Source organism: Ventrimonas sp. (assembly GCF_048380235.1).
GTDB lineage: Bacteria > Bacillota > Clostridia > Lachnospirales > Lachnospiraceae > Brotaphodocola.
The window spans coordinates 1-48,465 of sequence record NZ_DBFCCJ010000065.1 but is presented as its reverse complement, the minus strand read 5'-3'; the positions used below and the strand labels follow the sequence as shown (position 1 = coordinate 48,465).

Below are 48,465 nucleotides of genomic sequence, written 5' to 3'. Positions count from 1 at the left end.
TTGACAATTATGAGGAATGAGACTATAATACCTCAATGAACAGAACAAAAATATAAAGTTCATTCAGAAAAATATCGCGGGATGGAGCAGTCTGGAAGCTCGTCGGGCTCATAACCCGAAGGTCATAGGTTCAAATCCTATCCCCGCAATTTTGCCTTGGTAGCTCAGTTGGTAGAGCAGAGGACTGAAAATCCTCGTGTCACTGGTTCGATTCCGGTCCAAGGCATACGGGCGTGTAGCTCAGTCGGTAGAGCACTTGACTTTTAATCAAGTTGTCCGGGGTTCGAATCCCCGCACGCTCAGTACATTTAAAAGGCGGGAATCCTTAAGTTAAGGTTCTCGCCTTTTTGTTTCATATGTAATGGTATCCTGTGAAACAAAGCTGTTTTAATCTATGACCGTGCTCTGACCAAAGAGGAGACGATAGAATGAAAAGAACAAAAACACAGAGTATATCAGAGAGGAATCAATGGATTCATGAGTTTGAAAATCTGTATATTCTGACTTACAAGTCATTATACCGCCATGCCAAGCTGATTTTTGGACAGGAAGATAAAACGAAGGAACTCCTGATTCAGGTGTATATGGAGGCGTATCAGCGAGGGGAACAGCTTCAGAAAGAGAAGAGTCCACTGGACTGGCTGCTGAAGCGTTCAGATTTTCTTGCAGAGACCCGCATTGAGGCAACAAAGGAAATGATCGAGGCTTCCTATGCCGAAGAAAAAATGCAGTCTAAAGAGGCGAAAAAAGAGAATCTGACTAATTTGGATGAAACTTCTCTGTTGTTGGAAATTGAGGATCGTCTTGGAATTGTAGAAGGTGACGGAGAACATACGGAAGAGCCAGAGCTTTCAAGGGAAAAGAGAATCATTTCTCTGCTTCTGCTCGCAGCAGCGCTTGTACTTGCTGTTGTCGGAATCTGGAAGGTAAAGCATCAGCTTGATTTACTGCAGGCCCCTTTTGAGCGGACCTTTCAGCAGCCAGAGAAAACGGAAGTCAAGAATGAGAATACAGAGATTCAGTTAGGAGATAAAGCTGTCATTCTTTCCGAGACAGGACAGATCCTGTATACAGTACCATTATCGGAAAGTAGTCTGGCAGGGGAACATGATTATAATGAGGAGATTCAGACCCGGGATGGCTGGACCTATTATTTGCCGTGTCCGGAACGAAAAGACAGCCAGTTATCAAAAGTACACCCATCTCTGTATCATACGCTGTACCGGTCAGACAGTGATCAGGAAATAGAAGTCATAGCCCAGGATGTTGATAATTTTACCTTCTGGGAAGATGGTATTTATATCATGCAGTATGGTTCCGTGCAGCGTATCAGTGTGGATGCAGTTTTTGAGACACAGCAGATTGGAACTTATGCAGCGGTGGAACAGGATGAAATTTATCTTTATGATACGCTGGGAAGAAAGCTTCAGACGGATGTTGATGGAAATTACCTGTATGGAGATCGAATCTTTAAGATGTCCGGCAATCGGATTGAAACTGTTCAGGCTGCAGCCCGGGAGAGTGATGGTATTTCCTATTATCTGAAGGAACAGGAAGATGGGAATGGACAGGCAATTTTCTGTAATAAAGGCGGAACTGAAACGCTTTTCGAGTCCATGGGCAAATCCATCGACAGTTTTTGTATTGTAGGGGACTGGATCTATTACAGTGCATGGATGAAGGGCAAGGAACGCAGCAAGCAGTATAGCCAGTTATTCCGGATTTCCATGACTGAACAGGATGCGGAAGTGGAGGAGCTGCATAAGCGTTTTCCTGGGCGCATCTGGCAGCTGTATTATTCTAAGGAAGGCGACCAGCTTTATGGAAATTACAATCCGAAGAACTGGAAGAGCAGTCATGGAGTCATTGCGGTAATTTCCAGATCAGGTCAGATGAGTTATCTGAATGACGAAGAACTTCGGGAAAGAGAAGAGACAACCGGTAATGACAGAGTAGAATTTGTGATGATGCAGGATGGACAGGTATATTGTTACTGGGAAGACTGCTATTGGGAAAAAGGAGAAGAACCGGTGCCTATGTGGCGCAGAGTTTTGATCATTCCTGATAAAAACAGGGTTGTGATGGAAGACTGATTGTCCGTCACAACCCTGTTTTTGTGTAAGAATATTTGTTTTTTCAGATTTCCGGTTCGTCAAATTCCGCAATAACATAGAATCCACGGGAATTTTCCTTAATATCTTTGATAACGCCCTGTTTGGATTTCAGGCGATCGCGGGATTTATAGCAGCCTGACATGGCTACGGCAGGCTCAATGATGTAGCTGTAGTTGAATCCCTCACGCTCTGTGACATCAACCACATCGCCGATGTTTACCAGGCCCTGGCGCTCCATTTTAAATTCCATTTCACGCACGATCATTCATCTCTTTTCTTTTATTAGTACATGTCAATTATAAAGAAAAGAGGTTGGAATGTAAAGGAGTTGTATGTTACAATCACATATTAGAGTTTGGAAAAAAGAATGAGGTTTGTGGATGAAAAGAGAGGAATTGCTGAGAGAAAGGTTAAAACGTTATAGCGCTTCGGAGACAGCTGCTTTTCATATGCCGGGACACAAGCGGCATATGGAATATGGACTGCTGCGGGATTTTCCCAATCCGTTTTCTATTGATATTACGGAAATTGACGGATTTGACAATCTGCATCATCCGGAGGGGATTTTGAAAGATTCCATGGAGTGGGCAGCCGGAGTGTATGGGGCAGATCATACGTATTATCTGGTAAACGGAAGCAGCTGTGGAATTTTAAGTGCCATTGGTGCGGTTATGCGCCCTGGAGAGTCCATACTGGTAAGCCGAAACTGCCATAAGTCAGTGTATCACGGACTTATCCTCAATTCCTTGAAGCCGGAGTATGTTTATCCACAAATCATAGAAGAATTGGGGATTCAGGGCGGGATAAGACCAGAAGATGTGGAAAAGAAGCTAAGTGAACATCCGGAGATTCGCGGTGTTCTGATCGTGTCTCCAACTTATGACGGAGTGGTTTCGGATATCCGCGGGATTGCCGATGTGGTACATGCTCATGATATTCCGCTGATTGTGGATGAGGCCCATGGCGCGCATTTTTCGTTTGGAGATGGATATTTTCCGGAATCCGCACTGCAGTGTGGGGCAGATCTGGTGATTCAGAGCCTTCATAAAACGCTGCCGAGTCTGACTCAGACAGCCGTTTTGCATTTGAAGGGGCAGCGGGTCAGGCGTGACCGTCTGGAACAGTGTCTTCAGATGTATCAGAGCAGCAGCCCGTCCTATGTGTTTATGGCTGTGATGGAGCAGTGTATTTTTGAGATGCATCAGCACGGAGCGGAGCATATGGCTGCGTTTGCGGTGCGCATTCAAAAGGTGAGGGAGCGTTTGAAAAACCTGAGGAATCTAAAGCTGCTTGACCGGAGCCAGATCGGTGCTCATGGTGTATTTGATGTGGATGAGTCAAAACTGGTGATCTCCTGTCAGGGAAAAATGACAGGAGAAAACCTGAATGAATGCCTGCGCCGGGACTATGCGATAGAAATGGAAATGTGTGGGGCAGATTATGCGGTGGCCATACTGACCTTTCTGGACAGTGAGGAACATTTGGAACGGCTGGTTGCGGCTTTACTTGTCATCGATCGGAACATCGGAACGGCCGGGAATCATTTTGAAGATAACAGTATAAAAGCATATAGAAGAAATTATGACAGAGTCAGCACAAAGGTGCAGCAGGAGCCAGGGATCTGCGTAGAGGAAAAAAAGATACAGGACGTTCAGGCACCGGAGATATGCATGACTCCGGCAGCAGCGTTTCATGCTCCGCTAGAATGTATTCGTCTGGAGGAATCTGCAGGACGGATTTCAGGCGAGTTTATCTATCTGTATCCGCCGGGAATCCCGATCATCACACCGGGAGAACGGATGACAGAGAAGCTGATCAGCCAGGTATTGTATGACCGGGATATCGGACTTCCGGTACAGGGCATGAAGGATCAGGAAATAAAGTATCTGCAGGTCGTAAAAGAAGACAGAGCAACAGACAGGACACCGGAAAAGAAAGAGAGATAAAACCGGTCTGGAGGAAATGAAAATGGGGAAGATTTTTTATCTGATGGGAAAGAGCGCATCGGGAAAAGACAGCATTTATAAACGGCTGCGTAGTCTGTGCCCGGAGTTGAAAAGCATTGTACTTTATACAACGCGGCCTATGCGGGACGGAGAGCAGGAGGGAGTAGAGTATCATTTTATAGGTCAGAAGCAATTGAAAAAACTGGAGCAGTCCGGCAAGGTAGTAGAAGTGCGGACGTATCAGACAGTGTTTGGACCATGGAGCTACGCCACTGTGGATGACGGGCAGATCAATCTGGCACAGGCGGATTATCTGGTGATCGGTACGCTGGATTCCTATGAGAAATTACGGGAATATTATGGAAAAGAGAAGCTGGTTCCACTGTATGTGACGGTGGATGACGGTGTACGGCTGGAACGGGCTATTGCCAGAGAACGACAGCAGCAAGAGCCGAAATATACGGAACTGTGCAGACGTTTTCTTGCAGACGAGGCGGATTTTTCACCGGAACGTCTGGCGGAGCTGGATGTGACGGAAGCTTTTGAGAATCAGGAGCTGGAGGCATGTGTGCAGGCAATTGCGGACCGGATCTGGCAGGAAACGGGAAAATAGAAGCAGGAAAAACAGAAAGGACCGCAGATAAAGCCGGAAATTTGGAATGCGGAGCATTGGCTGAAAGCTAAAAGTGTGTTATACTTCTGATTGATATGCCTTAAAATTAGAGAGATTGTGAGGTGACTGCGATGCTGAATTTTCAGGAAATCATCGGTCATGACCAGATAAAGGAACATTTTCAGAAGGCGATTGAGTACAATAAGGTTTCTCACGCTTATATTCTGACCGGCGAGGCAGGCATGGGAAGAAAGTCCCTGGCCAATGCATTTGCTCTTACCCTGTTGTGCGAGAAGGGAAAAACCGAACCCTGTATGGAATGCCACGCCTGCAAACAGGTATTAAGCGGCAGCCATCCAGACCTGATCTACGTGTCTCATGAAAAACCCGGCACGATCGGAGTCGATGACATCCGAAAGCAGATCAACGACACCATCATGATCCGGCCATATAGCAGCTATTATAAAATATACATTGTGGATGAAGCGGAAAAGATGACACAGCAGGCACAGAATGCGCTGTTAAAGACTATTGAGGAGCCGCCGTCCTATGCGGTGATCCTTTTGCTTACAACGAACCAGGAGGCATTTCTGCCGACTATCCTGTCACGCTGTGTGCAGCTGAAATTGAAACCTCTTCGGGATTTTACCGTGAAGAAATATTTAACCGATACCCTGCATGTGGAGGAGGCAGATGCGGACATCTATGCGGCTTTTGCACGTGGAAATCTGGGAAAAGCCATTTCGCTGGCTTCGTCCGAAGATTTTAAGCTTCTGCATGGGGAGATGCTGCATCTCCTAAAGCATGTGAAGGAGATGGATATTTCGGAACTGCTGGATTACATTCGCAAGATGAAAGAGGAAAATCTGGATATTTACGAGTGTCTGGATTTCATGCAGCTCTGGTACCGGGATGTGCTGCTTTACAAGGTAGCGAGGGACATGAACCAACTTATTTTTAAGGATGAGTACAGCAGCATCAATGAGATGGGGCAGAAGTGTTCTTACGAGGGTCTGGAAAAGATTTTACAGGCAATCGATAAAGCGCGTATCCGTCTGGATGCAAATGTAAATATGGAGCTTGCCATGGAGCTGATGCTTCTGGTGATGAAGGAGCAGATTGATCGCAGGCGTGAACCGTAAAAAGAGAACGCCGGGAACAGATAGGAGATAGAAATTTATGGTAACAGTAATTGGAGTTCGCTTTCGCGCAGCAGGAAAAATCTATTATTTTTCTCCGGGAAAGCTGGAAATTAAAAACGGGGACCATGTTATTGTAGAGACCGCCCGCGGCATTGAGTACGGCCATGTCGTGCTGGGAAACCGTGATGTAGAAGATAACAAGGTGGTACAGCCATTAAAAGCAGTCATTCGTATGGCAAATAAGGAAGACATTGCCCGCGAGGAAGCAAACCGCAAGAAAGAGAAGGATGCCTTCAAAATTTGTCAGGAGAAGATCCGCAAGCATAAGCTGGAGATGAAACTGATTGATGTAGAGTATACCTTTGATAACAATAAGATTCTCTTCTATTTTACAGCAGACGGACGTATCGACTTCCGTGAACTGGTAAAGGATCTTGCATCTGTGTTTAAGACCAGGATCGAGCTGCGTCAGGTCGGCGTGAGAGATGAAACCAAGATCATAGGTGGTGTGGGAATCTGCGGAAGAGCCCTTTGCTGTCATTCTTATCTGTCGGAGTTCATACCGGTATCCATCAAGATGGCGAAGGAGCAGAATCTTTCTTTAAATCCAACCAAGATTTCCGGTGTTTGCGGACGTCTGATGTGCTGTTTAAAGAACGAGGAGGAAACTTACGAGTACTTAAACAGCAAGCTCCCGGGTGTGGGTGACTATGTAACAACCGACGACGGCTTAAAGGGTGAGGTGCAAAGCGTGAATGTGCTGCGCCAGCTGGTAAAGGTCATTGTGACGGTGGAAAAAGATGAGAAAGAAATCCGCGAATACAAGGTGGAGCAGCTGAAGTTCAAACCGCGTCGCAGAAAAGGCAAGAATGAGCAGCCTGAGGATCATGAACTGAAGAAGCTGGAAGCGTTGGAGAAGAAGGAAGGAAAATCAAAGCTGAATGAATAATGTGACTTGCGGTGAGGATGAACGGATCGATGATCTGCAGAGAAACGGTTACCGTATCATCCAGAAAAAAAAGGGCTTCTGTTTTGGCATGGATGCCGTGTTGTTATCCGGTTTTGCCCAGGTGAAGGAAGGCGAAGTAGCCGTAGATCTGGGAACCGGAACCGGAATTATTCCGATTCTGCTGGAAGCCAAGACAAAGGGAAAGCATTTTACCGGTCTGGAGATCCAGGAGGAGGTGGCTGAGATGGCAGGCCGCAGTGTCCGCTTAAATCAGCTGGAGAATCGGGTAGACATCGTAAGAGGAGACATCAAAGAAGCCAGCCGCCTGTTCGGCAAGGCTTCTTTTGACGTAGTTACCTCGAATCCGCCTTACATGAATGACAATCACGGCCTGAAAAATCCGGAGCTTCCAAAAGCCATCGCGCGGCATGAGGTGTTCTGCACGTTGGATGATGTCTGCCGGGAGGCGTCACTGCTTTTAAAAAGCGGAGGGCGTTTTTATATGGTACACAGGCCGCACAGGCTGGCAGAAATTATAACAGCCTTAAAGACCTATAAACTGGAGCCGAAGCGCATGAAGCTGGTGCATCCGTTTGTGGACAAGGAAGCCAACATGGTTTTGATTGAGGCAGTGCGCGGAGGCAGATCCATGATGAAGGTGGAAGCGCCGATCATTGTATACAGGGAGCCTGGCGTATATACACGGGAAATTTACGATGTTTACGGATATTAAAAGGCATACGGAATGTTATTTTAGTGGTTCCGGGAGCAGATTTTGCAAATAGCAGGAGGAAATTATGGCGGAGCAGGCAAAAGCAGCAGGGAAATTATATCTTTGCGCGACACCCATCGGTAATCTGGATGATATTACCCTGCGGGTACTTAATACTTTAAAGGAAGCAGACCTGATTGCGGCAGAGGATACCAGACACAGTATTAAGCTGCTGAACCATTTCGGGATAAAGACTCCGATGACGAGCTATCATGAATACAACAAGATTGATAAGGCACGGTATCTGGTGGAGCAGATGCGCCAGGGCGTGAACATTGCGCTGGTGACCGATGCTGGTACGCCGGGGATTTCTGATCCGGGAGAGGAACTGGTGAAACAGTGCTATGAAGCAGGCATTGAGGTGACATCCCTTCCGGGACCGGCAGCCTGTATTACGGCGCTGACTATATCCGGCCTGGCGACAAGGCGGTTTTGTTTTGAGGCCTTTCTGCCGGTTGATAAAAAGGAGCGTCAGTGGATCCTGGAGGAGTTAAAAACGGAAACCCGCACGATGATCGTGTATGAGGCGCCTCATCATCTGGTACGGACGCTGCAGGAGCTTTCTGATGCACTGGGAGCAGACCGCTGCATTACCATTTGCCGGGAACTGACGAAAAAATATGAGGAGGCTTACCGGACTACCTTCGCAGATGCGCTGGAGCGTTATGGAACCGAAGAACCAAAAGGGGAGTGCGTTATTGTCATTGAGGGAAAGAGCATTGGCGAACTGAAAGCGGAGCAGCAGAAATCCTGGGAGGAGATGAGCCTGGAGGAGCATATGGATCTCTATTTAAACCAGGGCATTGACCGGAAAGAGGCTATGAAGCTGGTGGCGAAGGACCGTGGAATCGCAAAGAGGGACGTGTACCGCATGCTGACAGAGCAGAAAGAACAATAACTGACTGGCAAAATATGCCAAAATATCGCCTTATATTATCAAAATATTAAATCTATGGCATGTCTCTGAAATCCAATAAGATAGAGGTATTCAAAGGAGAAGGAGATATGACATCATGGAAAACGAAAGGCTGCTGGCGAAAATCGAAGAGTTGATGAAGCAGAGGGGTTACAGCCGATACCGGCTTTCTCAGTTAAGTGGAATCAAACAGTCAACTCTGACAACTATGTTTAACAAGCGGAGTACCGTCAGCATTGACACATTGACAAAGATCAGCAAAGCGTTTGGCATGAAATGTTCGGAATTTTTAAGCCTGGTAGAAGACACCCCGGAAGAGCATACCGCCAAAGATTTTCCGGTATGCGAATGGGAGGCACTGAACAAGGACCGCAAGCATGTGGTGGTTTTGATGATGCGTCTTTTAAAAGATGAGCAGATCGAAACAAAATAAAAGATTGGCTTACAGAAGAGTTTTGTTGGGAATATTGCTTGACAAAACTCTTTTTATTATATAAGATAAGAACGTCAAAATACTTTGAATATCAAAACATTTGAAAATAAAAATAAAATTCAGATGGTTATGACAGAGTTTAGCACGAATTTGAAGAGGAAACAGGTACGAGCATGACAGGCAGAATTATTGGAACCGGTTCTTATGTTCCGGAACGGATTGTGACGAATGAAGAATTGGCAGAGGTTGTAGAGACCAGTGACGAGTGGATCGTCACCCGCACAGGAATCCATGAGCGCCGTATCGCGGAGACGGAAGGCACCAGTGTGCTGGCCGCCAGAGCGGCAGAGCGTGCTCTAAAGAACGCAAACGTATCGGCAGAGGAAGTTGATTTTATTTTGCTTGCGACATCCTCACCGGATCACTGTTTCCCGAACGGAGCCTGTGAAGTGCAGGCGGCCATCGGAGCGGTTCATGCTATGGCGTTTGATATCAGCGCGGCATGTTCCGGATTTGAAATCGCGCTCAGCACCGCCCAGGCGTTTATCCAGGCCGGTGTATATCGGACCGGGCTCATCATCGGCGCGGATTGTCTGAGTAAGCTGACTGACTGGAGTGACCGGGCAACCTGTGTTTTATTTGGAGATGGTGCCGGAGCGGCAGTCATTCAGGCAGATGAAAAAGACGGTATCATTCATACGGTTATGGGTTCTGATGGAGCCAGAGGCATGGTGCTTTCCTGTCTGGCCCGCAGTGAGGGAAATTTCCTGAACGGGAAAACTCCGGAGCTGGGATATATCTATATGAATGGGCAGGAGGTATTCAAGTTTGCGGTAAAGAAGGTTCCGGAATGCATTAACCAGGTGCTTTCCGAGAGCAAAACAGAGATTGGGGCTATTAAGTATTTTGTCCTGCACCAGGCTAATTACCGGATCTGCGAGGCAGTAGCCAAGCGGTTAAAGCAGCCTCTTGACAAGGTGCCGATGAACATTGACAAGTATGGAAACACTTCCGGCGCTACAGTGCCGATCCTGTTAGACCAGTTAAACCGGGAAGGAAAGCTAAGCCGGGGTGACAAACTGGTGCTGGCAGGCTTTGGAGGCGGCCTTACCTGGGGAGCTGTCCTGTTAACCTGGTAGTATGGAATGCGGATGAAACGCCGCTTCCTTCAAATTATAAAAGAAAATATTTCATATCAAAGGAGATCAAAATTATGTTAGAGAAAATGAAAGAAATCATTGCAGACCAGTTAAGCGTAGATGCAGACAGCATCACCGAGGCTTCTTCTTTTAAAGAGGATTTAGGTGCTGACTCCCTGGATCTGTTTGAGTTGGTTATGGCCCTGGAGGATGAGTACTCTGTAGAGATCCCATCTGATGATCTGCAGAACCTGCTGACTGTTGGCGATGTTATGAATTACCTGAAGGAGAAAGGTGTAGAGGCGTAAGCCCTGCACCCTTTTTTAGACAGCACATCAGGCTTGCGTCTGGAACACAAGTTCTGAGCACAAGCCTGATGGAAAGCAGGAAGTTGGAGGAGTCAGATGAAAACGAGAATTACAGAACTCTTAGGCATTGAATATCCGATCATTCAGGGCGGTATGGCATGGGTGGCAGAGAGCCATCTGGCAGCGGCAGTATCTGCGGCAGGCGGCCTGGGCCTGATCGGCGGAGCAAACGCTCCGGCAGAGGTAATCCGCAATTACATCCGTGAGGTAAAGGCGGTGACCGACAAGCCATTTGGCGTAAACGTTATGCTGATGAGCCCGTACGCCGATGAGGTGGCCAAGGTGATCGTGGAGGAAGGCGTAAAGGTTGTAACCACCGGTGCCGGAAACCCGGAAAAATATATGGAGATGTGGAAGGCAGCAGGCATTAAGGTAATCCCGGTTGTAGCTTCCGTAGCTCTTGCAAAGAGAATGGAGCGCTACGGCGCAGACGCTGTTGTGGCAGAGGGAACTGAGTCCGGCGGACACATCGGTGAAGCAACTACCATGACCCTGGTTCCACAGGTTGTGGACGCTGTTTCCATTCCGGTTATCGCGGCAGGCGGTATCGGTGACGGACGCGGTATCGCGGCAGCGTTCATGCTGGGCGCAGAGGCAGTTCAGATGGGAACCCGCTTCCTGGTTGCAAAGGAATGCACCGTACACCAGAATTACAAAGACCGTGTCTTAAAGGCAAAAGATATTGATTCTACCGTAACCGGACGCACCCACGGACATCCGGTACGCTGCTTAAGAAATCAGATGACCAGAGAGTATGTGAAGCTGGAGAATGAGGGCAAGAGCTTTGAGGAGCTGGAGTACCTGACCCTCGGAACGCTTCGCAAGGCGGTTCAGGAAGGTGATGTTACCAACGGAACCGTGATGGCAGGACAGATTGCAGGAATGGTTTCCAAAGAGCAGACCTGCAAGGAAATGATTGATGAGATGATGGCACAGGCAGAGACACTTCTGGGCCGCAAGTAAGAGAGAAAAAGGAGCAAGAGTGATGAGTAAGATCGCATTTATTTACCCGGGACAGGGCGCGCAGGTATGCGGCATGGGACAGGATTTCTATGAGCAGACAAAGGAAGGAAAAGAAACCTTCGACCTGGCAACCGATATCCTGGGATTCTCCGTTCCGGAGCTTTGCTTTACGGAGAATGACCGTCTGGATATCACTGAGTATACCCAGGCAGCGATGGTGACCACCAGCATTGCCATGACAAAGGTATTGGAAGCACAGGGGGTAAAGCCGGATGTGACTGCGGGCTTAAGCCTGGGTGAATATTGCGCACTCTATGCTGCCGGTGTTATAAGCGAGAAAGATGCTATTGCAACCGTGAGACAGAGAGGAATCCTGATGCAACAGGCCGTTCCGGCAGGGCAGGGCGCTATGGCGGCTGTTCTGGCTATGGATGCGGCTGTTATAGAGGAGACGATTGCAGATATTGAAGGCGTGCAGATCGCAAATTATAACTGCCCGGGACAGATTGTGATTTCCGGAAAGAAAGAGGCAGTGGAAACTGCCTGTGAAAAGTTAAAGGAAGCCGGTGCAAAGCGCACCATTATGTTAAATGTAAGCGGACCGTTCCATTCCCGCATGCTGACCGGTGCAGGCGAGAAGCTTGGCGAGGTACTGGAGCAGGTGGAGGTGCATACCCCGCAGATCCCGTATGTAGCCAATGTGACTGCGCAGTATGTAACGGATGCGGCAGAGGTAAAACCGCTTCTGACAAAGCAGGTTTCTTCCTCTGTCAGATGGGAGCAGAGTGTCCGCACCATGCTGGCTGACGGCGTGGATACCTTCGTGGAAATCGGACCGGGAAAAACCCTGAGCGGATTTATGAGAAAGATCGACAGAACCGTAAAGGTTCTTAATATAGAGAAACTGGATGACGTGGCGAAAGTCGTGGAGGAACTGAAATAAATGTTAACTGGAAAAATCGCAGTGGTGACCGGCGCGAGCCGCGGCATCGGCAAAGAAATCGCAAAGACTCTGGCAGCAAAGGGAGCAACCGTTGTTGTTAATTATAACGGTTCTGCAGAAAAGGCTGAGGAGACGGTAAAAGAGATCGAGGCACTGGGTGGAAAGGCTGAGGCCCTGCAGTGCAACGTGTCGGACTATGACAAGGCAGCTGAGATGATGGCATATGTGGTAAAGACCTACGGCCGTGTGGATATTCTGGTGAACAACGCCGGGATTACCCGGGACAATCTGCTGATGAAGATGAGCGAGGAAGATTTTGATGCAGTGTTAAATACCAACTTAAAGGGCGCTTTCAATTGCATCAAGCACATTTCCCGTCAGATGTTAAAGCAGAAGAGCGGACATATTGTAAATATTTCTTCTGTATCCGGCGTCATGGGAAATGCAGGACAGGTAAATTACAGTGCTTCCAAGGCGGGCGTGATCGGCATGACCAAGGCAGTGGCAAGAGAGATGGCAAGCCGCGGCATCACCTGCAATGCAGTGGCCCCGGGATTTATCAAGACCGATATGACCGAGGTGCTGTCTGATACTATCAAGGAAAATATCAGTGCACAGATTCCAATGAGAGCATTCGGCGAGACTGCGGATGTAGCAAATCTGGTAGCATTTTTAGCATCTGACGAAGCAAAGTACATTACAGGACAGGTTATCTGTGTAGACGGCGGAATGGCCATGTAACGTAAGCAGGCAAACGGCGGTGACAAAGTCAGATCTGAAGATAGCGCCGCATGTGTTGAAAGAAAAATCACAGGAGAACAGATATGAGCAGACGAGTAGTAGTAACCGGCATGGGTGCCATCACCCCGATCGGCAATAGCGTAGAAGAATTCTGGAATGGTTTAAAAGAAAAGAAAGTCGGTATTGCACCGATCACCTATTTTGACACGACAGATTACAAGGCAAAGCTGGCAGCAGAGGTTAAGGATTTCGATCCGAAGCAGTTCATGGATCCGAAGGCAGCAAAGAGAATGGAGCAGTTCTGCCAGTTCGCAGTAGCTGCAACCAGACAGGCTGTTGAGGATGCAGATCTTGATATGAGCCAGGAAGATCCGTTCCGTGTGGGCGTAAGCATTGGTTCCGGTATCGGAAGCCTGCAGTCCGTTGAGCGTGAGTACAAAAAGCTTCTGGAAAAAGGACCGGGCCGTGTAAATCCGCTTCTGGTTCCGCTGATGATCAGCAATATGGCAGCAGGAAACGTTTCCATCCAGTTTGGCATGAAGGGCAAATGCATCAATGTAGTAACCGCGTGTGCAACCGGTACCCACTCAATTGGTGAGGCATTCCGTACCATCCAGTATGGTGATGCCGACGTGATGGTAGCAGGCGGCGCAGAGGCAAGCATTACTCCGATCGGCGTGGCTGGATTTACCTCCCTGACTGCATTGAACACCACAGATGATCCGGCCCGGGCATCAATTCCGTTTGATGCAGAGCGAAGCGGTTTTATCATGGGTGAGGGTGCAGGTGTCGTTGTATTAGAGTCTTTAGAGCACGCGCAGGCAAGAGGTGCCAAGATTTATGCTGAGCTGGCCGGCTATGGTGCAACCGGTGACGCTTACCACATCACTTCTCCGGCTGAGGACGGAAGCGGTGCGGCAAAAGCCATGGAGATGGCTATCGCAGACGCTGGCATGAAGCCAGAGGATGTAGACTACATCAACGCCCACGGTACCAGTACCCATCATAATGATTTATTTGAGACCAAGGCCATTAAGATCGTGCTTGGTGATCACGCATACAAGACTAAGATCAACTCCACCAAGTCCATGATCGGACATCTTTTAGGTGCTGCAGGCGGTGTGGAGTTTATCACCTGTGTAAAGTCCATTCAGGAGGGCTATGTTCACGCAACCGCAGGCCTGGAGAAGGATGATCCGGAGTGCGATCTGGATTACTGTAAGGGTGAGGGCGTGCAGATGGATGTAAACTGTGCAATCTCCAATTCCCTGGGCTTTGGCGGACACAATGCAACCCTGCTGGTAAAGAAATTCGAGGCGTAAGGCTTCAGGAGGTAGACCATGACGATTGATGAGATCGTAACACTGATCCAGGCTGTTTCCGATAACGGCCTGACCAGTTTTGTATATGAAGAGGGTGACCAGAAACTGGTGCTCAAGAAAAAGAAGAAGAAAAACGTAGCACAGGCTCCGGTTGCTCCGGTTGTGATTTCCCAGCCGGCCGCTCCGATGATGGGCACAATGCCGATGCAGATGGCAGCCGCTCCGGCTGCGGTATCTGAGGCACCGGAAAAGGCAGCTGAAGAGAAAAAGGAGAGTACCCTGGATATTGGTTCTGATAAGGTTGTGACTTCTCCGCTTGTAGGAACCTTCTATTCTTCCGCTTCTCCGGAGGCAGAGGCATTCGTAAAGGAAGGCGATACCGTAAAGAAAGGTCAGGTTCTTGGTATTATTGAGGCCATGAAGCTGATGAACGAGATCGAGAGTGAATATGACGGTGTGGTAGAGGCAGTCCTGGTGAACAACGAAGACGTGGTAGAGTACGGACAGCCGCTGTTCCGCATCCGATAGGAGGTATATTATGAGACTGGGAATCAAAGAAATCCAGGAGATCATTCCGCACAGACATCCGTTTCTGCTGATTGATTTTATCGATGAGCTGGAGCCGGGCGTACGCGCGGTTGGCTACAAATCAATTACCTTTAATGAGCCGCAGTTCAACGGTCATTTTCCGGGACAGCCGGTTATGCCGGGAGTGCTGATGATCGAGGCGCTGGCACAGGTTGGAGCGGTAGCTATCTTAAGCCTGCCGGAGAATAAGGGCAAGACCGCGTTCTTCGGTTCCATCAACAACGCAAAATTCAAACAGATGGTGCTGCCGGGAGACCGTCTGAAGCTGGAGTGCGAAATCATTAAGCGCAAAGGCCCGATCGGTGTTGGCAAGGCTGTTGCGACCAATGCAGAAGGAAAGATCGCGGTATCAGCAGAGTTGACCTTTGCGATCCAGTAAGGCCGCGGAAACGCAGAGTTGAGGTACGGGAATGTTTGATAAAATCTTAATCGCGAACCGCGGCGAGATTGCGGTAAGAATTATCCGGGCCTGCCGCGAGATGGGAATTAAGACCGTGGCAGTTTACTCGGAGGCAGACCGCGATAGTCTGCACACCCTTCTGGCAGATGAGGCCATCTGTATCGGACCGGCACCGTCAAATCAGAGTTACCTGAATATGGAGCGTATTCTGGCAGCTACCGTAGCCATGAAGGCAGAAGCTATTCATCCGGGATTCGGATTCCTTTCCGAAAACGCGCGCTTTGCGGAGCTGTGCCAGAAGTGCAGCATCGCGTTCATTGGTCCGTCTGCGGAGATCATCAATAAGATGGGCAATAAATCTGCAGCCAGAAAGACTATGGTGGAGGCCGGAGTTCCGGTCGTTCCGGGCAGCAAGGAGCCGGTTTACACGGTAGAAGAGGCTCTGAAGATGGCAAAGGAGATTGGTTTTCCTGTTATGATCAAGGCCTCCTCCGGCGGAGGCGGTAAGGGTATGCGCGTTTCCTGGAGTGAGGAAGACTTTGAAGCCAACTTCCAGAATGCGCAGATGGAGTCCGTGAAGGGCTTTTCCGATGACACCATGTACCTGGAGCGTTTCGTAGAGAACCCGCGTCATATTGAGTTCCAGATCATGGCGGATAAGTATGGCAATGTTGTTCACTTAGGCGAGCGTGACTGCTCCATTCAGCGGCGCCACCAGAAGGTGCTGGAGGAGTCTCCGTCCATCGCAATCTCGGAGGAGCTTCGCAAAAAGATGGGCGAGACTGCTGTAAAGGCGGCAAAGGCCGTTGGCTATGAAAATGCGGGAACCATCGAGTTTCTGTTAGATAAGAATAAAAACTTCTACTTCATGGAAATGAACACCCGGATCCAGGTGGAGCATCCGGTAACGGAGCTGGTAAGCGGTCTGGATCTGATCAAAGAACAGATCCGTGTGGCAGCAGGAGAGAAATTAAGTGTGACCCAGAAGGATATCCATATCCAGGGTCATGCTATTGAGTGCCGCATCAACGCAGAGAATCCGGCAAAGAATTTCATGCCGTGTCCGGGAAAGATTACCAACATTCACATTCCGGGAGGCAACGGAGTTCGTGTGGACACACACATTTACAATGAGTATAAGGTTCCGGCCAACTATGATTCCATGCTGATGAAGCTGATCGTACACGGAAAAGACCGTGCAGAGGCCATTGCGAAGATGAGAAGTGCGCTGGGCGAGCTGATCATTGAAGGCATCGATACCAATCTGGATTTTCAGTTTGAGATCTTAAGCAATCCGGTTTATCAGGACGGCCATAAAATTGATACCGGATTTATCCCGGATCAGTTCCCGGAATACTGTAAGTAATGTAATAAGGCACAGGGAAGTTTTTTCCTGTGTCTTACGCCTATTAAGGAGAATCCTGTATGTTTAAAAATATGTTTAAAAAGACATATACCATGATTGACACTCACCGTAAGGCTAAGAGCGAAGAAGAGCCGAACATCCCAGAGGGACTCTGGAGAAAGTGTAATAAGTGCGGTCAGCCGATCTATGTGGAAGATGTGCGCAACAATCTGTATGTCTGTCCGAAGTGCGGCGGATATTTCCGTGTGCATGCGTACCGCCGCATTGAGATGCTGCTGGATGAGGGCAGCTTTGAAGAATGGAATAAGGAAATGGAGTTTTCCAATCCATTAGATTTCCCGGGATACGAGAAGAAGGTCCAGGCAGCACAGGAAAAGACCGGACTCCAGGAAGCTATCGTAACCGGCAAGGGAACTATCAAGGGCTTTGAGACTGCCATTGGTATCTGTGATGCCCGGTTCATTATGAGCAGTATGGGACATGTGGTGGGCGAGAAGATTACCCGCATGGTTGAGCGTGCTACCGAGGAAAAACTTCCTGTCATTATTTTTGCCTGCTCAGGCGGCGCGAGAATGCAGGAGGGCATTGTTTCCCTGATGCAGATGGCCAAAACTTCTGCTGCACTGGAAAAGCATCATGAGGCAGGACAGCTTTTTGTCAGCGTCCTGACAGATCCGACTACGGGGGGCGTGACAGCAAGCTTTGCCATGTTAGGCGATATCATCCTGGCAGAACCCAATGCTCTGATTGGATTTGCAGGGCCGCGTGTCATTCAGCAGACCATTGGGCAGAAGCTTCCGGAGGGCTTCCAGAGAGCAGAGTTCTTACTGGAACATGGTTTTGTGGATAAGATCGTAGACCGGGAAAACCAGAGGGATGTTCTGGCAGATATTTTGCGGATGCACAAGAAACAGGAAATGACTGTGAATCCACAGCATGTGCAGGCAGAACCGGCAGTGTCTGTGGAAAACTATCTGAAAAAACAGAAAAAGAGTGGAAAAAATGCCTGGGATACCGTGCAGCTTTCCAGAAGCGCAGCCCGTCCGGTGGCACTGGATTACATTCACGCGCTGTTTGATGATTTTATGGAATTCCATGGTGACCGTTATTTCAGCGATGATGGAGCTATCATCGGTGGCATTGCCACTTTCCGCGGTATGCCGGTAACGGTGATCGGCCAGCAGAAGGGCCGCACCACCAAGGAAAATATTCACCGGAATTTTGGCATGCCGTCCCCGGACGGATACCGCAAGGCGCTGCGCCTGATGAAGCAGGCTGAAATCTTTGGCAGACCGGTGATCTGTTTTGTAGACACACCTGGCGCGTTCTGCGGCATCGAGGCTGAGGAGCGCGGACAGGGTGAAGCCATTGCCCGCAACCTTTTTGAGATGGCGGCATTGACCGTTCCGGTCCTTTCAATCGTGATAGGAGAAGGCGGAAGCGGCGGTGCACTGGCTATGGCGGTGGCCAATGAAGTATGGATGCTGGAAAATGCCATTTATTCCATTCTTTCTCCGGAGGGCTTTGCGTCCATCCTGTGGAAGGACAGCAAGAAGGCACCGGACGCAGCCAGGGTTATGAAGATTACGGCAGCAGATCTTTATGAGCGCGGCCTGATCGAGCAAGTGATCCCGGAGCAGGAGCCTGCAACCATTGAGACTATGCCGGTACTGGCAGAGTATATCAGACAGAGCATGACCGCATTTTTTGAGCGGTATGGAGGCAAAACCAAGGAAGAGATCCGCGAATCCCGTTACCAGAGATTCCGGAATATGTAAATGGCTGCAGTGGCGGATTGACGCAGAAAATGACGAGAATCTGTGCGGCAGAATGCTGCTGCCGGCTTAAGGAGAAGCATATGAGTATAATGAAAGCGTTAAAAATCGGTGATCTTACAGCAAAATATCCCATCATTCAGGGGGGGATGGGAGTAGGCATCAGCCTGCACTCCCTGGCAGGAGCAGTAGCGAAAGCAGGTGGTATTGGTATCATTTCCACCGCGCAGATCGGATTTAAGGATCCGGAGTTTTTAAAGGCACCCATGGAGGCAAATCTGCGTGCCATTGGTGAGGAACTGAAGAAAGCACGGGAGATCGCGCCGAAGGGTATTATCGGATTTAATATTATGGTGGCAACCCGCAACTACGCACAGTATGTGAAGGAGGCCGTGAAGGCCGGAGCGGATATTATTATTTCCGGAGCCGGACTTCCGGTTTCTCTGCCAGAGCTTGTGGAAGGGGCAAAGACGAAAATAGCACCTATTGTGTCCACTGCAAAATCCGCTATGGTGATTTGCAAAATGTGGGACCGCAAGTATAAGCGTATTCCGGATCTTCTGGTGATCGAGGGGCCGCTGGCAGGTGGTCATCTGGGCTTTTCCAGAGAGGATCTGAGCCGCTACGGCGCAGACACAAAGGATGTGCCGCATACCTACCATCAGGATCTGTATGATGAAGAAATCCGCAGTATCATGAAGGTGGTAAAACAGTTTGAGGAGAAGTACCAGAAACATATTCCGGTAGCCATCGCAGGCGGTATTTACACCCGGGAGGATGTGGAGCATGCCATGGAGCTTGGCGCGGACGCCGTGCAGGTGGCAACCCGTTTTGTCACCACTGAGGAGTGTGACGCACCGGAGAGCTACAAGCAGGCCTACATCAACGCGAAGGCAGAAGATATTGTCATCACCCAGAGTCCGGTAGGCATGCCTGGGCGTGCCATTGTAAATCCGTTCCTGGAGAAGATCACGGCCATGAAAGAGCGTGGGGAAAAAGCAAAGATCAGCCACTGTTACCAGTGTCTGGAGCATTGTGATCCGGCTAATATCCCGTACTGCATTACCAAAGCTCTGTCCAATGCGGCAGAGGGAGCGCTGAATGATGCCCTGCTGTTCTGCGGCAGTAATGCTTACCGTGCCGATAAGATCGAGACGGTGGAGGCTGTGGTGCAGGATCTGGTTGGAACAGTGTAATAGGAGGAGCCTGTGGTACACAGCCTGACTGTATAAAAGGCGAAAACGCTGTATGGCAAAAGAAAAGTGTTTCCGGTATGGCATAAAGGAGTTGAAACTCCCATAGATTGAAAGCAAATGATGCTGCGCACGGCTCGTATGATCCGGCACGGCAGCATGATCAGAACAGGAAGTGACCGGTATTGCTGAATTATCTGTGGGGCGGAATGCTCTTGGCCGGAATGCTTTGGGGTGCATGTAATGGAACATGGAACGAAGTGACCCAGGCTCTTCTGGACTCTGCAAAAGAATCCGTGAGCCTGGGTCTTACCATGCTCGGAATTCTGTCGTTCTGGTGTGGAATTATGGAAATCGGAAGCCGGGCAGGACTGGTGAGATGGCTTACCGGCTGTATGGCACCCGTACTGGATTTTTTGTTTCCGGAACTTGAGAGGGATCATCCGGCCAGGGAACCGATTGCGGTGAATATCATTGCTAATATGCTTGGACTTGGCATGGCGGCTACACCTGCGGGGTTAAAGGCCATGCAGGAGATGGCGAAGGACATCCCGACGGCCCGGGATGAGGAGCCCGTGGCCACCCCATCCATGTGTACGTTTATGATACTGAATATTTCGTCCCTGCAGCTGATTCCGGTGACGCTGGTTGCTTACCGGAGCCAGTACGGATCCAGACAGCCGGAGGCGGTGCTGGGACCTGCGCTGGCGGCTACGGCCATTTCCACGCTGGCGGCGGTGATTTTCTGTAAGGTTATGGACTGGAAAAACAGGAGGGCAGCTCATTTATGATTCTGTGGCTTTCCAAAATCCTTCTTCCCTTTGTCATCAGCTATGTGATTGCTTTCGGCCTGATTTCGCGCCGTCCCATATTTGATGATTTCCTGGACGGTGCAAAAAGCGGCATGAAAACAGTGGCAGATATTCTGCCAACACTGATCGGTCTGGTCACGGCAGTAGGCGTGGTGCGGGCCTCTGGGCTTTTGGATACAATGACTGGCATCTGCGCTGGGGCTGCAGGGATATTTCATATTCCGCGCGAACTGGTTCCCATCACGCTGGTGCGTCTTGTTTCTAACTCGGCTGCTACCGGGCTTTTGCTGGATCTGTTTCGACAGTACGGGCCGGACAGCCGCGTTGGCATGGCGGCATCGGTCCTGATGAGCAGCACAGAGACGGTCTTTTATTGCCTCAGTATTTATTTTGGCAGTGTACAGGTGCGCCGCACCCGTTATACCGTGCCCGGGGCACTGATCGCTACGGGGGCCGGGATCGCGGCCAGTATCTGGATTACAGGAAAGTGATGGAAGAAAATCACAAAGCCTGGAAGTTTGTAACAAAAATCACAAATCTTTCACAATCTCGTAAGAAAAACTCGGTTGTCGAAAGTGGTCAAATCATGTATAATCAAGAGCGGAGCGACAGGCTTCGCGTGCAGTGAGGGAGAAAAGTGGATACTTACGCGACATTAAACGATGCCCTGGTAAAGCTGTTTCGTGATGTGATGGACTTAGAGGAGCAGGCCATCATCACGCAGGAATTCCAGGATATTACAAATAACGATGTGCATGTGATCCAGGCCATTGGCACAGGAGAACCCAAGAATATGTCTATGATTGCCAAAGAGCTGTCTGTGACGGTGGGAACCCTGACCATAGCCATGAACAGTCTGGTAAAGAAGGGCTACGTGACCCGGGAACGAGGAAAAGAAGACCGGCGTGTAGTCTATATTTCGCTGTCCGAAAAAGGAAGGCATGCCTATGAGCATCACAAACAGTTCCACCACGATATGATTGAGGCAATTTTACAGGATCTGACTCCCGACGAGACCGAAAGCCTTGTCAAGGCACTTGCAAAACTGAATCTCTGGTTCCGCAAGGCAAAAGGATAATATACAAGGAGGCTTTATCATCATGAAGAAATTAGTCATGGGCTTACTGGGAGCCATGATGATCTTATCATTAGCAGCATGTACCCCGACCACCGAGAAAAATAAAACCGGCGAGGTGAAAGAACCGCAGCAGGAAGAAGTAGTTGAGTCTACTGCGGATGCAGGTCCGGGTGTGGTGACAGGCAGACCGGTTGATCAGGATGCACCGGATCTTAAGATGGTATCTATATACAGTGTCAGCGAAGATGGAAGCAAGATTGAGGGAAGCATGGACTCAGTAGAGACTCTGGACGCGCAGAGCCTGGTAGATCTTCTTGTCCAGTACGGAGTGCTGGATGACGGAACCAAGGCAGTCAGCTTCACCACCGAGGGAAGTGCTGCAAGTCAGGAGGCAGGTCCGGGTGTGAGCGCGGATACTACCATGGCAGAGAAAGCAACCCTGGAATTAAGCCAGTTCCCGTCTGAAAATCAGGAAAAGGTTCTTCAGGCAGTGGCAAACACCTTCTGCGAGAACATGGATACAGAAACCATCACCATCAAGGCAGGAGGACAGACTCTGGCAGAGGGCCTGAGCTTTGCAGATGCGGGAAAATAATACAGAAAATAAACCGGAGACCGGCAGCACAGTGTGCAATGCTGGTCTCTTTTTTGCACGGATTGTTCAGACATCTAAAACCATACAGCTTTTCTAAAACCTCAAAGTTGTATTTAGAAAGAATCTGGAACGTTAAAGAATTCACGCGTATATTGACAGAAATACACAAAAAACGATGCAAGATACCGATGAAAAATGATGCAACATGTATGATTGTGATAAAAAATATCGGATATTATGACAACTTTTAGATGGTTTTGCATAGTGAAAAATACAACTTTTAAGAAAAAATGTCTTGTATTATATTGCGCAATTTGCTGTCAAAACGTATAATAAAGCCATGATAGTTGTTGAAAACAATTAAAAATATGTTGGGAGGAATCAAAATGAAGAAAGTCTTCAAAAAAGCAACGGCAACCGTGACAGCAGCAGCGATGCTGGCAAGCCTGACCGCATGCGGCGGTGGTGCAGCATCCAGCGCAACCACAGCAGCCCCGGCAGCTGACTCCAAGGCAGAGGGCGGCGCAGAGACCACCGAGGCAGCAGCTTCCGGTATCGACAACAAGGATATTAAGATCGGTGTTTCCATCTGGTCTTCTACCGATGTTCTTGGTTCCCAGTGTAAACTGATTCTGGATGAGGCGGCAAAGGCTTTAGGTGTACAGGTTCAGTATGTTGACCAGGGCCATGTATCTGAGAAGGTTACCGCTTCTGTAGAGCAGCTTGCTGCAGCAGGATGCCAGGGCATCATTATCTGTAACTCTTCTGATACTGAGATGACTTCTGCAATCAAGACTGCAAATGACAATAAGGTTTATCTGGCACAGTTCTTCCGTGTGATCAGCAAGGATAACAGCGCAGATATCTACGACATGGCAACCCAGTCTCCGTACTACATCGGAGCAGTTCATGAGAATGAGCCGGAGAACGGCGAGAAGCTGGTTCAGATTCTTCTGGACAAGGGTGACAGAAACATCGGTCTGATCGGCTGGGAGCAGGGTGATGCTACCTGGTTAGGCAGATGGGAAGGCTACAAAGCTGGCGTTGAGAACTGGAACAAAGAGCATCCGGATGATCAGGCTAAGCTGTCTGAGCCGCAGTACGCTGGTACTTCTTCTGAGGGTGGTTCCAAGGCAGCAGAGGCTCTGATGTCAGCAGATCCGACTCTTGACGCACTGATCCCGGCAGGCGGCGGCGGTGATCCGCTTCAGGGCGCTATCGCAGCAGTTGAGCGTGCAGGCAAAGTTCAGGATATCGACATTGTTTCCACCGACTTCCTTCCGGATCTTGGAGAGAGACTTGAGAACGGTTCCATGGCTGGCCAGTCTGGCGGACATTACTGCGACCCGCTTATCGCTTTCATGATGGTATACAACGCAATCAAGGGCAACTACAGCGGATTTGAAGGCAAGTTCGAGGACGTTCCGTTCCCGTACCTGTATGTATCTTCCGCAGATGACTACAAAGCTTACGAGCAGTACTTTGTAGATCAGCTTCCTTACACCGATGAGGAACTGGTTGAGATGTCTGAGCTGGATCTTGAGGGCCTGAAAGAGGCAGCATCCAAGATCTCCATCGAAGATGCAGCAGCAAGAGCTGGTAAATAATTTACAAAAGATGATTTGGGCTGAGTAGCTTGAGACGGCCGGTATCGCGCGGCGATGCCGGCCGTCATGTCTTAGTATGAAATAAGAATGAGGTAAAGAATATGGGTACTTCTGTTGTTGACACACCCGGAAAGAAAAAGCTTTCGGGAACTGCGAGGGGCTATCTGATCCTGTTTGGTCTGGTAGTGCTTTCCTGGCTGATTTTTAAGATCCTGACACCTAGCAACTTTGGTTCACCGGCTAACATGCTGAGCTATTTCCAGGCCAGCCTGATCGCCACAGTCGGTGCAGTTGGCTTCTATTTCGTCATGGTTATGGGAATGTTTGATTTCTCTATTGGTGCAAACATCATGCTTTCCGCAATCGTTGGCTGCGTGTTCGCATCAAGATTCGGAATGGGCTATGCCGGACTCATCATCGGAAGTATCGTGACCGGTTCCATCGTTGGTCTGTTGAACGGCGTTTTCTATGTTAAGCTTCATATTCCGTCTATGATCGTAACCACGGGTCTTGCGCTGATCTATGAGTCTGTTGCGAACTATATCGCAGGCGGTGTGGAGCAGACGCTTCCGTCTAACCTGCGTGCCTTTGGCCAGATGCCGGGCAACATTATCCTGGCAGTGTTAGCATGCGTGATTGCTTACATCTTTTTAAATTACACCAAGATCGGTACATACACCTACGCGATCGGCAGCAACGAGTTTGTAGCCAAGAATATGGGTATCAACGTAGATAAATATAAGGTTCTGGCATTCATCTTAAGTGGCGCCTTCCTTGGCGTCATGGCAGTCCTGACCATCAGCTATGGTTCTTCCATGGTAGCAGTAACCGGAATGGCCTCCATGAGCCGTAACTTCGTTCCGACCATGGGCTGCTTCTTTGGACTTGCATTCAAGAAATACGGTATGCCGTTACAGGCAATTGTGATCGGTGAGTTTGTCATCAACATCATCTTCTTCGGATTCATCGCCATGGGTGCTCCGACCGCAATCCAGGATGTTATCACCGGCCTTGCGCTGCTGATCATCATTACGGTAACCACCAAAGTAACAAAAGGCGAGATCGTCAAGTAGATCATAGGGAGGAAATGCAATGAGCGAAGTAAGGTTAGAGGTAAAAAATCTTTGCAAGTCCTTCGGTATCACGAAGGCGGTTCAGAATGTTTCATTTAACGTAAACAAAGGCGAGGTACATGCGCTGATCGGTGAGAATGGTTCCGGTAAATCAACCCTGACCAACATGTTGACCGGTATCTACAGCATCGGAAGCGGTACCTTCGTACTGGATGGAAAAGAGATCCATCCGAAAAACCAGGTTGAGGCAAATAACGAGGGTGTCTCCATTATCGTGCAGGAGCTTGGTACCCTGTCTGGCCTGACTGTGGCAGAGAATATCTTCCTGGGTCATGAGGACCAGTTCGTACATATGGGAATCAAGAACACCAATGCCATGAACAAGAAGGCAACGGAGCTCTTAAAGAAATATGGCTTTGAGCGTATCAAGGCAGCAGACATTATTGATGAGTATAACTTTGAGGACCGTAAGCTGATTGAAATCGTAAAGGCAACCTACTTTGATCCGAAGATCGTAGTCATCGATGAGACCACCACCGCTCTTTCTCAGGAGGGACGTGAAGAGCTGTACAAGCACATGAACCGGATCCGTGAAAGCGGCAACTCTATCATCTTCATTTCCCATGATCTTCCGGAGATTCTGGACAAGTCTGATACCATCACTATCATGCGTGACGGTGTTTACATTGACACTGTAAAGAGCAAAGACGTAACAGAGGATGACTTAAAGCGTCTCATGGTTGGCCGTGAGGTAACCGGTGACTATTATCGTTCCGATTACGGAGAGAAGGTTTCTGATGAGGTGGTTCTTTCTGTAAAGAATGTATCTGTTCCAGGCCTGATCCACGATGTAAGCTTTGACCTGCACAAGGGTGAGATCCTTGGCTTTGGCGGTCTGTCCGAGTCCGGTATGCATGAAATCGGAAAAGCTATTTTCGGCGCTTCCTATGACCGTACCGGTATCGTAGAACTGGCAGATGGAACCCAGATCAATGATATTCCGACTGCCATTAAACACAGCATTGCTTACACGTCCAAAGACCGTGATAATGAGTCTGTTGTGTTAAACCAGAGTATCGGTGATAATATCTGCCTTCCGTCCTTAGACAGCCTGGCCGGTAAGAGCCATCTGTTAAGCGACAAGAAGTTAAAAGAGTTTGCAAACAAATATGCAAAGCAGATGTCCGTTAAGATGGTCAACGTAGACCAGTTTGTATCCGACCTTTCCGGCGGTAATAAACAGAAGGTTGTTCTGGCAAGATGGATCGGTAAAGACTCTGATATCGTTGTATTAGACAGTCCGACCCGAGGCATCGATATCAAGGTAAAACAGGATATCTACCAGTTAATGAACCAGATGAGAAAGAATGGCAAGTCCATCATCATGATTTCCGAGGAGTTAATGGAGCTCATTGGTATGTGCGACCGCATCATGATCATGAAGGATGGCAGGACCAGCGGAGAGCTGGAGCGTAATGAGGCCCTCGATGAGAACAGCCTGATTACGATGATGGTATAAGGAGGCAGCAATGGAGAATCAAGTTAAGACAAACACAGACCAGAAGGAGCAGCAGCTCAAAAAAATATCAAAAATGTCGATGATCCGTGCCCTGCTTCCGATCGCGGGACTGATTATCATTTTCTTACTGTTTAATGTACTCACGAATTTCCGAATGATGAAGAACCTGCCGCTGGTACTGTCACAGGTATATGTGACTATGATCGCAGCAACCGGTGTATTCTTTATCATGACCATGGGTGGCCTGGATTTCTCTCAGGGCTCTATCTTGGGTATTGCATCCATCGTAGTATGTATGCTTTCCAAGACCAGCATTCCGCTTGCAATTGTGGGCGGTATCGTGGCAGGCGCAGTGATCGGAGCAATCAACGGTTACTTCTATGTATACCGCAAGATCAAATCCTTTATTGTTACGATCTGTACCATGTTCCTGTTCCGTGGATTTATCAAGTATCTGACCACCAACGCGCCGGTCGCAGGTTCTGCAAAGCTGATCAACTTTGACAGCACCGGATTAAAGATTGCGTGTACCGTACTGATTCTGGTTATTGGATTTGTATTGTTCCGCTTCACGAAGTTCGGCACTTACTTAAAGGCTATCGGTGCAGGTGAGAAGGCTGCAATGTTCTCTGGTATCCGCACCGACCGCATGAAGTTCTGGATCTACGTTTTAGCTGGTGCAATTACCGGTTTTGCAGCGTTTATCAACGTTATCAAAGTTGGTTCTGTTACTTCTTCCGGCGGTAACCAGTTAGAGACCCAGATCCTGATCGCACTGGTACTTGGCGGTATGCCAATCTCCGGCGGTGCAAAGGTACGCTTTGAAAACATCATCGTAGGTTCTCTGCTTTACATCGTATTAAACAGCGGACTGACCATGATGGGCTTTACTACACAGCTCATGCAGCTGATCCAGGGTGTAGTCTTCCTGGTATTCGTAGCAGTATTTGCAGACCGTCAGTCCCTGCAGGTAATCAAATAGCAGGCCTGAAAACGGAGAAGAATAAAACGATGGGAATGACAGCATAAGGAATCACATCGGAGGTTTGATGATATGCCCAGAACAGTGGGAAGTCAGAATCAGCAGAATCTGAAATACCAGAAGCTTTATAACTGGGGCCGTACCCTGATCACCAGCGGTGTGATCAAGAATCAGGATAAGTTCCCATCGGAACATATCCTTCAGAAAAAGTTCGGATATTCCAGACAGACGGTGCGGAATGCTCTGGATCGTCTGGAAAAGGACGGACTGATCGTCCGGATAAAGGGAAGCGGAACCTATGTATCGTATGAAAATAGCGACGCGGACGGAGCATGCCCCCATGTTGGGCTGATCTTAAGCTACTTTTCGGACTATCTGTTTCCGCAGGTCTATGCGGGAATTGAATCGGTGCTCCGGGAAAAAGGCTTTGAGATCGATGTGGCCGTAACCAGAAACCGGCTGAACGATGAAGAAATATACTTAAAGGGATTTTTAAACCGGAATGTGGCCGGGCTCATCATTGAGGGAACTCGGTCCACCTTTCCCAATCCGAATCTGCGTCTTTATAAGGAAATCCGGAAACGGAATATTCCAACGCTGTTCATTCACAATCATTATCAGAATGAACAGTTTGACAGTGTGGAGATGTCGGATGCCCGGGCGGGCTATGAACTGACCCGGATGCTGATCCAGAATGGACATCGCCGCATTGGAGGGATTTTTAAGTATGATGATATGCAGGGCATTGAGCGCTATCGCGGTTTTATCGAATGTCTGTCGGATTACGGGATCAATTTTGACGATGACTGTATCCGGTGGTATTCCACCAAGGATATGGAAGAGAAGTTAAGCAGAAAAAGTCTGCTGCGGATGTACCGCCGGACCAAGGACTGCACGGCCATGATCCTCTACAACGATGAGGTGGCCGGCTTCTATATGGATTTTTTAAAGGAACGCGGACTGCGTGTGCCGGAGGATCTTTCACTGGTGTCGTTTGACGATGCGGGACCGGAACAGAACGCGGAACTGAAAATCCTGTCAGCAATCCATCCCAAGTATAATCTGGGACGGATCACAGCCCGGAATCTGCTCCGTATGATGGAGGATCCGGACTGGCAGAAAAAGAACTACGCGCACCAGTTTCCGGTTTCATTTAACAATGGAAACTCGGTTCGTGATATAAGATGAGCATTCACATTTATAGGAGGTAGATTGACATGAAAAAGTTATACTTTGCAGTAGGCTCCCAGGATCTTTATGGAGACGAGTGCTTAAGACAGGTGGCAGAGGACAGCCGCCAGATGGCAGAATTTTTGAATGAGAAATTAAAAGATATCGCAGAGGTGGAGCTGGTTCCGACCATCATCAACTCTGAGAGCTGTATTAAGACCATGCGTCAGGCATCCTGCGATGATGAGTGTGTAGGTGTGATCACCTGGATGCATACCTTCTCCCCGGCCAAGATGTGGATCAAAGGCCTTCAGGAGCTGAGAAAACCGCTTCTGCATCTGCATACCCAGGCAAATGAGAAGCTTCCGTATGACAGCATTGATATGGACTTCATGAACTTAAACCAGTCTGCTCATGGTGACCGTGAGTACGGCTTTATCGTAGCAAGACTCGGTATCCCGCACGAGGTGGTTGCAGGTTACTACAAACATGATGACGTTGTTGCAAAAATCCGTCAGTTCGCATCAGTTGCAAAGGCAATTTCCTACTCTAAGTCCTTAAAGGTTGCTTCCTTCGGCAACAACATGCGTGAAGTAGCTGTAACTGATGGTGACCGCGTAGAGAGCCAGATCAAATACGGTTGGGAGTGCAATTACTTTGCCCTGGGTGATCTGGTAGATATCATCAATGCAGTGACTGAGGCTGAGATTGATGCAAAGATGAAAGAGTATACCGACAAGTACACCATGAAGACTGACCGCATCGACTCTGTGCGTGAGCAGGCTAAATATGAGATTGGCCTGGAGAAATTCCTGGCAGCCAATGGTATCGGCGCGTTCGCAGATACCTTCCAGGATCTGCACGGATTAAAGCAGCTTCCGGGTATTGCAGCTCAGAATTTAATGGCAAAGGGCATTGGCTTTGGTCCGGAAGGTGATTACAAGATCTCTGCGTTATCTGCAGTCCTTATGAAGATGTCTGAGGGCAAAGATGGTGCTACAGGCTTTATCGAGGATTATACCTATGATTTAACCCAGGGCCAGGAGCTTGAGCTTGCATCCCATATGCTGGAGGTTCCGCCGGCATTTGCAGCAACCAAACCGGAGATTGATGTACTGCCGCTTGGAATCGGCGGTAAGGAGGATCCGGCCAGACTGATCTTCGATGGTGTGACCGGCGATGGCATCCAGGTAACCATGGTTGACATGGGCGATCACTTCCGTCTGATCTGTGCAGACATCGAGCTGGTAAAACAGCCGAAACCGATGCCGAATCTTCCGGTAGCAAGAATCATGTACCGCCACAAACCGAACTTCCAGATCGGTACCGCAGCATGGTGCTACGCAGGCGGCGCTCATCACTCTGTCGTATCTACCGCACTGACCAGAGACGATATCGCAATGTTTGCACGTCTGACTGGCACAGAACTCATCACCATCGGTGAGGACACTACTGAAGCAGATCTGCAGAAATTCTTCATGAAATAAACTAAGGAAAAGAAGATCCGCCCGGCAGCCTTCACAGGCTGCCGGGCGGATCTTTGTCTGCAGATAGATATGCTACTTTCTCATCTTCTGGTTCATGAGCCAGGTGGTAAAGTAAGACTGAATCACATCAAAAGGTGCATTTCCCATATCCAAAAGGAAGGTGTGGAATGCAGTGGCATCAAAGGAATCTCCCAGCTGCAGTTCAGCAGTTTCCCGCATATTGCAGATTTCCAGAGAGCCGATGAAATAAGAAAGGTAGTTTGCGGGATTATCTACCATGGTTTCAAACATGGAATCCACAACGGATTCAGGATCACTGAAATAGGAGGCCAGATATTTCTGCACATCCTTCCGTTCCCAGCCCAGGTAATTCACAGCCAGATCCAGGTAGGCGTGAATGCCGAGGGTGGCTTTGGAGTTGGCTTCCAGCAGCTCACCGAGCAGCGGGTCCAGTCCGTTGTCTAACCGGTAGGAGAGTGCTTCCACATAAGCGGCCCAGCCCTCGGTATAGCCGGAAAAGCTTAAGATTTTTCTCAGGTCGGAGCTGCAGTGATTGTGAAACCAGACAGTCTGGTACAGATGCCCCGGATAGCCTTCATGGGCAATGGTGTTGTAGAGGGGCTGGTTGTCATAGATGGGGTTTTTGTTGATGTAGATGACATTCTGGGAGCTGTCATCGATCGGTGAAGTCAGATAAAAGGCAGGGCTTAAGGAAAGCTCCAGTGCTTTTGGGACATCCTTTAAGGTGTAGCTGCATTCCGGAAGCTGAGGAAAGTCCTTTAAGGTCTGCTCTTTTAATTCTTCCATGATAGCAGTGGGTTCAGTCTGGCGGTACTGGTAGCTGTCCAGCATGGATTCCAGTTCAGGGTGTTCTGATAACAGCTTTGAAGTAATTTCCAGGTTATCGGAAATTTCCTGCGCCGTTGCCGTCATCAGTTCGTCGATGGAGTGATACGAGGTCCCGGTAGCTGTGTATACAAGATACTCGTAATAGGTTTTTCCATCCGGATATCCGCACATGCCCTTTTCGTTGGTGCCAGTGTTCTTTAGCTTTTCCAGACCATCGATCAGCAGCTTGTATGCAGGAACAAAATGTTCCTCCAGAGCAGCCTCGTTGCGGGCGCAGAGTTCTTTTTTTGCATCCTCCGTCAGATCGGGAAGCGCACGTAACCGTTCTTTGAAAGAGTCGATCATAAAATTATTGCCCGGAACCAGCAGGTAGCTTTTGCAGGATTCGATGACATGGTCAATGGAGGTGTTGCTCATCATCAGTCCGGCCCTTGCCTTTTCCTGCTCAAAGGAAAGAATCTGTCCGTAAAAGGTATCCAGGTATTCCAGGATGTTCAAATAGTCCTCTGCATCCTGGCGGGTGTAGAATGTGTATTCACAGAGAAGCATGGGAAGCTGCGCCTGGGTACCGATGGTTGGCGCCAGCGGCTGGCTGTAAAGCTCCAGGCCCTCACCCTTTTTCTCGGTATTCATCAGGCTTTCCAGAATGCGGAGTGTAAGCTTCTGGTCCTCTGTCAGCAGAGAGGTCTGGAAACCGGAAAGTTCATTCCGCAGTTTTTCCTGGTCCTTCCGTGTCTGCTGAAAAGCTTCCATGGAGATGGGGGCAATCAGCGCGTCTGTTTCGGTAATGCCGCGGGCCTCCGGATTTTTTAAAAGAAAATGCAGGTCCAGCCGGGAGGCGGAAATCTCATTCTGAAACAGATTTTCCTCAAAATCCGCAAAGCGCTGCTGTTCCTTTAAACTGCTTTCTGTGAGCTGTTCGTAGTCCGCACCGCTTTCTTCCTCATAAGGGGCAGCAGTTGTAGGCTGTGGAGCCCGTAAAGCAGGAGCGCAGGAACAAAGCAGCATGGCGCAGAGCGCGGCAGTCAGAAATGGCGGCAGCTTTTTGTAGTTTTTATGCATGAAGCGATCCTCCAAAATGATCTTAAGTGTTCCTAATTATATAATATACTCGAAGGAAATACAATATATGTGAGATCGCCAGGCATGAGGAAGCCGCGCATTATATTGAGTTTTCGCGGATTTTATGATATAGTTGGTTTAATTAGCGCACCGAAAGTTTAGGAGGAATTTGGCTCATGTGTCAGAATGAAAATTGTAATTGTAAGAAACCGTATTATATTACCACTGCGATTGCCTATACATCCGGCAAGCCGCATATCGGCAACACCTATGAGATCGTGCTTGCAGACAGCATCGCGCGTTTTAAAAGAGAGCAGGGCTATGATGTCCGCTTCCAGACCGGTACCGATGAGCATGGTCAGAAAATTGAGTTAAAGGCTGAGGCTGCAGGTGTAACTCCGAAGCAGTTTGTAGACGATGTGGCAGGTCAGATCAAGACAATCTGGGATCTGATGAACACTTCCTACGACAAATTCATCCGTACCACTGATTCCGATCATGAGACTCAGGTACAGAAAATCTTCAAAAAACTGTACGATCAGGGTGATATTTACAAAGGCTATTATGAGGGCCTTTACTGCACACCGTGTGAGTCCTTCTTTACCGAGTCTCAGTTGGTAGACGGCAAGTGCCCAGACTGCGGTCGCGAGGTACAGCCGGCCAAAGAGGAAGCTTACTTCTTCAAAATGAGCAAATACGCAGACCGCCTGATCGCGTACATCAACGAGCATCCGGAGTTCATCCAGCCGGTATCCAGAAAGAACGAGATGATGAACAATTTCCTTCTGCCGGGTCTGCAGGATCTGTGCGTATCCAGAACCTCCTTCACCTGGGGCATTCCGGTTTCCTTTGATCCGAAGCATGTTACCTATGTATGGTTGGATGCACTGACCAACTATATTACCGGCCTTGGCTACGACTGCGATGGCCATAGCGGAGAACTGTTTGATAAATACTGGCCGGCAGACCTTCACCTGATCGGTAAAGATATCATCCGCTTCCATACTATTTACTGGCCGATCTTCCTGATGGCGCTGGATCTGCCGCTCCCGAAGCAGGTATTTGGTCATCCGTGGCTTTTACAGGGTGATGGCAAGATGAGTAAGTCCAAGGGCAACGTGCTTTACGCAGATACTCTGGTAGACTTTTTTGGTGTAGATGCAGTCCGTTATTTTGTTCTGCATGAGATGCCGTTCGAGAATGACGGTGTCATCTCCTGGGAGCTGATGGTAGAGCGCATGAACTCTGACCTGGCAAACATCCTTGGAAACCTGGTAAACCGTACCATCTCCATGTCCAACAAGTATTTTGGCGGCGAGGTGAGAAACGGCGGTGCTTCCGATGCCGTTGATGAGGACTTAAAGAATGTCGTTCTGGCATCCGTAAAGAAGGTAGAGAGCAAGATGAATGAGCTTCGTGTGGCAGATGCCATCACCGAGATCTTCAACATCTTCCGCCGCTGCAACAAATATATCGACGAGACCATGCCTTGGGCACTGGCCAAGGACGAGGCTCAGAAAGAGCGTCTGGCAACCGTTCTCTACAATCTGGTAGAGGCCATCACCATTGGTGCATCCCTGCTGGAGTCCTTTATGCCGGATACATCCAAGAAGATCCTGGCCCAGCTCCATGCGCAGAAGCGTGCCCTTTCCGAGATGGATCAGTTTGGTCTGTATCCGTCCGGCGAGCATGTAACCGACGCGCCGGAGATCCTGTTTGCAAGAATGGATCTTAAGGAAGTAATGGAAAAGGTAGAGGCTATGCGCGCAGCAGAGAAGGCTGCACAGCCGGCTGCTGAGGAAGTAAAGGAAGAGGAACCGGTTATCGACATCGAGCCGAAGGCTGAGATTGAGTATGATGATTTTGCAAAGCTTCAGTTCCAGGTTGGCGAGATCATTGCCTGCGAGGCAGTCAAGAAGTCTAAAAAGCTTCTCTGCTCCCAGGTTAAGATTGGCAGCCAGGTAAAGCAGATCGTCAGCGGCATCAAGGCACATTACTCACCGGAAGAGATGGTAGGCAAGAAAGTTATGGTAGTTGTCAACTTAAAGCCTGCAAAGCTGGCCGGAGTTCTGTCTGAGGGCATGCTCCTCTGCGCAGAAGACGCAGACGGCAACCTGTCCCTGATGGTTCCGGAGAAGAAGATGCCGTCCGGTGCAGAAATCTGCTAAAGTAAGATTCTGCAGTAAAAACATGGCAGCTGTGAGGCTGCTGAAAAAGAGGAACAAAGACAGATGTCTGAAAAACAGTTTTTGAGACATGGATTAAACGGCAATCAGCTAAAGCTGATTGCCGTTATCAGTATGCTGTGCGACCATGCAGCTATCAGGCTCCTGGCGTATGGTCTGATTCCGGCGTTACATGTGGCTGGGAAAGACACGATGGCAGAGCGGTGGAACCAGGCGTTCTGGATTCTGCGGTCCGTGGGGCGTATGGCGTTTCCGATTTATGTGTTCCTGCTGACAGAAGGATTCTGTCACACCAGAAACCGCAGGCGCTATGCGCTGCGTCTTGGTGTATTTGCCTTGATTTCGGAAATTCCCTTTGATTTACTTGTTTACGGGAAAATATGGGATACACACAGCCAGAATGTATTTTTTACACTGTTTCTCGGTGTGCTTATGCTGACTGCGGTGGACTGGATTGGCAGGAATACCGATGCGGCGCATTCGCAGTACCGGCAGATGGCGGTGGTTGTAGGAGCGGCACTTCTGGCCTGGTTTTTGCGGACTGACTATGACGCGGCCGGTATTATGCTGATCGCGGTGCTGTTCTGGTTTCGCTTGACACCGGATACGGCGTGTCTGGCTGGTTTTGTCCTGATGGCAGCAGCAGAGTTCCGGCCGGTTTATATTCCAGGACTTGCGGTATCCTTTTTCCTGATCCGGTGCTACAACGGAACCCGTGGAAGCTGGAAAGGCAAATGGTTTTTCTATCTGGTGTATCCGGTGCATCTGCTTGTCCTGTATGGGATTTCAAGACTGGTGTTCGGGTAATCCGGATTTTTGATAAAGAGGAGATTACAATGATTTTTGATACCCATGCCCATTATGATGATGAGGCATTTAATGAGGACCGGGATGCGGTCTTAAGGAGTCTTGCGGAACACGGCATTGAGGCCGTGGTAAACGTGGGTGCCAGCATCCAGACAACGAAAAATACACTGGAGCTGATGAAAAAGTATCCGTTCGTATACGGTGCAGTTGGTGTGCATCCAAGCGAAACTGCAGAGCTGAATGACCATCTTTTTGACTGGCTGCGCCATGTGGCCGAGGAGAAAAAGGTGGTGGCCATCGGTGAGATTGGCCTGGATTACCACTGGGATGAGCCGGAACCGGAGCTTCAGAAAGCGTGGTTTGTGCGTCAGCTGGGACTGGCTCGGGAGAAGAAACTTCCGGTCATCATTCATAGCCGTGACGCGGCTAAAGATACTCTGGATATCATGAAAGCAGAAAAGGCAGGGGAGATTGGCGGTGTAATTCACTGTTTCTCTTACAGCCTGGAGATGGCAAAAGAGTACCTGAACATGGGATTTTATCTGGGAATCGGCGGGGTGCTTACCTTCAATAACGCAAAAAAATTAAAAGAGGTGGTCGCTTATATGCCGCTCGACCGGATTGTGCTGGAGACGGATTGTCCGTATCTTTCCCCGGTGCCGAACCGCGGAAAGCGCAATTCTTCCCTGAATCTTCCATACGTGGTGGAAGAAATCAGCAGAATCAAAGATGTGCCGGCAGAGCAGATCATTGAGATAACAAACCGGAATGCAAAACAGATGTATCGGCTTTCATTGTAATCGAAAAAATTGTGTGATAAGATAAGATGAAATATAAGTAAACAGCCGAAACAGGAGAATTATAGAATGAGAGAAAAACTTGGCAACCCGAAGAATACCATCGAGGTGATCCAGAAATACCAGTTTGCTTTCCAGAAGAAGTTCGGACAGAACTTTCTGATCGATCCTCATGTACTAGATAAGATCATTGGGGCAGCAGGTGTGACAAAAGAGGATATGGTGCTGGAGATCGGCCCAGGTATCGGAACCATGACGCAGTATCTGGCAGAAGCGGCAAGAGAGGTGGTTGCGGTAGAGATTGATAACAATCTGATCCCGATTCTGAAAGAAACTCTGGCAGAATACGATAATGTCACTGTGATCAACGAGGATATTTTAAAGGTTGACATAAAAAAGCTGGCAGAGGAACACAATGGTGGACGCCCCATCAAGGTTGTAGCAAACCTGCCATATTATATTACCACACCGATTATTATGGGTCTGTTTGAAAGCAATGTGCCGATCGACAACATTACGGTTATGGTACAGAAAGAGGTGGCAGACCGCATGCAGGTGGGACCTGGCTCCAAGGATTATGGTGCCCTGTCACTGGCAGTGCAGTATTACGCAGAGCCATATATTGTGGCAAATGTACCGCCGAACTGCTTCATCCCGCGGCCAAACGTAGGTTCTGCGGTGATCCGTCTGACCCGCCATAAAGAGATGCCGGTTCAGGTGGCAGATCCGAAGCTGATGTTCCGTCTCATCCGCGCTTCCTTCAACCAGCGCAGAAAGACCCTGCAGAATGGTCTGAACAATGCGCCGGATGTTTCTTTTACCAAGGAACAGATCGTGGCTGCCATTGAAAGCCTGGGTGTACCGGCTACCATTCGCGGCGAGGCACTGGACTTACAGCAGTTTGCGCAGCTTGCAAATTTTTTTACGGAAAACTGTAAATAAACTGAATACGGATTTTGGACATAGCTCTTATTGCATCCGCATATATAGTAATGTACGTTCGGAATTTCCGGAGTACTATAATCGCGGAGGGGATGAGAGCTATGTCTGATTATCGGAGACTGATTTCGTACATATATGCCTATGAGGGCGGGGAAAAAGGAAAAAACATCGGCTTTGCCAAGATTGATATGCGTGGCCCCCAGTGCCGTATTCAGGTGAATGTGAAGAAAGTGTATGTGGGCAGCAGTGATGTGGGCGTGTATCTGCTTCATGCCGGCGGCGAACTTCTGCTTGGCCGGATTTTTATCCGCGGCGGTGCCGGAGAATTCCGTACCCAGATACAGTCGGAGAATGTGGATGGTTCCGGTCTGCGTGTGGATGACTGCTATGGGCTTACCATCCATGAGCTGGAAAATGCCTGGCAGAGTTACACGACCATCTGGGAGGATGCGGTGGCACAGACGGCAGAAATTCAGCTGGCAGAGGTGACGGCGGAGAATCTGAGAAAACAAAAGGAAGATCAGGAACTTACGGTTTCCGCAGAAATTGAGCGGGAACTGGAAGCAGAGGAGCAGAAGCTGGAGGCTACGGCGCCCTGGGGAGAAGAAAATGAAAATGTGGATAAGGACAGCTCAGAGCCTGCAATGCAGCAGGAAACTCTCCAGGAGGAACCGAAGTCCCTGGAACAGTCTCAACAGGCTCCAAAAGAGCAGCAATCTCAGTCCTGGGGCCCGGAGGATACCGCTCGTCTTGCCGAGCTGGACCGTGAAGAAAATGAGGAACTGGCTGACACCAATATCTGGAAGAAGATGAGTGATCTGTATACCAAGGTTCTGGCTTTTGACTATGATAACGGCTGCGAGATCCTGTCCATCAAACCACAGGATATCGGTCTTTTGCCGAGGGAGGTCTGGACCTATGGCAATAACAGTTTTCTTCTTCACGGCTACTATAATTACCGTCATCTGATTCTGGCAAAGCTTCTGGAGCCGCAGCAGCCGCCCAGGTATCTTCTTGGTGTGCCCGGCCATTATTTCAGCAACGAGAAATATATGGCGTCCATGTTTGGCTTTCCTCATTTTGTGCTGGCCAGGAAACAACCGCAGGGAGATGGGCGTTTTGGATACTGGTATACGGATATCCGGCTGTAAGAGAATGAAAGAATGATTTGCCTCTTCCTTAACAGAAGACTTTCCGCTATACTGATAACAGAAAATATCTGGCTATGGGCTACGATGTCGGAAAGGAAGGAAATGTGGCAGAAGAAAAAAGAACAGAAGAAATATCAGAAATAAAGCAGGAGCCATCGGTATCACCGGAGGACATGCGTTATATGAAAGAAGCCATCCGGCAGGCGAAAAAAGCGGCAGCTTTGGGAGATGTCCCTATCGGCTGCGTTATCGTCTATCAGGACAAGATCATTGGCCGTGGCTATAACCGCCGCATGGCAGACAAGACCGTACTGGCTCATGCGGAGATTCTTGCCATGAAAAAGGCCTGTAAAAAGATGGGGGACTGGCGGCTGGAGGATTGTACCATGTATGTGACTTTGGAACCGTGCCCCATGTGTGCAGGAGCCATTGTGCAGGCACGCATTCCGCGGGTTGTGATCGGATGCATGAATCCAAAGGCAGGCTGTGCCGGTTCTGTTCTGGACATGCTCCATGAAGAGGGCTTTAATCACCAGGTACAGACCGATATCAATGTGTGCCGGGAAGAATGCTCCGGCATGCTATCGCAGTTTTTTAAAGATCTGCGCAAAAAACGGGCAGAAAAATAAATTACACAGGAGAAGGGGGATTCTTATGAAACGAAGTGAGATCAATGCAGCATTAAAGGAAATGGAGCAGATGGTTCAGAAATACCGGTTTGCGCTTCCTCCATTTTGCAATTTTACACCGGAAGAGTGGGGAAAGAAAGGTCATGATTATGACGAGATCCGTGATAACATGCTGGGGTGGGATATTACGGATTATGGACTGGGGGATTTTGACAAGGTTGGATTTTCGCTGATCACGATCCGCAATGGTAATCTGAATATGAAGGACAAATATACGAAAACCTATGCGGAAAAGCTGCTTTATATCAAAGAAGGGCAGTACTCACCCATGCATTTTCACTGGTCCAAGATGGAGGATATCATTAACCGCGGCGGTGGTAATGTACTGATTCGAGTATACAATTCCACAAAAGAGGAAGACCTGGACAAAGTTCATGATGTGCATGTGCATGTGGATGGGCGGGAAATGGTGGTTCCGGCAGGAAGCCAGGTGCGTCTGACGCCGGGTGAAAGCATCACGATCTATCCTTATATGTATCACGACTTTGAAGTGGAGAAGGGAAGCGGTCCGGTCCTTCTGGGAGAAGTCAGCCAGTGCAACGATGACAACACAGATAACCGCTTTTACGAGAAGATGGGAAGATTCCCAAAGATTGAAGAGGATGAAAAGCCGTATCGCCTGCTTTGTACTGAGTATCCGGCAGCAGAATAACCGGAGAAGCAGATTTCAAAGGAAATATGGAGGGATGATACCATGTACGATGTGATTGCCATTGGAGAACTTTTGATAGATTTTGCGACTCAGTCCGCAGATGCAGAAGGCTATCCGACCATGAAGGCGAATCCGGGCGGAGCACCGGGGAATTTTCTGGCAGCCTTGAGCCGGTATGGCGCCAGAACAGCATTTCTTGGCAAGGTGGGGGACGATGCATTCGGAAAGCTGTTGCTTGAGACTATGCAGAAAGCAGGAATTGAGACCAGGGGGATTGTGGTGGACGACTCTGTGTTTACCACATTGGCGTTTGTAACGTTTTCCCCGGAAGGAGATCGTACCTTCAGCTTTGCCAGAAAGCCCGGAGCAGATACCCGGCTGTCGTTTGAGGAAATAGATTGTTCCATGCTCGATGAGGCATCGGTAGTCCATTTTGGAACACTGAGCCTTACTGATGATCCGGCGCGCACAGCAACAAAGAAGTGTGTCGAATATGCCAAAAAGCAAGGAAAACTGATTACCTTTGACCCAAATCTGCGGCCTCCGCTCTGGAAAACACAGGGTGAAGCGAAGCAGCAGATCCTGTGGGGGCTTTCTATGGCTGATGTGGTAAAAATCAGTGATGAGGAGGCAGAATTTCTCTGGGGTACAGCAGATGAAAAGCATGCTGCAGAGGTTCTGCTTTCCGAGTACGGCGTCCGTCTTGCTATGATTACGATGGGGCCGCGGGGCGCGTATCTGGCAAACCGGAACGCCGGTGCGTATGCTGTATGTCCGGCCGTGACACCTGTTGATACCACAGGTGCAGGTGATATTTTTGGAGGAAGCGCCGTTTCCAGACTTTTAAAGATCGGGAAGAAACCGGAAGAACTGGATGAGAACGAACTTTTCAGCATCGGACGGTTTGCATGTACTGCAGCAAGCCTTTCTACCATGAGACAGGGCGGCATTCCCAGCATTCCGGAAGAACAGGAAGTACTGGAGCAGATGTAGTCCTTGACAAAAGCTGTGTTTCTGGAGTATACTAAACAGGCATTTGCGATGAACCATGCAGATGCGCACAAGAACAAGTCAAAAAGCTTCCGCGCAGCCGGGGAGATAGCGGTGCCCTGTATCTGCAATCCGCTCCAGCAGAGGTGATATCCCGCCTCGGATGCGAACTTGCAGGGCTGCCCCTGGTAAGCGGCGTTGACGTTTGGGTCTTGCGCAACAGAACCTCATGAACCGTGTCAGGGCAGGAATGCAGCAGCACTAAGTGAGTCATTCTGTGTGCCGCAAGGAAGCCTGGACCGAGCTGGCTGCCAGGGTAACGCCTGTGAGCCGTATACAAAGCGGGATGCGCGGATTTAAAAAGAATAATAACAGGTGTATCTTCGGACAATGAAGATATACCTGTTTTTTCTGTCTATCTTTACCTATCTTTTCCTAATAAAAGATGGACAAACGAGAAAGCAGTGTATTATAATGTAACGAGCGAAAGTGAGCCAAAAACGTGCTTGCACGGTTGTGGCGAACGGCGAGGCAAACGAGTGACGGAGTCACGAGTAGCAGAATGGGGAAATTTTCCCTATGTTCACGAAAAGTAAAGAAAGAAGGGTGTGTCTTCGATGAGAATTGGAATGCTGACCAGCGGCGGCGACTGCCAGAGCTTAAATGCAACCATGCGCGGTGTGGCCAAAGCGCTGTATAAGATGTTTGAAGATGTAGAGATCATTGGTTTTGAAGATGGCTATAAAGGCCTTATGTACGCAGACTACCAGATCATGAAACCTTCGGATTTTTCCGGAATCCTGACAAAGGGCGGAACCATCCTCGGAACGTCAAGACAACCGTTCAAGCTGATGCGTGTTCCGGATGAGAATGGTCTGGACAAGGTAGAAGCCATGAAGCACACATACCGGAAACTGAAACTGGAATGTCTGGTGGTGCTGGGTGGAAACGGAAGCCAGAAAACGGCCAATCTTCTGAGGGAGGAGGGCCTTAACGTGGTATCCCTTCCGAAGACGATCGATAATGATCTCTGGGGAACTGATGTGACCTTCGGCTTTCAGAGCGCCATCAATGTAGCAGCAAATGCCATCGACTGTATCCACACAACTGCGGCATCCCATGGTCGTGTTTTTATTGTGGAAGTCATGGGTCATAAGGTTGGCTGGCTGACGCTGTATGCCGGAATTGCGGGCGGAGCAGATATCATCCTGCTTCCGGAGATTCCATACGATATCAATGTCATTGTTGAGGCGTTAAAAGAGCGCAGCAGACAGGGTAAACGCTTCTCTATTCTGGCGGTTGCGGAAGGCGCGATCTCCAAAGAGGATGCGATATTAAGCAAGAAAGAATTAAAAGAAAAGAAAAAGAATCAGGTGGTATATCCGTCCGTAGCATATGCGCTTGGCGCTCAGATTACGGAAAAAACCGGACAGGAAGTCCGCGTTACCGTTCCGGGTCACACGCAGAGGGGCGGGGAGCCGTGCCCTTATGACCGGGTGCTTTCGACCCGTCTGGGCGCGGCAGCAGCCAAACTGATTCAGGAAAAGAAATACGGTTACATGGTAGCAGTGAAGAACAACGAGATCACAGAGGTTCCGCTGGAAGTGGTTGCCGGCAAGTTAAAGACGGTAGACCCAAACTGCTCCATGATTCAGGAAGCCAAGATGATCGGAATCAGCTTTGGCGACGAATAACGGCATTCATTTCGGACTGCCGGAAGCAAGGAGTTAAGGAATATGTCATACACTGCACTGTACCGCAAATGGCGCCCGGTGGAATTTGACGATGTCAAGGGCCAGGATCATATCGTGCAGACTTTGAAAAACCAGATTACCAGCGGACGTATCGGACATGCGTATCTGTTTTGCGGCACCCGCGGAACCGGCAAGACTACCATTGCAAAGATCTTTGCCAAAGCGGTTAACTGTGAGCATCCGGTGAACGGAAGCCCATGCAACGAATGCGCGGCCTGCAAGGCCATTGCATCTGGAAGTTCCATGAATGTGGTGGAAATTGATGCGGCATCTAACAATGGTGTTGAGAACATCCGTGAGATTCGTGAGCAGGTTCAGTATCCGCCTACTGAGGGAGCATACCGGGTCTACATCATCGATGAGGTGCATATGCTTTCTACCGGCGCGTTTAACGCGCTGTTAAAAACCCTGGAGGAGCCGCCGTCTTACGTAATCTTCATTCTGGCGACCACGGAGGTGCACAAGATTCCGGTCACAGTCCTGTCCAGGTGTCAGCGCTATGATTTCCGACGTATTACCATTGACACCATTGCGGCACGTCTGCGGGAACTGGCTGATGCAGAGGAAATCCGGGTGGAGGAAAAAGCTCTGCGTTATGTGGCCAAGGCGGCAGACGGCTCTATGCGAGACGCGTTAAGTCTTCTGGACCAGTGTGTGGCGTTTCATTACGGCAGTCTTCTTACCTATGACAATGTGCTGGAGGTGCTTGGCGCAGTAGATTCAGGCGTGTTCAGCGAACTGCTTCGCGCCGTGCTTGCGAAAGACACCACAGCATGTATGAAAAAACTGGAAGAGATGGTCATCCAGGGCCGGGAACTGGGACAGTTTGTCACAGACTTTATCTGGTATCTGAGAAACCTTCTCGTATTAAAAACTGCGGATGACGCGGAAAACATGCTGGATATGTCGGAGGATAACTTAAAGCTTCTGAGGGAAGAGGCAGAGATGATAAGCGGAGAGACGCTCATGCGCTTTATCCGGATCTTTTCTGAACTCGCTAATCAGATCCGCTATGCCAGTCAGAAGCGCGTGCTTATTGAACTGGCGCTCATTAAGCTGACCAAGCCGCAGATGGAGCCGAATCTGGATTCTATCCTGCAGCGTCTGGATGAGCTGGAAGACCGGATGGATGAAGGAGTTCCGGTCAATGCGGAGATGATGCAGCAAATGGCGGCCCGGATGGGAACGCAGGGAGCAGCAGGCACAACGATCACGACGGCGGCAGAACCGGTACAGGCACCGCAGCAGGTGGTCATTCCGCGTGCGCAATTAGAGGATTTAAACCTCATCCGCCAGGACTGGGGAAAAATCATCCGGGAACAGGGTGGTTCTATCCGGCCGAGCTTCCGCGACACAGTTCTGGAGCCAAGCGGCGATAGCTGTCTGTGTATTGTGTTTTCCAACAGCGATAACTATGCGATCGGAAGCCGTCCGACGGTTCTGGGGGCATTGGAGAAGTATATAGAAGAGCAGTATGGCAAGACCATGTATTTCAAAGCGCGCATGCGCAACGCCGGAGAGCGTTTGAACACCATCTACGTCAGTGATGAAGAACTGAAAAACGCGATCCATATGGATATTACTATTGAAGATTAGTAAAACAATTCAGATATAGAAAACAGGAGGAGTAATTGATCATGGCAAAACGTGGAGGATTCCCGGGCGGTATGCCGGGCAATATGAATAACTTAATGAAACAGGCGCAGAGAATGCAGCGTCAGATGGAAGAGACTACCAAAGAGCTGGAAGAGAAAGAGTACAGTGCGTCCGCAGGTGGCGGTGCAGTCACTGTAACGGTTTCCGGTAAAAAAGAAGTACTTTCTGTGAAACTTGCGGAGGAAGTGGTAGATCCGGATGACATCGAGATGCTTCAGGACCTCATTGTGGCGGCAACCAATGAGGCACTTCGTAAGATGGAGGAAGAGTCCCAGGCAGCTATGTCAAAGCTGACCGGAGGTTTAGGCGGTTTGGGCGGAGGCTTCCCATTCTAAAATGGATTATTACAGCAAACAGATCACAACACTGATCGAAGAATTATCAAAGCTTCCGGGGGTTGGAAGCAAATCGGCCCAGAGACTGGCATTTCACATCATCAATATGCCGCAGGAGCAGGTGGCAAGCCTGGCGGGAGCCATTACGCAGGCCAAGGCCAACATCCGTTACTGTAAGGAATGCTATACGCTGACGGATCAGGAACTTTGTCCCATCTGTAGCAGCGACAGGCGCGATCACAAGACCATCATGGTGGTGGAGAATACCAGAGACCTGGCTGCTTACGAAAAGACCGGAAAGTATGAAGGTGTGTACCATGTACTGCACGGAGCAATTTCTCCGATGCTGGGTATAGGACCCAATGACATCAGGCTGAAGGAGCTTATGCAGCGTCTTCAGGGGGACATAAAAGAGGTGATCATTGCCACAAATTCAAGCCTTGAGGGCGAGACCACGGCCATGTATATCAGCAAGCTGATCAAACCGACGGGGATCCGCGTAAGCCGGATCGCAAGTGGTGTGCCGGTGGGCGGTGATCTGGAATATATTGATGAAGTAACCCTGCTGAGAGCCCTGGAAGGGCGCGTGGAGCTGTAAGCCGTTGGCAAGAAAGGAGTGCAGAAGATGGATAAATACGAGTTCAACATAAAAGTAGAACAGATCAGAAAATTAAGTAATCAGGGCGATTTTGAGACGGCCATGAAGATTGCGGATACCATTGACTGGAAAAAAGTTCGCAATGCCAATCTGTTGTCTATGGTTGCTAATGTATATGAGAAGAACCATGAGTATCAGGACGCGAAGGATATCCTGCTCATGGCTTATGAGCGTGCGCCGATCGGTAAGCGCCTGCTTTACAAACTGACAGATCTTTCTCTGAAGGAGGGAAATGTCGAAGAGGCCAATGCATATTATCGTGAGTTCTGTGATCTGGCGGGAGATGATCCGCGTCAGCATTTGCTCCGCTATATGATCTTAAAGGCTATGGACGCGCCGATTGAGCAGCAAATCCATTCTCTGGAAAGTTACACGGAAGAAGAACTGGACGAAAAATGGCTGTATGAACTGGCTGATCTGTATCATCGTGCAGGCGACGCAAACCGCTGCGTGGCAGCATGTGATAAGATTATGCTGATGTTTGGTCTGGGCAAGTATGTAGACAAGGCTATGGAACTGAAAATTCAGTATGCGCCGTTAAACAAATACCAGATGGACCTGGTGGAGAATCGGGACAAGTATGAGGAGAAACTTCGCGCAGTGGAACAGGCTTTTGAGGCGGAAGATTCTGTGGATAATGATGAAGAACTGCCCGATCAGGACCGGACTGTTGAATCAGAAATAATGGAAACTTCGACAGAGCCGGATGTGGTGGCTGAGGAAACTGCAGAAATTGAGAATACGGATGAAGAAAATCAGGATGTCAGCATTACCCCGGATCTGTCTTATGGAAAAGAAGTGATCGCGGCTCAGGTGAAACAGGCTGAAGCTGAGGCACAGCTTGCGAAAGAGGTGTCGCGGATAGGTACTGATGAAGTAGAAGAGAATGAAAGTGATCTGGGCAAGACCCGTGTACTTGATTCCATCCGCCGTATGCCGGCGGCAGAGCAGAATGCAGTTGCAGCGCAGGAAACTCCAGAACCGGAGGCAGAAGAAGAGCTGGAGGTGGAAGAGCTTGAGGAAGAGCCGGAGCTTCCGCGCATGACCAATCATCTGATGATTGAGGCGCGTTCTCCTGAAAAGGGCATGGAGATTGCCATTCAGACTTTGAAGCAGATTCAGAAAGAGACTGGAGTCAAGAATCCGGTGGCAAAGATTACTGGTTCCAAGCTGAATAAGCGAGGAATTCTTGCCTGTGCAGATAAGCTGAGCGGAAAAGATCTGATGATTGAGGAGGCTGGAGATTTAACTCCGCAGATGATCGGAGAACTGGAAATGCTTATGACCCGTGATACAAGCGGCATGCGCATTATCCTGATCGATAATCCAAAGCAGATGGAGATGCTGCATGCGCAGAATCCATCTTTGGCAGATAAGTTTGAGTGCATCGGCTGTGATTATCCGCCGGTGCAGGATGCAGAACCGGAAGTTCAGTCCGAAACAGTTCGTGAAGACCAGGCGGATGCGCATTCTGAAGCTGGAGCAGAAGACCGCCCGGTACGCCGCATTGCTCCGGTCAGCGAAGAAGCAATGCGTGCGCCGGAACCGGAAGTGGAAGAGAAGGATACGGAAGAAGAGGCAGCAGAAGAGGAAGAAATGGGCATTGATGAATTTGCTCAGTACTGCTGTAAATATGCATCGGAAATCGATTGTAGCATTACCGGCAAGAGTATGCTTGCGCTTTATGAGCGGATTGAAATCATGGAAGAAGATGGCATCCCGCTGGTCCGTAAAGAAGCGGAGGCTCTGATTGAGGAAGCTGCAGATCGTGCGGAAAAGCCATCTCTTGGAAAGGCCATCAAGGGATTGTTTTCTTCCAAGTATGACAAAGACGGTATGCTTATTTTAAAGGAAGAGCACTTTATATAATGAGAACAGATATCAGATTAATAGCCTTGGATTTAGACGGGACGCTTCTGGATAGCCAGAAGCGTCTCTCTGCCAGGAATGAAAAAGTATTGCGGGAATGTATTGCCCGCGGAATTTATGTTGTGCCCTGTACCGGACGTATCTGGAGCGGAGTGCCGGAATTTCTGCGCACTTTGCCAGGAATTCAATATGCCATTACGACGAATGGTGCTATCGTGGAAGATGTAGAAAAACACAAAATCCTGGATGAACGCAAACTGAGCTGTGCGCAGGCGATCGAGATTCTGGAACTGGCAGAAAAATTCCACACGATGTATGATGCATATGTAGATGGCTATGCTTATGGTGAACGCCGTTTTCTTGAGCATATGGATGAGTATGCGATTCCGGATACGATCCAGAACATGATCCATCAGACACGCCGGGAAGTTCCGGATGTAATAGAAAAGGTCCGCGATACCGGACTGCCGGTAGAGAAGATCAATTATTTCTTTGGAGATCAGCAGGAACGGGCACGTGCCAGACGGGAGCTGCAGGAACGCGGTGATGTAATTGTCAGTTCATCCCTGGATAATAATCTGGAGATCAATGCGCAAGGAGCAACCAAAGGGGAAGCAATACTTCGACTGGCGAAACATCTGGGACTGAGCAGGAAGCAGACTATGGGATTCGGTGATGGGGAAAATGACATGACTATGATCCGCATGGCCGGTATTGGCGTTGCCATGGGCAATGCGGTGGAAGCGCTGAAAACAGAAGCGGATTATGTTACAGTGACCAATGACGAGGACGGGGTGGCAGACGCGATTGAAAAGCTCGTGCTTTCTGCTGATTAAAATTTTGGATGCGGTCAGCTTGTGAGAGTAGAAGAAGACCGTAATACATGGAATATGGCAGAATGGAGCGGAAAATGGATTTTTTAACAGAACACTGGCTGTCTGTGGGTGTGGGCGTATTCTGGCTGTCTATGGTTCTGTATGGGCATTACAGAGGGCTGGTGCGCATCGCTGTGACGATGTCAGCTTTGATATTAAGCCTGATTGTGACGCGGGTGGCAATGCCTGGTGTCACAGCAGCATTAAATAACAATACTGCGATTCATCAGACGATTGGACAGGGACTTCTGCACATGGCGGGAGTTCAGGGTGATGCGGAAAATGAAGCGGAGGTACAGCCGTCTTATCAACGGGATATGATAGAAAAATTGAAATTGCCCGAGCAGATGAAAGAAGTGCTGCTTGAAAACAATAACAGCGAAATCTATCAAATGCTGGGAGTAGAACGTTTTTTTGATTATCTTGGTTCTTATCTGGCAACCATGATTATACGGGTCCTTGGATCGGGGATCCTGTTCTCAGTGGTTTTTCTGTTTTTCCGTGTTGGAACGCACTGGCTGAATCAGATTGCAAGGCTGCCGATCCTGTGGGAACTGAATCAGCTGGCTGGTGCGCTGCTGGGGGCGGTGGCTGGCCTGCTGTTTATATGGCTGGCTGGGCTGGTGATCAAAGCTTGCTCCGGAATGCCGTGGACACAGCCACTTCTGATGCAGATTGAAGCAAGCTGGTGGCTTAGCCTGTTGTATCAGAATAACTTGTTTAACTGGTTGTTCATTCGCATTTTAACTGGTTTTTTGTAAGGGAAAATAGTGTGGAGAAGGGGCTTTGGATGCATGCTTGCATTTGCAGCTCCTTTTTTACGATAAAATAAGATAAAATTTGGAAAAACCGTTGACAAACCAGCAGTAAAATGATATAGTATAACTCACCCGCGAAAAACAGCGTAAGGGTAAAAAAGAAAAAATAAAAAGTTGTTGACAAACGCGTGAACATCTGGTAAGATATAACACGCTGCTGAAAACAGCAAAGCGAATCTGAAAGGATTCAAAAAGAAATTTAAAAAAGTTGTTGACAAAGCGAAAACGATGTGATAAAATATTGAACGTTGCCGCTGAGAACAGCAACAACATGAACCTTGAAAATGAAAGATTGAACAGTGTTTAAAACCCTGAAAATTCTAATAAAAAAGAGTCCTGGTTGGACATCTTTGAAATGAGATTTCAGAA

The 48,465-nt window shown here is 49.0% G+C and carries 45 protein-coding genes, 3 tRNA genes, 1 other RNA gene and 1 pseudogene; 48 read left to right on the top strand and 2 right to left on the bottom strand.

Going from position 1 to position 48,465, the window contains the following annotated elements:
• Nucleotides 1–75: 75 nt before the first annotated feature.
• The 4 genes from ACMP1L_RS11055 to ACMP1L_RS11040 all read left to right on the top strand — a co-directional run bounded on the left by ACMP1L_RS11055 (nt 76) and on the right by ACMP1L_RS11040 (nt 2,093).
• A tRNA-Met gene (locus ACMP1L_RS11055) sits at nt 76–149 on the top strand.
• 4 nt (nt 150–153) lie between these two features.
• Nucleotides 154–226: transfer RNA gene (locus tag ACMP1L_RS11050), tRNA-Phe, on the top strand.
• Between the two features lie 3 nt (nt 227–229).
• Nucleotides 230–302, top strand: a tRNA-Lys gene (locus ACMP1L_RS11045).
• 126 nt (nt 303–428) lie between these two features.
• Nucleotides 429–2,093, top strand: coding sequence for a hypothetical protein (locus tag ACMP1L_RS11040; RefSeq protein ID WP_177964284.1), 1,665 nt, complete (start codon nt 429–431; stop codon nt 2,091–2,093).
• 43 nt (nt 2,094–2,136) lie between these two features.
• On the opposite strand, the gene ACMP1L_RS11035 is transcribed toward ACMP1L_RS11040, so the two are convergent.
• The gene (locus tag ACMP1L_RS11035) at nt 2,137–2,373 is read right to left on the bottom strand and encodes a hypothetical protein (RefSeq protein ID WP_118733450.1); all 237 of its coding nucleotides are present in this window, start codon (nt 2,371–2,373) and stop codon (nt 2,137–2,139) included.
• Between the two features lie 121 nt (nt 2,374–2,494).
• Between ACMP1L_RS11035 and ACMP1L_RS11030 the strand changes: the two genes are divergently transcribed.
• The 28 genes from ACMP1L_RS11030 to araA all read left to right on the top strand — a co-directional run bounded on the left by ACMP1L_RS11030 (nt 2,495) and on the right by araA (nt 30,006).
• Nucleotides 2,495–4,060, top strand: a complete 1,566-nt coding sequence (locus ACMP1L_RS11030) for an aminotransferase class I/II-fold pyridoxal phosphate-dependent enzyme (protein ID WP_177304289.1) — start codon at nt 2,495–2,497, stop codon at nt 4,058–4,060.
• Nucleotides 4,061–4,082: 22 nt separating this feature from the next.
• Nucleotides 4,083–4,673, top strand: a complete 591-nt coding sequence (locus ACMP1L_RS11025; RefSeq protein ID WP_118733443.1) for a nucleoside/nucleotide kinase family protein — start codon at nt 4,083–4,085, stop codon at nt 4,671–4,673.
• A gap of 131 nt (nt 4,674–4,804) precedes the next feature.
• A complete protein-coding gene (holB, locus tag ACMP1L_RS11020) occupies nt 4,805–5,815 on the top strand; it encodes a DNA polymerase III subunit delta' (protein WP_118733442.1) in 1,011 nt (336 codons plus the stop codon).
• Nucleotides 5,816–5,852: 37 nt separating this feature from the next.
• A complete protein-coding gene (locus ACMP1L_RS11015; RefSeq protein ID WP_118733441.1) occupies nt 5,853–6,764 on the top strand; it encodes a PSP1 domain-containing protein in 912 nt (303 codons plus the stop codon).
• Nucleotides 6,757–7,497, top strand: coding sequence for a tRNA1(Val) (adenine(37)-N6)-methyltransferase (locus tag ACMP1L_RS11010; protein ID WP_118733440.1), 741 nt, complete (start codon nt 6,757–6,759; stop codon nt 7,495–7,497). Before ACMP1L_RS11015 ends, ACMP1L_RS11010 begins: the two co-directional genes overlap by 8 nt.
• Before the next feature lie 64 nt (nt 7,498–7,561).
• Nucleotides 7,562–8,434 carry a 16S rRNA (cytidine(1402)-2'-O)-methyltransferase gene (gene rsmI, locus ACMP1L_RS11005; RefSeq protein ID WP_177304293.1) on the top strand — a complete coding sequence of 291 codons (873 nt, stop codon included), beginning with the start codon at nt 7,562–7,564 and terminating at the stop codon, nt 8,432–8,434.
• A 115-nt stretch (nt 8,435–8,549) separates the two neighbouring features.
• Entirely contained in the window at nt 8,550–8,885 is a 336-nt protein-coding gene (locus ACMP1L_RS11000; RefSeq protein ID WP_118733438.1) for a helix-turn-helix domain-containing protein, read from the top strand.
• A gap of 173 nt (nt 8,886–9,058) precedes the next feature.
• On the top strand, nt 9,059–10,024 hold the full coding sequence (locus ACMP1L_RS10995; RefSeq protein ID WP_118733437.1) for a beta-ketoacyl-ACP synthase III: 966 nt from the start codon (nt 9,059–9,061) through the stop codon (nt 10,022–10,024).
• Nucleotides 10,025–10,098: 74 nt separating this feature from the next.
• Nucleotides 10,099–10,332, top strand: a complete 234-nt coding sequence (gene acpP / locus ACMP1L_RS10990) for an acyl carrier protein (protein WP_118533698.1) — start codon at nt 10,099–10,101, stop codon at nt 10,330–10,332.
• Between the two features lie 96 nt (nt 10,333–10,428).
• Entirely contained in the window at nt 10,429–11,355 is a 927-nt protein-coding gene (gene fabK / locus ACMP1L_RS10985) for an enoyl-[acyl-carrier-protein] reductase FabK (protein ID WP_118533699.1), read from the top strand.
• A 22-nt stretch (nt 11,356–11,377) separates the two neighbouring features.
• The gene (gene fabD / locus ACMP1L_RS10980) at nt 11,378–12,298 is read left to right on the top strand and encodes an ACP S-malonyltransferase (protein WP_118733436.1); all 921 of its coding nucleotides are present in this window, start codon (nt 11,378–11,380) and stop codon (nt 12,296–12,298) included.
• Entirely contained in the window at nt 12,299–13,039 is a 741-nt protein-coding gene (gene fabG, locus ACMP1L_RS10975) for a 3-oxoacyl-[acyl-carrier-protein] reductase (protein ID WP_118733435.1), read from the top strand. It begins immediately after the preceding gene.
• Between the two features lie 83 nt (nt 13,040–13,122).
• On the top strand, nt 13,123–14,361 hold the full coding sequence (gene fabF, locus ACMP1L_RS10970) for a beta-ketoacyl-ACP synthase II (protein WP_118733434.1): 1,239 nt from the start codon (nt 13,123–13,125) through the stop codon (nt 14,359–14,361).
• 18 nt (nt 14,362–14,379) lie between these two features.
• Nucleotides 14,380–14,889 carry an acetyl-CoA carboxylase biotin carboxyl carrier protein gene (accB, locus tag ACMP1L_RS10965; RefSeq protein WP_177304295.1) on the top strand — a complete coding sequence of 170 codons (510 nt, stop codon included), beginning with the start codon at nt 14,380–14,382 and terminating at the stop codon, nt 14,887–14,889.
• Nucleotides 14,890–14,899: 10 nt separating this feature from the next.
• A complete protein-coding gene (gene fabZ / locus ACMP1L_RS10960; protein WP_118533704.1) occupies nt 14,900–15,328 on the top strand; it encodes a 3-hydroxyacyl-ACP dehydratase FabZ in 429 nt (142 codons plus the stop codon).
• A 31-nt stretch (nt 15,329–15,359) separates the two neighbouring features.
• Nucleotides 15,360–16,715 carry an acetyl-CoA carboxylase biotin carboxylase subunit gene (locus ACMP1L_RS10955; RefSeq protein ID WP_373244854.1) on the top strand — a complete coding sequence of 452 codons (1,356 nt, stop codon included), beginning with the start codon at nt 15,360–15,362 and terminating at the stop codon, nt 16,713–16,715.
• 59 nt (nt 16,716–16,774) lie between these two features.
• The gene (locus ACMP1L_RS10950) at nt 16,775–18,493 is read left to right on the top strand and encodes an acetyl-CoA carboxylase carboxyltransferase subunit alpha (protein WP_418453037.1); all 1,719 of its coding nucleotides are present in this window, start codon (nt 16,775–16,777) and stop codon (nt 18,491–18,493) included.
• An 80-nt stretch (nt 18,494–18,573) separates the two neighbouring features.
• Entirely contained in the window at nt 18,574–19,686 is a 1,113-nt protein-coding gene (locus ACMP1L_RS10945) for an NAD(P)H-dependent flavin oxidoreductase (RefSeq protein WP_118733430.1), read from the top strand.
• A gap of 182 nt (nt 19,687–19,868) precedes the next feature.
• A complete protein-coding gene (locus tag ACMP1L_RS10940; protein ID WP_118733429.1) occupies nt 19,869–20,474 on the top strand; it encodes a nucleoside recognition domain-containing protein in 606 nt (201 codons plus the stop codon).
• Entirely contained in the window at nt 20,471–20,986 is a 516-nt protein-coding gene (locus ACMP1L_RS10935; protein WP_418453036.1) for a spore maturation protein, read from the top strand. Before ACMP1L_RS10940 ends, ACMP1L_RS10935 begins: the two co-directional genes overlap by 4 nt.
• 146 nt (nt 20,987–21,132) lie before the next feature.
• Complete coding sequence (locus ACMP1L_RS10930; RefSeq protein ID WP_373244860.1) at nt 21,133–21,573, top strand: MarR family winged helix-turn-helix transcriptional regulator; 441 nt, start codon at nt 21,133–21,135, stop codon at nt 21,571–21,573.
• A gap of 22 nt (nt 21,574–21,595) precedes the next feature.
• Nucleotides 21,596–22,168, top strand: a complete 573-nt coding sequence (locus tag ACMP1L_RS10925) for a GerMN domain-containing protein (protein WP_177304300.1) — start codon at nt 21,596–21,598, stop codon at nt 22,166–22,168.
• 386 nt (nt 22,169–22,554) lie between these two features.
• Nucleotides 22,555–23,775 carry a sugar ABC transporter substrate-binding protein gene (locus tag ACMP1L_RS10920; RefSeq protein WP_373244861.1) on the top strand — a complete coding sequence of 407 codons (1,221 nt, stop codon included), beginning with the start codon at nt 22,555–22,557 and terminating at the stop codon, nt 23,773–23,775.
• A gap of 101 nt (nt 23,776–23,876) precedes the next feature.
• Nucleotides 23,877–24,848, top strand: coding sequence for an ABC transporter permease (locus ACMP1L_RS10915; protein WP_418453035.1), 972 nt, complete (start codon nt 23,877–23,879; stop codon nt 24,846–24,848).
• A gap of 19 nt (nt 24,849–24,867) precedes the next feature.
• Nucleotides 24,868–26,367, top strand: coding sequence for a sugar ABC transporter ATP-binding protein (locus ACMP1L_RS10910; protein WP_118544132.1), 1,500 nt, complete (start codon nt 24,868–24,870; stop codon nt 26,365–26,367).
• 10 nt (nt 26,368–26,377) lie between these two features.
• A complete protein-coding gene (locus ACMP1L_RS10905; protein ID WP_118733425.1) occupies nt 26,378–27,349 on the top strand; it encodes an ABC transporter permease in 972 nt (323 codons plus the stop codon).
• Between the two features lie 72 nt (nt 27,350–27,421).
• On the top strand, nt 27,422–28,537 hold the full coding sequence (locus ACMP1L_RS10900; RefSeq protein WP_418453034.1) for a GntR family transcriptional regulator: 1,116 nt from the start codon (nt 27,422–27,424) through the stop codon (nt 28,535–28,537).
• 29 nt (nt 28,538–28,566) lie between these two features.
• Nucleotides 28,567–30,006 carry an L-arabinose isomerase gene (araA, locus tag ACMP1L_RS10895; RefSeq protein WP_418453033.1) on the top strand — a complete coding sequence of 480 codons (1,440 nt, stop codon included), beginning with the start codon at nt 28,567–28,569 and terminating at the stop codon, nt 30,004–30,006.
• Between the two features lie 72 nt (nt 30,007–30,078).
• On the opposite strand, the gene ACMP1L_RS10890 is transcribed toward araA, so the two are convergent.
• On the bottom strand, nt 30,079–31,917 hold the full coding sequence (locus ACMP1L_RS10890) for a DUF885 family protein (RefSeq protein ID WP_418453032.1): 1,839 nt from the start codon (nt 31,915–31,917) through the stop codon (nt 30,079–30,081).
• A 176-nt stretch (nt 31,918–32,093) separates the two neighbouring features.
• On the opposite strand from ACMP1L_RS10890, the gene metG reads away from it, so the two are divergent.
• The 16 genes and pseudogenes from metG (at nt 32,094) to ACMP1L_RS10810 (ending at nt 48,039) form a co-directional block, all read left to right on the top strand.
• Nucleotides 32,094–34,085, top strand: coding sequence for a methionine--tRNA ligase (metG, locus tag ACMP1L_RS10885; protein WP_418453031.1), 1,992 nt, complete (start codon nt 32,094–32,096; stop codon nt 34,083–34,085).
• A 63-nt stretch (nt 34,086–34,148) separates the two neighbouring features.
• The gene (locus tag ACMP1L_RS10880) at nt 34,149–34,910 is read left to right on the top strand and encodes a TraX family protein (RefSeq protein WP_418453030.1); all 762 of its coding nucleotides are present in this window, start codon (nt 34,149–34,151) and stop codon (nt 34,908–34,910) included.
• A gap of 29 nt (nt 34,911–34,939) precedes the next feature.
• Nucleotides 34,940–35,710 carry a TatD family hydrolase gene (locus tag ACMP1L_RS10875; RefSeq protein ID WP_418453029.1) on the top strand — a complete coding sequence of 257 codons (771 nt, stop codon included), beginning with the start codon at nt 34,940–34,942 and terminating at the stop codon, nt 35,708–35,710.
• A gap of 66 nt (nt 35,711–35,776) precedes the next feature.
• On the top strand, nt 35,777–36,649 hold the full coding sequence (gene rsmA, locus ACMP1L_RS10870; RefSeq protein WP_418453028.1) for a 16S rRNA (adenine(1518)-N(6)/adenine(1519)-N(6))-dimethyltransferase RsmA: 873 nt from the start codon (nt 35,777–35,779) through the stop codon (nt 36,647–36,649).
• Nucleotides 36,650–37,473: 824 nt separating this feature from the next.
• A pseudogene (locus ACMP1L_RS14090) lies at nt 37,474–37,800 on the top strand (DUF6128 domain-containing protein); the annotation flags it as partial.
• A 173-nt stretch (nt 37,801–37,973) separates the two neighbouring features.
• Nucleotides 37,974–38,429: a tRNA adenosine(34) deaminase TadA gene (tadA, locus tag ACMP1L_RS10860; RefSeq protein ID WP_118733448.1), complete on the top strand. Its 456-nt coding sequence runs from the start codon at nt 37,974–37,976 to the stop codon at nt 38,427–38,429.
• Nucleotides 38,430–38,454: 25 nt separating this feature from the next.
• Complete coding sequence (locus tag ACMP1L_RS10855) at nt 38,455–39,141, top strand: D-lyxose/D-mannose family sugar isomerase (protein ID WP_118733417.1); 687 nt, start codon at nt 38,455–38,457, stop codon at nt 39,139–39,141.
• 42 nt (nt 39,142–39,183) lie between these two features.
• Complete coding sequence (locus ACMP1L_RS10850; protein ID WP_118733416.1) at nt 39,184–40,134, top strand: carbohydrate kinase family protein; 951 nt, start codon at nt 39,184–39,186, stop codon at nt 40,132–40,134.
• Between the two features lie 89 nt (nt 40,135–40,223).
• An RNA gene (ffs, locus tag ACMP1L_RS10845) (signal recognition particle sRNA large type) lies at nt 40,224–40,485 on the top strand.
• 263 nt (nt 40,486–40,748) lie between these two features.
• Nucleotides 40,749–41,825 (top strand): 6-phosphofructokinase, encoded by a 1,077-nt coding sequence (locus ACMP1L_RS10840; RefSeq protein WP_418453025.1) that lies wholly within the window; start codon nt 40,749–40,751, stop codon nt 41,823–41,825.
• 42 nt (nt 41,826–41,867) lie between these two features.
• The gene (gene dnaX, locus ACMP1L_RS10835; protein WP_177304308.1) at nt 41,868–43,481 is read left to right on the top strand and encodes a DNA polymerase III subunit gamma/tau; all 1,614 of its coding nucleotides are present in this window, start codon (nt 41,868–41,870) and stop codon (nt 43,479–43,481) included.
• 41 nt (nt 43,482–43,522) lie between these two features.
• Nucleotides 43,523–43,876 carry a YbaB/EbfC family nucleoid-associated protein gene (locus tag ACMP1L_RS10830; protein ID WP_118733412.1) on the top strand — a complete coding sequence of 118 codons (354 nt, stop codon included), beginning with the start codon at nt 43,523–43,525 and terminating at the stop codon, nt 43,874–43,876.
• Nucleotide 43,877: 1 nt separating this feature from the next.
• Nucleotides 43,878–44,474 carry a recombination mediator RecR gene (gene recR / locus ACMP1L_RS10825; RefSeq protein WP_418453024.1) on the top strand — a complete coding sequence of 199 codons (597 nt, stop codon included), beginning with the start codon at nt 43,878–43,880 and terminating at the stop codon, nt 44,472–44,474.
• Nucleotides 44,475–44,501: 27 nt separating this feature from the next.
• A complete protein-coding gene (locus ACMP1L_RS10820; protein WP_418453023.1) occupies nt 44,502–46,403 on the top strand; it encodes a tetratricopeptide repeat protein in 1,902 nt (633 codons plus the stop codon).
• Entirely contained in the window at nt 46,403–47,239 is an 837-nt protein-coding gene (locus ACMP1L_RS10815; RefSeq protein WP_177304311.1) for a Cof-type HAD-IIB family hydrolase, read from the top strand. The genes ACMP1L_RS10820 and ACMP1L_RS10815 overlap by 1 nt, the downstream gene beginning before the upstream one ends.
• A 47-nt stretch (nt 47,240–47,286) precedes the next feature.
• Nucleotides 47,287–48,039 carry a CvpA family protein gene (locus ACMP1L_RS10810; RefSeq protein ID WP_418453022.1) on the top strand — a complete coding sequence of 251 codons (753 nt, stop codon included), beginning with the start codon at nt 47,287–47,289 and terminating at the stop codon, nt 48,037–48,039.
• The last annotated feature ends 426 nt before the right edge of the window (nt 48,040–48,465 follow it).

Bases quoted from the DNA above. Each gene is read 5' to 3' on its own strand.
- ACMP1L_RS11040 (WP_177964284.1), top strand. From the start codon at position 429: ATGAAAAGAACAAAAACACAGAGTATATCAGAGAGGAATCAATGGATT.
- ACMP1L_RS11030 (WP_177304289.1), top strand. From the start codon at position 2,495: ATGAAAAGAGAGGAATTGCTGAGAGAAAGGTTAAAACGTTATAGCGCT.
- ACMP1L_RS11025 (WP_118733443.1), top strand. From the start codon at position 4,083: ATGGGGAAGATTTTTTATCTGATGGGAAAGAGCGCATCGGGAAAAGAC.
- holB (WP_118733442.1), top strand. From the start codon at position 4,805: ATGCTGAATTTTCAGGAAATCATCGGTCATGACCAGATAAAGGAACAT.
- ACMP1L_RS11015 (WP_118733441.1), top strand. From the start codon at position 5,853: ATGGTAACAGTAATTGGAGTTCGCTTTCGCGCAGCAGGAAAAATCTAT.
- ACMP1L_RS11010 (WP_118733440.1), top strand. From the start codon at position 6,757: ATGAATAATGTGACTTGCGGTGAGGATGAACGGATCGATGATCTGCAG.
- rsmI (WP_177304293.1), top strand. From the start codon at position 7,562: ATGGCGGAGCAGGCAAAAGCAGCAGGGAAATTATATCTTTGCGCGACA.
- ACMP1L_RS11000 (WP_118733438.1), top strand. From the start codon at position 8,550: ATGGAAAACGAAAGGCTGCTGGCGAAAATCGAAGAGTTGATGAAGCAG.
- ACMP1L_RS10995 (WP_118733437.1), top strand. From the start codon at position 9,059: ATGACAGGCAGAATTATTGGAACCGGTTCTTATGTTCCGGAACGGATT.
- acpP (WP_118533698.1), top strand. From the start codon at position 10,099: ATGTTAGAGAAAATGAAAGAAATCATTGCAGACCAGTTAAGCGTAGAT.
- fabK (WP_118533699.1), top strand. From the start codon at position 10,429: ATGAAAACGAGAATTACAGAACTCTTAGGCATTGAATATCCGATCATT.
- fabD (WP_118733436.1), top strand. From the start codon at position 11,378: ATGAGTAAGATCGCATTTATTTACCCGGGACAGGGCGCGCAGGTATGC.
- fabG (WP_118733435.1), top strand. From the start codon at position 12,299: ATGTTAACTGGAAAAATCGCAGTGGTGACCGGCGCGAGCCGCGGCATC.
- fabF (WP_118733434.1), top strand. From the start codon at position 13,123: ATGAGCAGACGAGTAGTAGTAACCGGCATGGGTGCCATCACCCCGATC.
- accB (WP_177304295.1), top strand. From the start codon at position 14,380: ATGACGATTGATGAGATCGTAACACTGATCCAGGCTGTTTCCGATAAC.
- fabZ (WP_118533704.1), top strand. From the start codon at position 14,900: ATGAGACTGGGAATCAAAGAAATCCAGGAGATCATTCCGCACAGACAT.
- ACMP1L_RS10955 (WP_373244854.1), top strand. From the start codon at position 15,360: ATGTTTGATAAAATCTTAATCGCGAACCGCGGCGAGATTGCGGTAAGA.
- ACMP1L_RS10950 (WP_418453037.1), top strand. From the start codon at position 16,775: ATGTTTAAAAATATGTTTAAAAAGACATATACCATGATTGACACTCAC.
- ACMP1L_RS10945 (WP_118733430.1), top strand. From the start codon at position 18,574: ATGAGTATAATGAAAGCGTTAAAAATCGGTGATCTTACAGCAAAATAT.
- ACMP1L_RS10935 (WP_418453036.1), top strand. From the start codon at position 20,471: ATGATTCTGTGGCTTTCCAAAATCCTTCTTCCCTTTGTCATCAGCTAT.
- ACMP1L_RS10925 (WP_177304300.1), top strand. From the start codon at position 21,596: ATGAAGAAATTAGTCATGGGCTTACTGGGAGCCATGATGATCTTATCA.
- ACMP1L_RS10920 (WP_373244861.1), top strand. From the start codon at position 22,555: ATGAAGAAAGTCTTCAAAAAAGCAACGGCAACCGTGACAGCAGCAGCG.
- ACMP1L_RS10915 (WP_418453035.1), top strand. From the start codon at position 23,877: ATGGGTACTTCTGTTGTTGACACACCCGGAAAGAAAAAGCTTTCGGGA.
- ACMP1L_RS10910 (WP_118544132.1), top strand. From the start codon at position 24,868: ATGAGCGAAGTAAGGTTAGAGGTAAAAAATCTTTGCAAGTCCTTCGGT.
- ACMP1L_RS10905 (WP_118733425.1), top strand. From the start codon at position 26,378: ATGGAGAATCAAGTTAAGACAAACACAGACCAGAAGGAGCAGCAGCTC.
- ACMP1L_RS10900 (WP_418453034.1), top strand. From the start codon at position 27,422: ATGCCCAGAACAGTGGGAAGTCAGAATCAGCAGAATCTGAAATACCAG.
- araA (WP_418453033.1), top strand. From the start codon at position 28,567: ATGAAAAAGTTATACTTTGCAGTAGGCTCCCAGGATCTTTATGGAGAC.
- ACMP1L_RS10890 (WP_418453032.1), bottom strand. From the start codon at position 31,917: ATGCATAAAAACTACAAAAAGCTGCCGCCATTTCTGACTGCCGCGCTC.
- metG (WP_418453031.1), top strand. From the start codon at position 32,094: ATGTGTCAGAATGAAAATTGTAATTGTAAGAAACCGTATTATATTACC.
- ACMP1L_RS10880 (WP_418453030.1), top strand. From the start codon at position 34,149: ATGTCTGAAAAACAGTTTTTGAGACATGGATTAAACGGCAATCAGCTA.
- ACMP1L_RS10875 (WP_418453029.1), top strand. From the start codon at position 34,940: ATGATTTTTGATACCCATGCCCATTATGATGATGAGGCATTTAATGAG.
- rsmA (WP_418453028.1), top strand. From the start codon at position 35,777: ATGAGAGAAAAACTTGGCAACCCGAAGAATACCATCGAGGTGATCCAG.
- tadA (WP_118733448.1), top strand. From the start codon at position 37,974: ATGCGTTATATGAAAGAAGCCATCCGGCAGGCGAAAAAAGCGGCAGCT.
- ACMP1L_RS10855 (WP_118733417.1), top strand. From the start codon at position 38,455: ATGAAACGAAGTGAGATCAATGCAGCATTAAAGGAAATGGAGCAGATG.
- ACMP1L_RS10850 (WP_118733416.1), top strand. From the start codon at position 39,184: ATGTACGATGTGATTGCCATTGGAGAACTTTTGATAGATTTTGCGACT.
- ACMP1L_RS10840 (WP_418453025.1), top strand. From the start codon at position 40,749: ATGAGAATTGGAATGCTGACCAGCGGCGGCGACTGCCAGAGCTTAAAT.
- dnaX (WP_177304308.1), top strand. From the start codon at position 41,868: ATGTCATACACTGCACTGTACCGCAAATGGCGCCCGGTGGAATTTGAC.
- ACMP1L_RS10830 (WP_118733412.1), top strand. From the start codon at position 43,523: ATGGCAAAACGTGGAGGATTCCCGGGCGGTATGCCGGGCAATATGAAT.
- recR (WP_418453024.1), top strand. From the start codon at position 43,878: ATGGATTATTACAGCAAACAGATCACAACACTGATCGAAGAATTATCA.
- ACMP1L_RS10820 (WP_418453023.1), top strand. From the start codon at position 44,502: ATGGATAAATACGAGTTCAACATAAAAGTAGAACAGATCAGAAAATTA.
- ACMP1L_RS10815 (WP_177304311.1), top strand. From the start codon at position 46,403: ATGAGAACAGATATCAGATTAATAGCCTTGGATTTAGACGGGACGCTT.
- ACMP1L_RS10810 (WP_418453022.1), top strand. From the start codon at position 47,287: ATGGAATATGGCAGAATGGAGCGGAAAATGGATTTTTTAACAGAACAC.